Source organism: Streptomyces sp. NPDC015032 (assembly GCF_043080425.1).
In the GTDB taxonomy this organism is placed as follows: Bacteria; Actinomycetota; Actinomycetes; order Streptomycetales; family Streptomycetaceae; genus Streptomyces.
The window spans coordinates 285,221-342,719 of sequence record NZ_JBIBVN010000002.1; the positions used below are offsets into that span (position 1 = coordinate 285,221).

Annotated in this window: 54 protein-coding genes (2 of these 54 cut by a window edge); 13 read left to right on the forward strand and 41 right to left on the reverse strand. The window is 70.6% G+C overall.

Annotated features, from left to right (window positions below; all coding sequences use genetic code 11):
* From trpC to hisI, 6 genes are all read right to left on the reverse strand, one after another.
* On the reverse strand, positions 1-714 hold the 5' portion of the coding sequence (gene trpC, locus ACF08M_RS04160; RefSeq protein WP_392183670.1) for an indole-3-glycerol phosphate synthase TrpC. The gene continues 96 nt to the left of window position 1, outside the view; the window shows 714 of its 810 coding nt (coding positions 1-714); its start codon is at positions 712-714; its stop codon lies off the left edge, out of view.
* Between the two features lie 115 nt (positions 715-829).
* Positions 830-1,366, reverse strand: coding sequence for a DUF2752 domain-containing protein (locus ACF08M_RS04165; protein WP_392183671.1), 537 nt, complete (start codon positions 1,364-1,366; stop codon positions 830-832).
* 80 nt (positions 1,367-1,446) lie between these two features.
* Complete coding sequence (locus ACF08M_RS04170) at positions 1,447-1,695, reverse strand: HGxxPAAW family protein (RefSeq protein ID WP_392183672.1); 249 nt, start codon at positions 1,693-1,695, stop codon at positions 1,447-1,449.
* Positions 1,696-1,811: 116 nt separating this feature from the next.
* Positions 1,812-2,471, reverse strand: a complete 660-nt coding sequence (locus tag ACF08M_RS04175; protein ID WP_392183673.1) for a TIGR02234 family membrane protein — start codon at positions 2,469-2,471, stop codon at positions 1,812-1,814.
* Positions 2,472-2,485: 14 nt separating this feature from the next.
* Positions 2,486-3,988 (reverse strand): anthranilate synthase component I, encoded by a 1,503-nt coding sequence (locus tag ACF08M_RS04180; protein ID WP_392183674.1) that lies wholly within the window; start codon positions 3,986-3,988, stop codon positions 2,486-2,488.
* An 11-nt stretch (positions 3,989-3,999) separates the two neighbouring features.
* Positions 4,000-4,383, reverse strand: coding sequence for a phosphoribosyl-AMP cyclohydrolase (gene hisI, locus ACF08M_RS04185; protein WP_392183675.1), 384 nt, complete (start codon positions 4,381-4,383; stop codon positions 4,000-4,002).
* 84 nt (positions 4,384-4,467) lie between these two features.
* Here hisI and ACF08M_RS04190 point away from each other — a divergent pair, with 84 nt between their 5' ends.
* On the forward strand, positions 4,468-5,100 hold the full coding sequence (locus tag ACF08M_RS04190) for a TIGR03085 family metal-binding protein (protein ID WP_392183676.1): 633 nt from the start codon (positions 4,468-4,470) through the stop codon (positions 5,098-5,100).
* 24 nt (positions 5,101-5,124) lie between these two features.
* Here ACF08M_RS04190 and ACF08M_RS04195 read toward each other — a convergent pair whose 3' ends face one another.
* The 10 genes from ACF08M_RS04195 to hisD form a co-directional block, all read right to left on the reverse strand.
* A complete protein-coding gene (locus tag ACF08M_RS04195; protein ID WP_392183677.1) occupies positions 5,125-6,369 on the reverse strand; it encodes an MFS transporter in 1,245 nt (414 codons plus the stop codon).
* Between the two features lie 25 nt (positions 6,370-6,394).
* Positions 6,395-6,982, reverse strand: a complete 588-nt coding sequence (locus ACF08M_RS04200) for an ArsR/SmtB family transcription factor (protein ID WP_392183678.1) — start codon at positions 6,980-6,982, stop codon at positions 6,395-6,397.
* Positions 6,983-7,171: 189 nt separating this feature from the next.
* On the reverse strand, positions 7,172-7,927 hold the full coding sequence (gene hisF, locus ACF08M_RS04205) for an imidazole glycerol phosphate synthase subunit HisF (protein WP_392183679.1): 756 nt from the start codon (positions 7,925-7,927) through the stop codon (positions 7,172-7,174).
* Positions 7,924-8,322: a RidA family protein gene (locus tag ACF08M_RS04210; protein ID WP_392183680.1), complete on the reverse strand. Its 399-nt coding sequence runs from the start codon at positions 8,320-8,322 to the stop codon at positions 7,924-7,926. The genes hisF and ACF08M_RS04210 overlap by 4 nt, the downstream gene beginning before the upstream one ends.
* Positions 8,319-9,044 (reverse strand): bifunctional 1-(5-phosphoribosyl)-5-((5-phosphoribosylamino)methylideneamino)imidazole-4-carboxamide isomerase/phosphoribosylanthranilate isomerase PriA, encoded by a 726-nt coding sequence (priA, locus tag ACF08M_RS04215; protein ID WP_392183681.1) that lies wholly within the window; start codon positions 9,042-9,044, stop codon positions 8,319-8,321. The genes ACF08M_RS04210 and priA overlap by 4 nt, the downstream gene beginning before the upstream one ends.
* Entirely contained in the window at positions 9,044-9,685 is a 642-nt protein-coding gene (gene hisH / locus ACF08M_RS04220; protein WP_392183682.1) for an imidazole glycerol phosphate synthase subunit HisH, read from the reverse strand. The genes priA and hisH overlap by 1 nt, the downstream gene beginning before the upstream one ends.
* Positions 9,686-9,697: 12 nt before the next feature.
* The gene (locus tag ACF08M_RS04225; RefSeq protein WP_392183683.1) at positions 9,698-9,865 is read right to left on the reverse strand and encodes a hypothetical protein; all 168 of its coding nucleotides are present in this window, start codon (positions 9,863-9,865) and stop codon (positions 9,698-9,700) included.
* Entirely contained in the window at positions 9,862-10,458 is a 597-nt protein-coding gene (gene hisB / locus ACF08M_RS04230) for an imidazoleglycerol-phosphate dehydratase HisB (protein ID WP_392183684.1), read from the reverse strand. The genes ACF08M_RS04225 and hisB overlap by 4 nt, the downstream gene beginning before the upstream one ends.
* 115 nt (positions 10,459-10,573) lie before the next feature.
* Positions 10,574-11,722 (reverse strand): histidinol-phosphate transaminase, encoded by a 1,149-nt coding sequence (locus ACF08M_RS04235; protein ID WP_392183685.1) that lies wholly within the window; start codon positions 11,720-11,722, stop codon positions 10,574-10,576.
* A complete protein-coding gene (gene hisD / locus ACF08M_RS04240; protein ID WP_392183686.1) occupies positions 11,719-13,041 on the reverse strand; it encodes a histidinol dehydrogenase in 1,323 nt (440 codons plus the stop codon). The genes ACF08M_RS04235 and hisD overlap by 4 nt, the downstream gene beginning before the upstream one ends.
* Positions 13,042-13,180: 139 nt before the next feature.
* Here hisD and ACF08M_RS04245 point away from each other — a divergent pair, with 139 nt between their 5' ends.
* The 4 genes from ACF08M_RS04245 to ybaK all read left to right on the forward strand — a co-directional run bounded on the left by ACF08M_RS04245 (position 13,181) and on the right by ybaK (position 17,371).
* Positions 13,181-14,782: an oxidoreductase gene (locus tag ACF08M_RS04245; RefSeq protein ID WP_392183687.1), complete on the forward strand. Its 1,602-nt coding sequence runs from the start codon at positions 13,181-13,183 to the stop codon at positions 14,780-14,782.
* Positions 14,783-15,051: 269 nt separating this feature from the next.
* A complete protein-coding gene (locus tag ACF08M_RS04250; RefSeq protein ID WP_392183688.1) occupies positions 15,052-16,077 on the forward strand; it encodes a hypothetical protein in 1,026 nt (341 codons plus the stop codon).
* A gap of 5 nt (positions 16,078-16,082) precedes the next feature.
* Positions 16,083-16,826 carry an LON peptidase substrate-binding domain-containing protein gene (locus tag ACF08M_RS04255; protein WP_392183689.1) on the forward strand — a complete coding sequence of 248 codons (744 nt, stop codon included), beginning with the start codon at positions 16,083-16,085 and terminating at the stop codon, positions 16,824-16,826.
* A gap of 41 nt (positions 16,827-16,867) precedes the next feature.
* Positions 16,868-17,371 carry a Cys-tRNA(Pro) deacylase gene (gene ybaK, locus ACF08M_RS04260; protein ID WP_392183690.1) on the forward strand — a complete coding sequence of 168 codons (504 nt, stop codon included), beginning with the start codon at positions 16,868-16,870 and terminating at the stop codon, positions 17,369-17,371.
* A 140-nt stretch (positions 17,372-17,511) separates the two neighbouring features.
* Here the strand turns inward: ybaK and ACF08M_RS04265 are convergent, their stop codons facing one another.
* The 4 genes from ACF08M_RS04265 to ACF08M_RS04280 form a co-directional block, all read right to left on the reverse strand.
* Complete coding sequence (locus ACF08M_RS04265; protein WP_392183691.1) at positions 17,512-18,255, reverse strand: ABC transporter permease; 744 nt, start codon at positions 18,253-18,255, stop codon at positions 17,512-17,514.
* A 34-nt stretch (positions 18,256-18,289) separates the two neighbouring features.
* Positions 18,290-19,018 (reverse strand): ABC transporter permease, encoded by a 729-nt coding sequence (locus tag ACF08M_RS04270; RefSeq protein ID WP_392183974.1) that lies wholly within the window; start codon positions 19,016-19,018, stop codon positions 18,290-18,292.
* A gap of 193 nt (positions 19,019-19,211) precedes the next feature.
* The gene (locus ACF08M_RS04275; RefSeq protein WP_392183975.1) at positions 19,212-20,186 is read right to left on the reverse strand and encodes an ABC transporter ATP-binding protein; all 975 of its coding nucleotides are present in this window, start codon (positions 20,184-20,186) and stop codon (positions 19,212-19,214) included.
* A gap of 142 nt (positions 20,187-20,328) precedes the next feature.
* The gene (locus ACF08M_RS04280; protein ID WP_392183692.1) at positions 20,329-21,615 is read right to left on the reverse strand and encodes an NYN domain-containing protein; all 1,287 of its coding nucleotides are present in this window, start codon (positions 21,613-21,615) and stop codon (positions 20,329-20,331) included.
* Between the two features lie 224 nt (positions 21,616-21,839).
* Here ACF08M_RS04280 and ACF08M_RS04285 point away from each other — a divergent pair, with 224 nt between their 5' ends.
* The gene (locus ACF08M_RS04285; protein WP_392183693.1) at positions 21,840-22,019 is read left to right on the forward strand and encodes a hypothetical protein; all 180 of its coding nucleotides are present in this window, start codon (positions 21,840-21,842) and stop codon (positions 22,017-22,019) included.
* A 99-nt stretch (positions 22,020-22,118) separates the two neighbouring features.
* Here ACF08M_RS04285 and dnaE read toward each other — a convergent pair whose 3' ends face one another.
* Positions 22,119-25,664: a DNA polymerase III subunit alpha gene (gene dnaE, locus ACF08M_RS04290; RefSeq protein WP_392183694.1), complete on the reverse strand. Its 3,546-nt coding sequence runs from the start codon at positions 25,662-25,664 to the stop codon at positions 22,119-22,121.
* A gap of 215 nt (positions 25,665-25,879) precedes the next feature.
* Between dnaE and ACF08M_RS04295 the strand changes: the two genes are divergently transcribed.
* From ACF08M_RS04295 to ACF08M_RS04315, 5 genes are all read left to right on the forward strand, one after another.
* On the forward strand, positions 25,880-27,250 hold the full coding sequence (locus tag ACF08M_RS04295) for a DUF2252 domain-containing protein (RefSeq protein ID WP_392183695.1): 1,371 nt from the start codon (positions 25,880-25,882) through the stop codon (positions 27,248-27,250).
* A 27-nt stretch (positions 27,251-27,277) separates the two neighbouring features.
* The gene (locus tag ACF08M_RS04300; protein ID WP_392183696.1) at positions 27,278-28,000 is read left to right on the forward strand and encodes a hypothetical protein; all 723 of its coding nucleotides are present in this window, start codon (positions 27,278-27,280) and stop codon (positions 27,998-28,000) included.
* Positions 28,001-28,048: 48 nt separating this feature from the next.
* Positions 28,049-28,864, forward strand: coding sequence for a DsbA family protein (locus tag ACF08M_RS04305; protein WP_392183697.1), 816 nt, complete (start codon positions 28,049-28,051; stop codon positions 28,862-28,864).
* 115 nt (positions 28,865-28,979) lie between these two features.
* Positions 28,980-30,641, forward strand: coding sequence for an alkaline phosphatase D family protein (locus ACF08M_RS04310; protein WP_392183698.1), 1,662 nt, complete (start codon positions 28,980-28,982; stop codon positions 30,639-30,641).
* A 316-nt stretch (positions 30,642-30,957) separates the two neighbouring features.
* Positions 30,958-31,929, forward strand: coding sequence for a zinc metalloprotease (locus tag ACF08M_RS04315; protein ID WP_392183699.1), 972 nt, complete (start codon positions 30,958-30,960; stop codon positions 31,927-31,929).
* Between the two features lie 49 nt (positions 31,930-31,978).
* On the opposite strand, the gene ACF08M_RS04320 is transcribed toward ACF08M_RS04315, so the two are convergent.
* Positions 31,979-32,557, reverse strand: coding sequence for a dienelactone hydrolase family protein (locus ACF08M_RS04320; protein ID WP_392183700.1), 579 nt, complete (start codon positions 32,555-32,557; stop codon positions 31,979-31,981).
* Positions 32,558-32,594: 37 nt separating this feature from the next.
* Here ACF08M_RS04320 and ACF08M_RS04325 point away from each other — a divergent pair, with 37 nt between their 5' ends.
* Entirely contained in the window at positions 32,595-33,734 is a 1,140-nt protein-coding gene (locus tag ACF08M_RS04325) for a mechanosensitive ion channel family protein (protein ID WP_392183976.1), read from the forward strand.
* Between the two features lie 50 nt (positions 33,735-33,784).
* Here the strand turns inward: ACF08M_RS04325 and ACF08M_RS04330 are convergent, their stop codons facing one another.
* The 5 genes from ACF08M_RS04330 to ACF08M_RS04350 form a co-directional block, all read right to left on the reverse strand.
* Complete coding sequence (locus tag ACF08M_RS04330) at positions 33,785-35,371, reverse strand: Na+/H+ antiporter (RefSeq protein ID WP_392183701.1); 1,587 nt, start codon at positions 35,369-35,371, stop codon at positions 33,785-33,787.
* Between the two features lie 287 nt (positions 35,372-35,658).
* Positions 35,659-36,141, reverse strand: coding sequence for a GNAT family N-acetyltransferase (locus tag ACF08M_RS04335; RefSeq protein WP_392183702.1), 483 nt, complete (start codon positions 36,139-36,141; stop codon positions 35,659-35,661).
* The gene (locus ACF08M_RS04340; RefSeq protein WP_392183703.1) at positions 36,138-37,079 is read right to left on the reverse strand and encodes an RluA family pseudouridine synthase; all 942 of its coding nucleotides are present in this window, start codon (positions 37,077-37,079) and stop codon (positions 36,138-36,140) included. Before ACF08M_RS04340 ends, ACF08M_RS04335 begins: the two co-directional genes overlap by 4 nt.
* Positions 37,080-37,102: 23 nt before the next feature.
* Positions 37,103-37,693 carry a signal peptidase II gene (gene lspA / locus ACF08M_RS04345; protein WP_392183704.1) on the reverse strand — a complete coding sequence of 197 codons (591 nt, stop codon included), beginning with the start codon at positions 37,691-37,693 and terminating at the stop codon, positions 37,103-37,105.
* Between the two features lie 58 nt (positions 37,694-37,751).
* On the reverse strand, positions 37,752-38,597 hold the full coding sequence (locus tag ACF08M_RS04350) for a TraR/DksA family transcriptional regulator (protein WP_392183705.1): 846 nt from the start codon (positions 38,595-38,597) through the stop codon (positions 37,752-37,754).
* A 566-nt stretch (positions 38,598-39,163) separates the two neighbouring features.
* On the opposite strand from ACF08M_RS04350, the gene ileS reads away from it, so the two are divergent.
* Complete coding sequence (gene ileS / locus ACF08M_RS04355; RefSeq protein ID WP_392183706.1) at positions 39,164-42,313, forward strand: isoleucine--tRNA ligase; 3,150 nt, start codon at positions 39,164-39,166, stop codon at positions 42,311-42,313.
* Positions 42,314-42,585: 272 nt separating this feature from the next.
* Here ileS and ACF08M_RS04360 read toward each other — a convergent pair whose 3' ends face one another.
* The 14 genes from ACF08M_RS04360 to ACF08M_RS04425 all read right to left on the reverse strand — a co-directional run.
* Positions 42,586-43,731: a DivIVA domain-containing protein gene (locus ACF08M_RS04360; protein WP_392183707.1), complete on the reverse strand. Its 1,146-nt coding sequence runs from the start codon at positions 43,729-43,731 to the stop codon at positions 42,586-42,588.
* Positions 43,732-43,780: 49 nt separating this feature from the next.
* Positions 43,781-44,065, reverse strand: a complete 285-nt coding sequence (locus ACF08M_RS04365) for a YggT family protein (RefSeq protein WP_392183708.1) — start codon at positions 44,063-44,065, stop codon at positions 43,781-43,783.
* Positions 44,066-44,135: 70 nt separating this feature from the next.
* Positions 44,136-44,747, reverse strand: coding sequence for a cell division protein SepF (locus tag ACF08M_RS04370; protein WP_329815374.1), 612 nt, complete (start codon positions 44,745-44,747; stop codon positions 44,136-44,138).
* A gap of 125 nt (positions 44,748-44,872) precedes the next feature.
* The gene (locus tag ACF08M_RS04375; protein WP_392183709.1) at positions 44,873-45,592 is read right to left on the reverse strand and encodes a YggS family pyridoxal phosphate-dependent enzyme; all 720 of its coding nucleotides are present in this window, start codon (positions 45,590-45,592) and stop codon (positions 44,873-44,875) included.
* Positions 45,593-45,598: 6 nt separating this feature from the next.
* A complete protein-coding gene (gene pgeF / locus ACF08M_RS04380) occupies positions 45,599-46,360 on the reverse strand; it encodes a peptidoglycan editing factor PgeF (RefSeq protein WP_392183710.1) in 762 nt (253 codons plus the stop codon).
* Complete coding sequence (gene ftsZ / locus ACF08M_RS04385) at positions 46,357-47,571, reverse strand: cell division protein FtsZ (protein WP_392183711.1); 1,215 nt, start codon at positions 47,569-47,571, stop codon at positions 46,357-46,359. Before ftsZ ends, pgeF begins: the two co-directional genes overlap by 4 nt.
* Before the next feature lie 277 nt (positions 47,572-47,848).
* Entirely contained in the window at positions 47,849-48,643 is a 795-nt protein-coding gene (locus tag ACF08M_RS04390; protein WP_392183712.1) for a cell division protein FtsQ/DivIB, read from the reverse strand.
* 52 nt (positions 48,644-48,695) lie between these two features.
* Positions 48,696-49,790, reverse strand: coding sequence for an undecaprenyldiphospho-muramoylpentapeptide beta-N-acetylglucosaminyltransferase (gene murG, locus ACF08M_RS04395; RefSeq protein WP_392183713.1), 1,095 nt, complete (start codon positions 49,788-49,790; stop codon positions 48,696-48,698).
* Positions 49,791-49,796: 6 nt separating this feature from the next.
* Positions 49,797-51,245: a putative lipid II flippase FtsW gene (gene ftsW, locus ACF08M_RS04400; protein WP_392183714.1), complete on the reverse strand. Its 1,449-nt coding sequence runs from the start codon at positions 51,243-51,245 to the stop codon at positions 49,797-49,799.
* Between the two features lie 113 nt (positions 51,246-51,358).
* The gene (gene murD / locus ACF08M_RS04405; protein WP_392183977.1) at positions 51,359-52,786 is read right to left on the reverse strand and encodes a UDP-N-acetylmuramoyl-L-alanine--D-glutamate ligase; all 1,428 of its coding nucleotides are present in this window, start codon (positions 52,784-52,786) and stop codon (positions 51,359-51,361) included.
* A complete protein-coding gene (mraY, locus tag ACF08M_RS04410) occupies positions 52,783-53,853 on the reverse strand; it encodes a phospho-N-acetylmuramoyl-pentapeptide-transferase (protein WP_392183715.1) in 1,071 nt (356 codons plus the stop codon). Before mraY ends, murD begins: the two co-directional genes overlap by 4 nt.
* Positions 53,850-55,256, reverse strand: coding sequence for a UDP-N-acetylmuramoyl-tripeptide--D-alanyl-D-alanine ligase (murF, locus tag ACF08M_RS04415; RefSeq protein WP_392183716.1), 1,407 nt, complete (start codon positions 55,254-55,256; stop codon positions 53,850-53,852). Before murF ends, mraY begins: the two co-directional genes overlap by 4 nt.
* Positions 55,257-55,260: 4 nt before the next feature.
* Positions 55,261-56,985, reverse strand: coding sequence for a UDP-N-acetylmuramoyl-L-alanyl-D-glutamate--2,6-diaminopimelate ligase (locus ACF08M_RS04420; protein ID WP_392183717.1), 1,725 nt, complete (start codon positions 56,983-56,985; stop codon positions 55,261-55,263).
* An 18-nt stretch (positions 56,986-57,003) separates the two neighbouring features.
* A protein-coding gene (locus ACF08M_RS04425; RefSeq protein ID WP_392183718.1) for a peptidoglycan D,D-transpeptidase FtsI family protein crosses the window boundary here: on the reverse strand, positions 57,004-57,499 show its final stretch. It continues 1,496 nt past the right edge of the window; 496 of the gene's 1,992 nt are visible here — the last part of the coding sequence; the start codon falls outside the window, past its right edge; it ends in the stop codon at positions 57,004-57,006.

Consider the following 57,499-nt stretch of genomic DNA (forward strand, 5'->3'; position numbering starts at 1 on the left):
CACGAGCACCGCGTCGGCGCCCGCGTTGGCGTACGCGATCAGGTCGTGCGGACCACGGACGCCGGACTCGGCGACCTTGACGATGTGGTTCGGGATCTCGGGGGCGACGCGCTCGAAGGTGGAGCGGTCGACCTTGAGGTCCTTCAGGTTGCGCGCGTTGACACCGATGATCTTCGCTCCGGCGTCCACGGCGCGCTCCGCCTCCTCCTCGTCGTGCGCCTCGACCAGCGGGGTCAGACCGATGGACTCGGCGCGCTCGATCAGGGAGACCAGTGCCTCCTGGTCGAGGGCGGCGACGATCAGCAGGGCGAGGTCGGCGCCGTGGGCGCGGGCCTCCCAGAGCTGGTACGAGGTGACGATGAAGTCCTTGCGCAGGACCGGGATGTCGACCTTGGCGCGGACGGCCTCCAGGTCGGCGAGCGAGCCGCCGAAGCGGCGCTCCTCCGTGAGGACCGAGATGACGGACGCGCCGCCCGCCTCGTAGTCCGCGGCGAGCGCGGCCGGGTCGGCGATCGCGGCGAGGGCCCCCTTGGAGGGGCTTGAGCGCTTGACCTCGCAGATGACGGTCACGCCCTCGCCGCGCAGGGCGGCGACCCCGTCCTTGGCCGCCGGAGCGCGCGCCGCGCGCTCCTTCAGCTCGTCGAGGCTGACACGCGCCTGCCGCTCTGCGAGGTCGGCGCGTACGCCGTCGATGATCTCGTCGAGCACACTCACGCGAGCGGCCCCCTTCCGGGACGGTGATGAGGGAACAGGATCAGCCATGTCAATGCTATCCGCAGGAGGCCAAAGGGCCCGAATCCAGTCGGCGAATGTCCCACTACCTGGGCATTCAAGGTGCCAACACCGAGCCGAACGACAGATTCCGGACGACCGAGAAGACCAGCAGCACCGCCCCGATCCCCCACCAGACGGCGGGCTTCGCGGCGATGCTCATGGGCCTTCCCCGGGCGGCACGGGACATCCAGACCAGCCAGAGGACGGCGAAGATCCCGTAGCCGACGACGGCGAGCGCGTTGGAGCCAAGGGCGGCGGCGATGTCGCCGTGCGCGACGGCGTGCGCACTGCGCAGCCCGCCGCAGCCCGGGCAGTACAGGCCGGTGAACCGGAGCAGCGGGCAGGCCGGGTAGTGGCCCGGCACGTTGGGGTCGACGGAGCCCACGTAGCCGAAGGCGCCGACGACGACCGCCATGACGGCCACCGGGGTGGCGAGCCGCCGGACGCGCGAGGCGGGGACGGGAGCCGGAGGGAGGACCGGCGGATACGGATGCCCGGACACCGGTGACTGTCCGGACATCGGCGGGGGGCCGGGGGCGGGCACGGAGCCCGGCGCCGGCGGTGCGGCGGCTGGAGGAGGCGTTGCGTCCACCCGGTGATTGTCCCCGCTGACGCGGAAAGGCGCAGCCCGGGCCGGGCTGCGCCTCGCATGCGTACGGGGTACCGCGCGCGTCAGGAGATCTGGGCCTGCGAGGCACGGGCCCTGGCCTGGGCCATCTCCTCCGACTCCTTCGGCATGCCGAGACCCGCGGCCTTCATCGCGAGGCCGACGATCCCGCCGAGGAAGACGACGGCGATACCGCCCCAGAAGCCGATCGGGTTGGCCGCGACCATGAAGACGCCTGCGACACAGAATCCGATGAAGGAGATGATGACACCGGTCCAGGCGGCCGGGGTGTGTCCGTGGCTGCTGCCCGCCATGAGTTGCTCCTTGTTGGTGATGCGCTGTTGGTATCGCTGTACGCAAAGCTGGTGCCGCTGTGCTGAAAGCTCAGGCTCATTGTCCCGTACGCGCGGGTAGGACGTGAGCTGGGGGGTCATGCCTCGTGCGTCGGGTCCTCGCCGCGGTCCAGGGCCTTCCACAGGTCCTCGGGCCGGTCCGGGTCCGGGGCGGTCCGGGCGGCCTTGCGGGGGCGGGGGGTGCCGTCCCGTTCGTACCGCCCCGACATGGACGGCCAGAGCTTCCCGTACCGCAGGGCGAGCAGTCCCGCGAGGAGGATCAGCAGGCCGCCGGCGGCGGTGACGTAGGGCCACACGGTGTGACTGAGGGCCTCGATGGTCGCCGAGGTGTCACCGGTGGTCCGGGCGGCCTTCTCGTCGAGCGCCGCGCTGTCGGAGGCACCGAGGTAGGCGCTCAGTCCGGCGCCGAGGCCGCTGAGAGCGAGGAGCCCGGCGACGACCAGCCGCCCTCTGCTGCGGACGGCGAAGACGGCGACGAGGGCGGCCAGGCCCACTACGGCGAGGGCGGCCGGGAGACCGGTGACGTCCTGGCCGTCGGCGGTCAGCGGCAGGGAGCCGCCACCGACGGCCGCCCGGCCCTCGGCCCACGTCTGACTGGAGGCGAGGAGGACGACGGTGGCGCCGGCCGCCCCGAGGAGCAGGCCGACGGCCAGGCTGCGGCGGCTTCCCGCGGCGTCGGACGCGGTTGCCGCTCGGGCACGGGGCTGGGGTACGGGGACAGCACTCACGTACCCCACTATCCCTTACCGCCTCACGCGCGGCGGAGCCGGTTGGCCGTATGCACCGCCCGGAGCACGGCCGCGGCCTTGTTGCGGCACTCGGTGTCCTCGGCCACCGGGTCGGAGTCGGCGACGACACCCGCTCCGGCCTGGACGTACGCCGTGCCGTCGCGGAGCAGGGCGGTGCGGATCGCGATCGCGGTGTCGGAGTCCCCGGCGAAGTCGAGGTAGCCGACGCAGCCTCCGTACAGTCCGCGGCGGGTCGGTTCGAGCTCCTCGATGATCTGCATCGCACGGGGCTTGGGGGCGCCGGAGAGGGTGCCCGCGGGGAAGCACGCGGTGAGGACGTCGAAGGCGGTGCGGCCGTCGGCGACGCGGCCGGTGACGGTGGAGACGATGTGCATCACGTGCGAGTACCGCTCGATCGACATGAAGTCGACGACCTCGACGGTGCCGGGTTCGCAGACCCGCCCCAGGTCGTTGCGGCCGAGGTCCACGAGCATCAGGTGCTCGGCGCGTTCCTTGGGGTCGGCGAGGAGTTCCTCGGCGAGGGCCTGGTCCTCCTGCGGGGTGGCGCCGCGGTGCCTGGTCCCGGCGATCGGGTGGACCATGGCACGCCCGTCCTCGACCTTGACAAGGGCTTCCGGGCTGGAGCCGGCGATGTCGAAGCCGTCGAAGCGGAAGAGGTACATGTACGGCGACGGGTTGGTGGCGCGCAACACCCGGTAGACGTCCAACGCGCTTGCCGTGCACGGGGTTTCGAAGCGCTGGGAGGGAACGACCTGGAAGGCTTCGCCGGCCCTGACGCGTTCCTTCACGTCCTCGACGGCGTCCTGGTACGCCTCGCCGCCCCATAGCGCGGTGTACGGGGGGAGCTCGGACGGCGGGAGGACGGCGGGGGCGTTCTCGACGGGGCGCGAGAGGTCCTGCTCCATGACGTCGAGACGGGCGACGGCGTCCGTGTACGCCTCGTCGACGCCGGTCGCGAGGTCGTTGTGGTTGATCGCGTTGGCGATCAGGAGGACGCTGCCGTCCCAGTGGTCGAGTACCGCCAGGTCCGAGGTGAGCAGCATCGTCAGCTCGGGGAGGTGGAGGTCGTCCGCCGCGCTGTCGCCGATCTTCTCCAGGCGGCGCACGATGTCGTAGCCCAGGTAGCCGACCATGCCGCCGGTGAACGGGGGCAGCCCGTCGGGGTCCCCGTCGACGACCAGGTCGTGCGGGGTGTGCAGGGTCTCGATGGTGGCACGCAGGGCCCGCAGCGGGTCGCCGTCGACGGGGACGCCGACGGGCGGGGTGCCCAGCCAGTGCGTCTGCCCGTCGCGTGCGGTGAGGGTGGCGGCGCTGCGCACCCCGATGAAGGAGTAGCGCGACCAGGTGCGGCCGTTCTCCGCGGATTCGAGGAGGAAGGTCCCGGTGCGCTCGCCCGCGAGTTTGCGGTAGAGCCCGACCGGGGTGTCGCCGTCGGCGAGGAGCCGGCGGCTGACGGGGATGACGCGCCGGTCCACGGCCAGCTTGCGGAAGGTGTCGAGATCCATGACGGCCGACCCTACTGGGCGAGCGGGAGGACGTCGGCGTCGAAGCAGGTGCGGTCGCCGGTGTGGCAGGCGGCACCCGTCTGGTCGACCTTGACGAGAACGGTGTCGGCGTCGCAGTCCAGGGCGACCGACTTGACCCGCTGGATGTGGCCCGAGGTGTCGCCCTTGACCCAGTACTCCTGGCGGCTGCGGGACCAGTAGGTGCAGCGGCCGGTGGTGAGGGTGCGGTGCAGGGCCTCGTCGTCCATCCAGCCGAGCATCAGTACCTCGCCGGTGTCGTACTGCTGGGCGATGGCCGGGACGAGGCCGTCGGCGCCGCGCTTGAGGCGGGCGGCGATGGCCGGGTCGAGGTTGCCGGACGGCGGCGGGATGCTGGACGTGGGCGCGCTGGTCATGCGCCCATTGTGCCGTGGGCGCGGGAGCGGTCCGTTGCGGCGTCCACTGGGCGGACCGGGTGCGACGGTCGTACGCTGGCGTCCATGTCGACCCATGCGAAGCGTGAACGCCTTCTGCTCGCCGACCTGTTGGAGGCGGCGGGACCGGAAGCCCCGACCCTGTGCCACGGCTGGACCACCCGGGACCTGGCCGCCCATGTGGTGGTCCGCGAGCGCCGGCCGGACGCGGCGGGAGGGGCCGTGCTGGGGGTGCTCAGGAACCGCCTCGAACGGGTGCAGGCGGAGTACGCGGCGAAGCCGTACGAGGAGCTGATCCAGCTGATCCGTACCGGGCCGCCGCGGATGTCCCCGTTCGGTCTGAAGCAGATCGACGAGGCCGCCAACACCGTCGAGTTCTACGTCCATGCGGAGGATGTGCGCCGGGCCCAGCCGGACTGGTCGCGGCGCGAGCTGGACCCGGTCTTCGCCGATGTGCTGTGGTCGCGCGCCGAGCGGACGGCCCGGCTGCTGGGCCGCAAGTCCCCGGTGGGGCTGGTGCTGCGCCGCCCGGACGGCCAGACGGTGGTGGCGCACAAGGGCGCCCCGGTGGTGACGGTCACCGGCGAGCCGGGCGAGCTGCTGCTCTTCGTGTTCGGGCGGCAGGACGCGGCGACGGTGGGCCTCGACGGCGACAAGGAGGCGGTGGCCCGGCTGCACACGGCGGAGCTGGGCATGTAGGGCCGACCGCGCGCATGCCCCGGTTCAGTGCGGGAGTTCCGCGCGGCGCAGCCGGGTGAAGGCCAGTCCGGCCATCACCCCCGCCGCACTCACCGCGGCGCTGGTGACGAAGACCGGGCCCGTCCCCCAGGCGGCGACGGCGACTCCCGTGACCGGATAGCTGAGCGGGGCGATCGCGTGCGTGAAGAGCGTCGAGACGGAGGTGACCCGGCCCAGGTAGGCGGGGTCGGTGACGGTCTGGGTCAGGGCGCCGCACAGGGAGCCGCCGAGACCGGCGAAGAGCCCGATGCAGCCGGCGACGGCGACGGCGAGGCCCACCGAGTCCACGTAGGCCAGGGCCGCGATGGCGACCGCACCGACCAGCACCGTCAGACACATCACCAGTCCGGCCCGCGGCACCCGGCCGCGCACGGCGAGCAGCAGAGCCGACGCCCCCGCGCCGATCCCGAAGCCGGCGACGATCCAGCCCATGCCGGACGCGCCCCAGCCGCGCTGTGCCGCGAGGAGGATCAGGCCGAGGTTGAGCGGCCCGGTGAAGCCCAGCTCGCTGACGGCGGTGACGAGCATCAGCGGTCCGAGCACCGGGTGGCGGCGGATGTGGCGCAGCCCGTCGACCAGCTCGCGCCAGGCATTGCCGGACGGTTCGGCGTTCTCCTGGGCGGGCAGCGGACTGATCCGCAGCGACAGGAGCAGCGGCAGCGATACGGCGAAGAGCACCCCGGCGGCCGCGAACGCGAGCCCGGGGCCGCCGAAGGCCACCGCGGCGCCGCCGAGCGGGGCTCCGACGACATTGGCGGTACGGGAGGCGAGTGAGCGCAGCCCCTGGACGCGGGCCAGCTGGCCGACGGCGGTGATCCGGGGCGGCAGGGCGCCGACGGCGGGCAGGAAGAGGGCGTCGACCACGCCGAAGACGAGCGCGACGGCGATCAGCATCCACACGGCGGGCGAGGTGATCAGCAGCGCGCCCGCGAGGCCCAGGACGACCAGGCAGCGGGCGGCGTCGCTGCCAATGACGACGCGGCGCGGTCCGATCCGGTCGGCGAGCACTCCCCCGCCGAGCATCAGCAGGGCCCTGGGTATGGAGCCGACGGCGAGCACGAGCCCGGTCTGGGAGGCGCTGCCGGTGCGGGCGGCGGCCCAGGCGAGCGCCATGTAGTAGACGCTGTCGCCGATCATCGACGCGGTGTAGGCGCCGAGCCAGCGCAGGATGTTGCCATCGCGGTGGGCGGGGCGTTCGGGGGCGTTCGTGGCCGTCTCGGTGGCGGTCATGAGGGTGTCCTCTCGGGGCGCCGGCTCAGGTGCGGAACGGGAATGCGTACAGGTGCAGGGCGACGTTCTCCCGGCCTTCCGTGTCTCCGGCCTCGTCGCGGGCACGGCCGAGTTCTTCGTACCGGTCGATCAGCTGGTGCATCTCACGGCCGAGCGCGGAGAGCTCCTCGGCGGTGAGCCGGGCCAGGTACTCGGAGCTGGAGGCGGCGCTGCGCCACTCCGGTGGCCAGCTCTGGGCCGAGTCGATGTAGCGGCGGTACAGCTCGACGTGCTGGTCGAACGAGAGCCGGCCGACAGCGGCGTGGGTGGCGACCTTCTCGGGTGCGTCGTTGAAGTCCTCCTGGTGGAAGGTCACCCCCTTCGAGGCGGGCTGCCACCAGCGCTCCCGGCCGTCCTTGCCCTGCCGCTGGGCCTCCTCGATCAAGCCTTGGTCGGCGAGCTTGCGCAGGTGGTAGCTGACCAGCGAGACCGCTTCGTCGACCTGCTCGGCGAGCTGGGAGGCGGTGGCCGTGCGGGAGATGTAGAGCAGCCGGTACAGCCGCATCCGCAGGGGGTGCCCGAACGCCTTCAGGGTCTCCAGATCCGAGATCCGGCGCATTTCGTTGCTTGCCATGCCCCCACCGTAGATAGAAAAGAAAACTTGCGCAATCTTTATTGCGCAATAAAAGTTGCAGGATTCGCTGCGGTGATCGGCGGCCGGCAGCCGCCGGCCGGCAAGCAAGAGGGGGAAACGGACCTCGGAACGCCGATCGCCGGGCGGAGCCGAAAATCGGCTCCGCCCGGCGATCGATGAGCGCTGTGGTCAGCGGACCGGGTGCCCGGCCTTCCTGAGTGCGCCCTTGACCTCGGAGATCCGCAGGTCGCCGAAGTGGAAGACGGACGCGGCGAGCACCGCGTCGGCCCCCGCCGCGATGGCCGGGGCGAAGTCCGCGAGCCGGCCCGCGCCGCCGGAGGCGATGACGGGAACGGTCACATGCTCCCGGACCGCCGAGATCATCTCGGTGTCGTAGCCGTCCTTCGTGCCGTCGGCGTCCATCGAGTTGAGCAGGATCTCGCCCGCGCCCAGCTCGGCGGCCCGGTGCGCCCACTCGACGGCGTCGATGCCGGTGCCCTTGCGGCCGCCGTGCGTGGTGACCTCGAAGGTGCCTGCGGGCGTGCGCCGGGCGTCCACGGAGAGCACCAGGACCTGACGGCCGAAACGCTCGGCGATCTCCCGGATGAGGTCGGGGCGGGCGATGGCCGCGGTGTTGACGCCGACCTTGTCGGCGCCGGCCCGCAGCAGCCTGTCGACATCGTCGGCGGTGCGGACGCCGCCGCCGACCGTGAGCGGGATGAAGACCTGCTCGGCGGTGCGGCGCACCACGTCGTAGGTGGTCTCCCGGTCGCCGCTGGACGCGGTGATGTCCAGGAAGGTCAGCTCGTCGGCGCCCTCGGCGTCGTACAGCTTCGCCATCTCGACGGGGTCGCCCGCGTCGCGCAGGTTCTGGAAGTTGACGCCCTTGACGACCCGGCCGTTGTCGACGTCCAGGCACGGAATGACGCGTACCGCGAGAGTCACCGCGCACCTGCCCGGTAGGCCTCGACCTCGACCTCGACGACCAGGCTCGGGTCCACCAGACCGGCCACGATGATCATCGACGCGGCGGGGCGGACGTCGTCGAAGAGCTCCTTGTGGGCACGGCCGACCTCGTCCACGTCCCGGGCGTGCGTGACGTACATCCGGGTGCGGACCACGTCGTCGCGGCCCAGACCGAGCTGCTTCAGCGCGTCGAAGGCGACCTTGAACGCGGTGACGGTCTGCTCGTACGGGCCGCCCGCGGAGATCTGCCCGTTCTCCACCGACGTGCAGCCGGCGACCAGGACGAGGCCGTTCGGCAGCTCGACCGCGCGGGAGTAGCCGAACTTCTCCTCCCAGGGGGCGCCGGAGGAGATGCGGTTGACGGAGTCGCTCATCCGGAGACCACCTGCAGCGCTTCTTCGAGGGTGAACGCCTTCGCGTACAGCGCCTTGCCGACGATCGCGCCCTCGACGCCGTCCGGGACGAGGGAGGCGATGGCCCGCAGGTCGTCCAGCGAGGAGACGCCGCCGGAGGCGACGACGGGCTTGTCGGTGGCGGAGCAGACGTTCTTCAGGAGTTCCAGGTTGGGGCCCTGGAGCGTGCCGTCCTTGGCGATGTCGGTGACGACGTAGCGGGCGCAGCCCTCGGAGTCGAGGCGGGCGAGCGTCTCGTAGAGGTCGCCGCCGTCGCGGGTCCAGCCACGGCCGCGCAGCGTCGTGCCGCGGACGTCGAGGCCGACGGCGATCTTGTCACCGTGCTCCGCGATGATCTCGGCGACCCACTCCGGGGTCTCCAGGGCGGCGGTGCCGAGGTTGACCCGGGTGCAGCCGGTGGCGAGGGCGGCGGCCAGCGAGGCGTCGTCGCGGATGCCACCGGAGAGCTCGACCTTGATGTCCATGGCGCCGGCCACCTCGGCGATCAGCGCCCGGTTGTCCCCGGTACCGAAGGCGGCATCCAGGTCGACGAGGTGGAGCCACTCGGCCCCGGCGCGCTGCCAGGCGAGGGCGGCCTCCAGCGGGGAACCGTAGGAGGTCTCGGAGCCGGACTCGCCGTGGACGAGGCGGACGGCCTGGCCGTCGCGGACGTCGACGGCGGGAAGGAGTTCAAGCTTCGGCATTACAGCGTCTCAATCCAGTTGGTCAGCAGCTGGGCGCCGGCATCGCCGGACTTCTCGGGGTGGAACTGGGTGGCCCACAGGGCGCCGTTCTCCACGGCCGCGACGAACGGCTCGCCGTGGGTGGCCCAGGTGACCCGGGGCGCACGGATCTTGGCGTTGGTGACCTCCAGGCTCCAGTCGTGCACGGCGTAGGAGTGCACGAAGTAGAACCGGGCCTCGGGGTCGAGACCCGCGAAGAGCTGGGAGTCCTCGGGGGACCGCACGGTGTTCCAGCCCATGTGCGGGACGATCGGGGCCTTCAGCGGGGCGACGGTGCCGGGCCATTCGTCCAGCCCCTCCGTCTCCACGCCGTGCTCGATGCCGCGCTCGAAGAGGATCTGCATGCCGACGCAGATGCCCATGACGGGGCGGCCGCCGGCCAGCCTGCGGCCGATGATCCATTCGCCGCGGGCCTTCTTCAGCCCCTCCATGCAGGCGGAGAACGCGCCGACGCCGGGCACCAGCAGCCCGTCGGCGTTCATCGCCTTGTCGTAGTCGCGGGTGATCTCGACATCCGCGCCGACATGGGCGAGGGCCCGCTCGGCGGAGCGGACATTGCCGAAGCCGTAGTCGAAGACGACGACCTTCTTCTGGTCACTCACAGGTCGCTCTCCTCAGTCCCAGAGTCCCTGGATCCGCATGACGCCTGCGACCAGGCACATCACGGAAGCGAGCCCGAGCAGGACGATGACACCCCTGGGCATCTTCTGCTTCGAGAAGGAGTACACACCGCCGGCCAGGAAGAGGCCGACGACTATCAGAATGGTGTTGAGGCCGGTCACAGCGCACCCTTCGTGGAAGGAAGAATTCCGGCAGCGCGCGGGTCGTGCTCGCTGGCGTAGCGCAGGGCGCGGGCGAGCGCCTTGAACTGGCACTCCACGATGTGGTGGGCGTTGCGCCCGTACGGCACGTGGACGTGCAGGGCGATCTGCGCCTGGGCGACGAAGGACTCCAGGATGTGCCGGGTCATCGTCGTGTCGTATGCGCCGATCATGGGCGCCATGTTCTCGGGCTCGGTGTGCACCAGGTACGGGCGGCCCGACAGGTCGACGGTGACCTGGGCCAGCGACTCGTCCAGCGGGACGGTGCAGTTGCCGAAGCGGTAGATGCCGACCTTGTCGCCGAGGGCCTGCCTGAACGCCGCGCCGAGCGCGAGGGCGGTGTCCTCGATGGTGTGGTGCGAGTCGATGTGCAGGTCGCCGTCGGTCTTGACCGTCAGGTCGAAGAGACCGTGCCGGCCGAGCTGGTCGAGCATGTGGTCGTAGAAGCCGACCCCGGTCGACACATCGACCTTGCCGGTGCCGTCGAGATTTATCTCGACGAGTACCGAGGTTTCCTTGGTGGTGCGTTCCACGCGGCCTACGCGGGGGTTCATGCGCTTGCTCCTTGGTTGTGCTCGCCTCGCCGGGCCGGATCGCGGTCGGCCCCGGATCGGCTGGGGGTCCGGGGGCCGTCCCCCGGGAGATGCAGTACGCGGCCTACGCGGGGGCTCATGCGCCGTGCTCCTTCTTGGCGAACTCATTTACAAGCGTGCGTGCCGCGTCGAGGAACGCGTCGTTCTCTGCCGGGGTGCCCGCGGAGACCCGCAGCCATCCCGGTACGCCGTTGTCCCGGACCAGGACGCCCCGGTCGAGGATCCGCTGCCAGGCGGTGTGGCTGTCGGCGAAGCGGCCGAACTGGACGAAGTTGGCGTCCGAGTCGGTGACGTCGTAGCCGAGCGCGCGCAGTTCCGTGACGATCCGGTCGCGCTCGCTCTTGAGCTGGGCGACGTATCCGAGCAGCGTATCGGTGTGCTCCAGGGCGGCGAGCGCGGTGGCCTGCGTGACGGAGGACAGGTGGTACGGCAGCCGCACCAGCTGGACCGCGTCGACGACGGCCGGGTCGGCGGCGAGGTAGCCGAGGCGCAGTCCGGCGGCGCCGAACGCCTTGGACATGGTGCGCGAGAGCACCATGTTCGGCCGGCCCTCGATCAGCGGGAGCAGCGAGGCGTGGTGGCTGAACTCGCCGTACGCCTCGTCGACGACGACCATCGACGGCCCGGCCGCCTGGGCCGCCTCGTACAGCGCGAGGACGGTGTCGGCGTCGACGGCGGTGCCGGTGGGGTTGTTGGGCGAGGTGATGAACACGACGTCGGGCCGGTGCTCGGCGATGGACTTCCGGGCGGCCTCGACGTCGATGGTGAAGTCCTCGTTGCGCGGTCCGGAGATCCAGCGGGTGCCGGTACCGCGCGCGATGAGGGCGTGCATGGAGTAGGAGGGCTCGAAGCCGATCGCGGTGCGCCCGGGGCCGCCGAAGGTCTGCAGCAGTTGCTGGAGCACCTCGTTGGAGCCGTTGGCGGCCCAGACGTTGGCGAGAGCGACCTCGTGTCCGGCGGTGCGGCTGAGGTAGCGGGCCAGTTCCGTACGGAGCTCGACGGCGTCCCGGTCGGGGTAGCGGTTGAGGTCGCGGGCGGCCTCGCGGACGCGCTCGGCGATCCGGTCGACGAGCGCCTCGGGCAGCGGGTACGGGTTCTCGTTGGTGTTCAGCCGCACGGGTACGTCGAGCTGCGGCGCCCCGTACGGGGACTTGCCGCGCAGCTCGTCGCGGATCGGGAGATCGTCGATGCGGGTGGCCCTGCGGGGGGTGTTGCGGTGTGTCACTGCTGCGGGACCTCTCCGCCGAACCTGGCCTTGAGCGCGGCGCCGTGGGCGGGGAGGTCCTCCGCCTCGGCGAGGGTCACGACGTGGTGGGTGACCTCGGCGAGCGCGTCGCGGGTGTAGTCGACGATGTGGATGCCGCGCAGGAAGGACTGCACGGAGAGGCCCGAGGAGTGGCAGGCGCAGCCGCCGGTGGGCAGGACGTGGTTGGAGCCGGCGCAGTAGTCGCCGAGCGAGACCGGGGCCCACGGGCCGACGAAGACCGCTCCGGCGTTGCGGACCCGGTCGGCGACGGCCGCGGCGTCGGCGGTCTGGATCTCCAGGTGCTCGGCGGCGTACGCGTCGACGACCTTGAGCCCGTCCTCCAGGTCATTGACCAGGACGATCGCGGACTGGCGGCCGGCCAGCGCGGGCTCGATCCGGTCGGTGACGTGCTTGGTCGCGGCGACCTGCGGCTTCAGCTCGGCCTCGGTGGCGGCGGCCAGTTCCTCGGAGTCGGTGACCAGGACCGCGGCAGCCATCGGGTCGTGCTCGGCCTGGCTGATCAGGTCGGCGGCGACGTGGACCGGGTCGGCGGTGGAGTCGGCGAGGATCGCGATCTCCGTGGGGCCCGCCTCGGCGTCGATGCCGATCCGGCCCTTGAGGAGGCGCTTGGCGGCGGCGACGTAGATGTTGCCGGGGCCGGTGACGAGGTTCACCGGAAGGCATTCGGCCGTTCCGTAGGCGAACATCGCGACGGCCTGGGCGCCGCCGGCCGCGTACACCTCGTCGACGCCGAGCAGGGCGCAGGCGGCGAGGATGGTGGGGTGCGGCAGACCGTCGAAGTCCTTCTGCGGCGGGGACGCGACGGCGATGCCCTCGACGCCCGCCTCCTGGGCGGGTACGACGTTCATGACCACGGACGACGGGTAGACGGAGCGTCCGCCCGGGACGTACAGCCCGACGCGCTCGACCGGCACCCACTTCTCGGTGACGGTGCCGCCGGGGACGACCTGGGTGGTGTGCGTGGTGCGGCGCTGCTCGCGGTGGACGAGACGGGCCCGGCGGATCGACTCCTCCAGCGCAGCCCGTACGTCGGGGTCGAGCCCCTCCAGCGCCCCGGCGATCGCCGGGGCGGGAACGCGGATCGAGTCGATCCGTACGCCGTCGAGTTTCTCTCCCCACTCGATCACCGCCGCCGAGCCACGATGGCGTACGTCCTCGCAGATGGGCCGCACCGTCTCCAGGGCGGCTTCCACGTCGAACTCGGCACGGGGCAGCAGGTCGCGCAGGGCTCCGCCCTCGGGGAGGGCGTCACCGCGCAGATCGATTCGAGAGATCACACCGCAATTCTCGCAGACCGCCTGCGGCCTCCGGTCGCCCGTATCACTGGCTGATACTTCTCTCGGCGGTATCCGCTGACCAATCGCGTTCACGTCGTCACCCAGCGGGAAGAACAGCTCCGAGCGGAAGGGGCACCCCGTGACCGAACCGCACGACGGCGATTTTCCGGACGGCCTCAGCGCGGCCGAGCTGGGCATGTGGCAGGCATTCCGGAACGGCAGCACCTACGATCTGCGCGCCCGCGACCCGGCGCGGGACGATCCGTTCGCGCCGCCCGTCTGGGGACCGGAACGCAGTGTGAACGGGCGCGTCGTCGCCCGGCTGCTGCTGTCCGGGCCGCCGCCGCGGCCCGGCCGGGTCGCCGCGCTGAAGCTCCGGGGGGTGCGGATCACCGGAACGCTCGATCTCGCGGGCGGGCGCGTCGCGCCGTACGTCGAGCTGACCGGCTGCCGTTTCGAGAACGAGGTGGTGCTGCCCGAATGCCATTTCACGACGTTACGGATCGTCGGCTGTGCGATGCCCCGGCTGGAGGCGGCCCGGCTGCGCACCGAGGGCGATCTGCATCTGCCGCGCTGCCGCGTCAAGCACGGGATCCGGCTCACCGACGCCCAGATCGGCACCGATCTGCTGATCAACCAGATCGAGATCGGCCCCGACCGGGGCGGGCGCGCCCTGGCCGCCGACGGTCTGGCGGTCGGCCAGGACCTCCAGGCGGAGCTGGTCGAGGCACGCGGCGAGCTGAGCCTGCGCGGCGCGAAGGTCGGCGGTTCGCTGAGCCTGCGCGGCAGCAGACTGCGGGGCCGGGAGGGCAGGCGCGCGCTGAACGCCCCGCAGCTGACGGTGGAGCGGACGCTGTACATGAGCGAGGCGTGGGTGAGTGTCGACACCGGGAACCAGGGCACCACTCCCCCGTACGGCATCGTCATGGCCCCGACCCCGGCACGCGGTACGCGTTCGCAGATCTTCGAGTGCCGCGGCGGGGTGCGCCTCGACGACGGGCGGTTCGGCGATGCCGTGGATCTGCACAAGGCGCGGTTCGTGCTGGCCCGGCACGAGGAGCTGTCGCTGCGCCGGATCGTCACTCCGGAGCTGCGGTTCAACGCGGAGCGGCCGGAGGAGGGCCGGGTCGTACTGAACGGCGCGAGGGTGGTCACCCTGATCGACGTGTCGACCAGCTGGCCGGGGCCCGGCGGTCTGGCGATGGGCGGTTTCGTGTACGAGAACCTCGTCCCGTACGGGCACTTTCCGCTCTCCCGGCGCCTGGAGTGGGTGGCGGCGGCGACCCCGGAGTACGTGCCGGAGCCGTACGAACGCCTCGCGACGGTGCTGCGCAGCTGCGGGGAGGACGCGGACGCCCGCGAGGTGCTGCTGGCCAAGCAGCGCAGGCGGCGCGAGACGCTGCCGCCCGCGGCGAAGCTCTGGGGCTTCCTGCAGGACTGGACGGTGGCGTACGGCTACCGGCCGGGCCGGGCCGCGGTCTGGATGGCGGTGCTGTGGGCGGCGGGCACCCTGGCCTTCTCCCAGCACGTCCCGGCGGCGATCAAACAGGACGAGCATCCGCAGTGGAACCCCGCCCTGTACGCACTCGACCTGCTGGTGCCGGTGATCAACCTCGGCCAGGACGGTTACTGGCGGCTGGAGGACGGCTGGCAGTGGACGGCGGCCGTGCTCGTCCTGCTGGGTTGGATACTGGCCACCACGGTCGCGGCCGGCGCCTCACGGCTGCTGCGCCGGGGCTGACCGGGATCCGGCCGCGGCGGGCACCGGGCAACCGCCCGGAGGCCCGCCGCGGGGCGGTCGTCGCGGCTGCGGAGGCCCTGGCCGACGACGGGCCGGGCCCTGCCCGAAGGGCCGTACCCGGCCCGCCGGAGCGACGGGAACAAGCCAGATTCCCGACTTTCTTTTACCTTTTATTGACCGTGCTCGATACAACCCCTCCACTCGGCACCAAAGCTTCACAGCACCCCCCTTGGCGCCGCCCCGACCAGCGCTTTTCAATGGTCTGCGCCATGTCATTCCTTCGCGCTCTGCTCCGTACCGCGGGCACGGTCCGGCGTTCCCCCCAGGGATCGGCCGGGCTGCCGGCGGACGACGCAGTGCTGCTCGACGCCCCCGACGAACGGCTCTCCCCAGCGCTCGTCGCCGCCGCCCTCGGGGAGTACGAACCGGCCGCGAAGCTCCTCGCCATCACCCGGGACGGCGCCGAGTGGGAGAACCGGGACCGCTACCTCGGCCGGCTCGTCACCTTCGCCCGCAGCCGCGACGGCTGGCTCACCGGCTGGCTCGCCGCCGCACCGCACGACCCGGACGCGCTGCTCGTCAAGGCGGAGCTGGCGGTCCGCCGGGCCTGGGAGTCGCCCGTCCGGGCCGAGCAGCTGCGCGAGGTGGGGCCGCTGATCACCGCGGCGGCCGAGAGCGATCCGCGCGACCCGGTGCCCTGGCGGCTGGCACTCGACCACGCGCGCGGCACCCACGCCACGCACACCACCTTCGAGGCGCTGTGGGAACAGGCGATCCAGCGCTCCTCGCACCACTACGGCTGCCATGTCGCGGCCCTGCGGTACCTCTCCGCCGCCTGGTACGGCTCGCACCGCGAATGCTTCGACTTCGCCGAACGGGCGGCCGAGGACTCGCCGCCCGGCTCACTGGTGCAGGCGCTGCCGCTGCGGGCCGCCTTCGCCCTGCTGATCGAAGGGCCGGGCGCACGGACCACTTCGGTGCAGGAGGAACGGATCGACGCGGCGGCGGATCTGGCGATCACCCTGTCCGCCTCGTTCGCACCCGGCGATCCCTGGCCCGCCGGGGTCCGCAACCTGCTGGCCTTCGTACTGGTCGCCCGGGGCCGCTGGGACGAGGCGCTGGATCAGTTCCGCCGGATCGGGCCCCACGCGGCGTCGTTCCCGTGGTCGTCGGTCTCCGACGATCCGCTCGGCCGGTTCCTCGACGCGAGGAACGACGCGCGGCTCCGGGTGGCCTGTGCGACACCTTTGCCGGGCCGGGCCGACCGGGGCCGGCCCCGCGGCCATTACGCTTGACCGTTGTGACCACCGCTCGCCTGCCTCTGTTCCCGCTGAACGCGGTGCTGTTCCCCGGCCTCGTGCTGCCGCTGAACGTCTTCGAAGAGCGTTATCGCGCCATGATGCGCGAACTGCTGAAGACCGGCGGCGACGAGCCCCGCCGCTTCGCCGTGGTCGCGATCCGCGACGGCCACGAGACCGCCCCGACGGCCACCGGAATGCCGGACCCGACGAGCACCCCCGCCGAGCGCGGCCCCGCGGACGGCTTCGGTCCCGACCCGCTCCAGACCTTCCACCGGGTCGGCTGCATCGCCGACGCGGCGAAGATCCGGGAACGGCCGGACGGCAGCTTCGAGGTCCTCGCGACCGGCACCACCCGGGCCAGGCTGTGCTCCGTCGACGCGAGCGGCCCCTATCTGACGGCCGAACTCGAAGAGCTGGACGAGGAACCCGGCGAGGAGGCGGGCGCACTGGCCGAAGGCGTCCTGCGGGCCTTCCGCAGCTACCAGAAGCGGCTGGCCGGGGCGAGCGAACGGTCCCTGACGACCGGCGCGGACCTGCCCGACGAACCCTCCGTCGTCTCCTACCTGGTCGCGGCGGCCGCCGTACTCGACATCCCGTCGAAGCAGCGGCTGCTCCAGGCGCCCGACACCGCGACCCGGCTGCGCGAAGAGCTGACGCTGCTGCGTTCCGAGACCGCCGTCATCCGGCATCTGCCGTCCCTGCCCGCGGCGGACCTGACGCGTCCCCCCGTCCACCCCAACTGACCGACCGGCCGACAGCCGACCGACCCGAGGACCCTCTCCCCGTGGCGAAGAAGCCGAAGAAGCAGCAGCAGTCCGGCGGCACCCCGGCAACGGTCGCGCTGACCGCGGCCGGCATGGCGTTCACCGTCCATTCCTACGACCACGACCCGGCGTCGGCCTCCTACGGCGAGGAGGCGGCCGAGGCACTGGGCGTCTCCCCCGACCGGGTCTTCAAGACCCTGGTCGCGGAGGTCGACGGCAGTCTCACCGTGGCGGTCGTCCCGGTGGCCGGCTCGCTCGACCTCAAGGCGCTGGCCTCCGCGGTGGGCGGCAAACGCGCCGCGATGGCCGACCCGGCGGCAGCGGAACGCACCACCGGCTACGTACGGGGCGGCATCTCCCCGCTGGGCCAGCGGAAGCAACTGCGTACGGTGCTCGACGCGTCGGCACGGTCCCACGAGACCATCTGCGTCTCGGCGGGCCGGCGCGGCCTGGAGGTCGAACTCTCCCCCGCGGACCTGGCATCGCTGACGGGCGCGGTCTTCGCGGAGATCGGCCGGGAGTAGGCCCGCCCCAGCCCATCCCGCGGCCCACCTCGCACCCCAGGACACCCGCACCCCGCCGCCCCGGAACCACCCGCCGCCCAGGGCCTCGCGTCCGGATCACGCCGGGCTCGCGGGGTCCGGCATGATCCGGACGAAAGTCGCTAGGCCCCGGCCGGCGGCACCGGCGGCGTACCCGCTCCCGGAGCGCCGGGCCCCGCACCGGAACCCGCGCCCGGCACCGGCCCACCCGCGGCCCACCCGGGAAACGCTCCCCACTCCGGCTCCGGATCACGCGGTCCGAACAACGCGGTCAACCCGAGATGAACCGCCATCGCCCCGATCGACCACACCAGCAACGCGACCCCCTTCGACCGCAGCTGGAGCGGCGCGTCGAAGACCACGCCCTTGCCGACCGCCCGCGCGTGCGCGACCACGTCCTGCTCCGGACCGAGCCACACCCCCAGCCGCCAGGCAATCAGCGAACCGAGCAGCCCGCCCAGCGCGAGCCCCACCACGAGGGCGATGCCGCCACGCCGCTGGAACCAGAAGACCAGCGCCGCGGAGAGCACACCGAATGCCAGGGCGAGCAGCACGAACGTGCCGTCGGCGCCGATCGCCTCCTCGCCCTCGCTGTCGCTGAGGAAGACGGCCGTGCTGTCGGAGATCAGGGGAACCCGCGGGGCCAGCCACGCCCAGAGAAATCCGAGCGCGATGCCCGCGACGGCCGTGAGAACGGTGACGACAGCGGCCCGCCGCAGATCCGACCGGCGGCCGTTCTCACCCTCGGACTCCACCGGGGCCCCGGAGCCGGGGCCACCGGGGCTCCCCGGCCCGCCCCACGTCGGCGGGGTCTGCCAGGGGCCGTTGGACGAGGGCTGGTGAGGCGGCGTCAGAGGTGCGGTCACCGTGCCATCGTGCCAGGCGTAGCTGTGCGGCGCCTCACCGGACCGCTGCCCTGCGGTACGCCCAGGTGGCCACGGCCAGCGAGAGGACGCCGACGGCGGCGCAGACCGCGAGGTCCAGCGCGACGACCGCCCAGTCGGGACGGGCGTCGAAGGACCGCGAGAGTGCCTCGACACCGTACGTCGAGGGCAGCAGATCGCGGGCCCAGCCGATCGGCGCGGGCAGCCGGTCGGCCGGCAGGACGCCGAGCAGCAGCGCCGCCGACATGCCCAGCTGCCCGAGCAGCGTGGCCAGCTCCTGCCGGGGCGCGAGCAGCCCCAGCGCGGCGCCGAGCCCGGAGAGCGCCGCCCCGGAGAGCGGGATGACGGCGACGAGCACCCACAGATGGGTCAGCGGCAGCCCGAACAGCACGCTTCCCGCCACGGCCGTGACGATGGTGCCGGGCACCGTGAAGGAGGCGTACGCCCCGGCGGCACCGAGCACCACCGCGGCGGGCGGCACCGGCAGGGTCGCGTAGTGGTCGAGCCCGCCGCCGGCCCGCAGCTGCCCGAAGTACTGGGCGAGCAGGTTGAGCGCCACGAAGGCCACCACGAGGACGCTGGATCCGGCCACGACGGCCCGCGCCTCGACGTCGCCGTCGACGACCCCGCGCATCAGCACCATGATCCCGACGGACTGGAAGGTCGCGACGAAAAGCAGCGGAATACGGGCGACCCGGGCCCGGGACAGCTGGGCACGGTAGACGGCCGCGAGCGAGGGGAACAGCCGGGCGCGCGGCGCGAGCGGCGCGGGGGCCGCCTCGGGCCGGCCGTCGTCCTCGCGGCCGGCCCGGCCGTCCTCGGGGGTCCGGACGGGTCCGGTCACCGCCTGCGCGGGAACGATGCTCGTCACCTGGCGCTGCTCCTCTTCGCTCCCTGTCCGGCCGCGCACCCGCACCCGGCCTCCCCGCCCACCCCGGTCATGCCTTCACCAGCCCCTTGGCCGCGTCCCCGCCGAGCGCGAGATAGACATCCTCCAGGCTGGGCGTCGCCAGGGTGAAGTCGCCGAGTGCGGCGAAGGCCGCGCCGCCGGTCACGGCGGCCACCGCCGCCCGCGCCTCGTCGGGACCGAGCCGCAGCACCCAGCGCCGTCCGGACTCCTGGGCAAAGCCGCGCAGCGCGGCCACCTCGGGCACGTCCAGCGGCGCCCGTTCGCGCCACACCAGCTCGACCCGGACCTCACCCGCGACACGTTCCTTGAGGCCGGCCGGCGTATCGCAGGCGATGACCGTGCCGCGTTCGATCACGGCGACCCGGTCGAGGACCGTCTCGGCCTCGATGACGTTGTGGGTGACGAGCAGCACCGTCGTGCCGTGTTCGGCCCGGCGCCGGTCCACCGCGGCCCAGACGGCCCGCCGCGCGACGGGATCCATCCCGGTCGTCGGCTCGTCCAGCACCAGCACCGGCCGCTCGCCGACCAGCGCGGCGGCGAAGCAGGCGAGCCGCCGCTGTCCACCGGAGAGCTTCTTCAGGGGGCGTCCCGCGATCTCGGTGAGTCCGAGTTCGTCGAGTACGGCGTTGCGTTCGGCGCGCGCGTCCCGTACCGGAAGGCCGCGCAGCCGTCCGGTGGTCTCGGCGGCGAGCGACACCGTCAGTTCGTCGAGGGCGGTGGACTCCTGGCCGAGGTATCCGATCAGCCGGGAGGCCCGCTCGGGGTGGCGTACGAGATCGTGGCCCAGCACGGTGACGCTGCCGGAGTCGGGCCGCATCAGCCCGGTCAGCTGACGTACCAGGGTGGACTTCCCGGCGCCGTTGGGGCCGAGGAGCCCGAAGATCTCACCGCGCCGCACATCCAGGCTGATCCCGTCGGTGGCGCGCACCTCGGGTGTGGCGGGCGCACCGCGTCGGCCGCGGGCGGCGGGATAGGTCTTGACCAGATCACGCACCGCGCACACGGTCCCGGTCGCCGTCTGCGCCTGTGCTGTGCCCGTACTCACGAGGTACGAGAGTACGGGGTCGGATGCCCCGGATCGTGCCCGGGGCCGGGCCGGCCGGGCCGGGACGCGGCGATCGCCGGCCGGGTTGCCCGCCCTGCCGTCAGTCGGCGGACGGGCCCGTCCACTCCGCCGCGGGGGCGTGTTCCGCCGCGGCCCGTACATCGATCTCCCGCCAGAATCCCGCCCGGATCGCATAGCGGTCGTGCTCGTCGATCTGGTCGTCCTTGTGGGCGAGCAGGCCGAACCGTGCCGCGTACCGCAGCAGCTCGCCGTCGATGCGGTGCGGGATGCGCGGATACATGGTCGACAGCTTCTGCAGATGGGCGGCCTCCGGCAGCCGCTCCATCCAGCGGCGGGCGAAGACCTGGCCCACCTCGAAGGGGTCGCCGCCGACGGTGGTGATGTCCTCCTCGCGGTCCGCCCAGCGCTGCTCGGCGCTGGTGAGCTGGGCCAGTGTCGGGAGGGACGCGGTTTCGGCGGGCTCGCCCAGTGGCCCGCCGCGGTCCATCCAGCCCTTGTCGGAGGACCAGCGCAGGGTCGCGCCGGCGGGCGGGGGCTGGGTGGGGTGCTGGGCCGGCTGGGTGCCGGGGCCGCGCAGGGTGCCCGCCAGGTCCTTGGGGGTGGGGACGCCCTTTCCGCCGAGGCCGGGCCGCTCTGCGGTGGTGCTGCTCTCCTCGGGCGGCGGGGCGGTGCCGTCGGCGGCGGCCTGCCCCTCGGCCTCCGGCGCCCGCTCGGCGGACGCGGCGAGGGCCGCTTCGGGCAGCGGCGCGGCGAGGATCGCGGCGATCTCCGGCCGGGGCGCGGGCGGCGGGGCGCAGACGCCGCCGGTCTCCTTGGCCCGTATGGCGCGGGTGATCCAGGCCCGGTCGAGCACCCTTCGTTCGTCGGCCTCGGCGACCAGGTCCTCGGACTGGTTGTAGTCGCCGTCGGCGGCCTGGACGGCCCACAGGTGGACGGCGACGCCGTGTTCCTTGGCGGACATCAGGCCGGGCAGCAGATCGCCGTCGCCGGTCACCAGCACCACGTCGGAACAGGCCCGGTTCCTGGCCAGCTCCGTGAGCTCGGCGTGCATCGCGGCGTCGACGCCCTTCTGCGCCCAGCGCCCGTCACTACGGGTGAGGGCGCCGAGCCGGACGGTCACCCGGGGCACCACCCGCAGCCTGCGGTGCTCGGGCTGCGGTACGCGGTCGGGGGCGCCGTCGAACCAGTAGATCCGCAGCAGCGGCTGCTGCGTATCGGTCTCTGCCAGCTCCCGCAGGCCCCGGATGAGGGCCGCGTGGTCGACGGTGATGCGGGAACGGGCGGGCTCTCCGGCAAGCAGACTCGCGGCTGCACCCAGCAAGTAGCCGGCGTCCACCAGGACGACGCAACGGTCCACGCGTTCCACCCTCTTCCAGAAATTCGGGTGTGGTCTTTGCCAAAGGTTTCCTTCGAGTCTGCCCGACCGCGCAGGGGTTGACGGCCGGAACTCGATCATCGGCGTGGCGGATCGGAAAAACGGCGCATCATACCCCCTCACTACGCACGGTAATGATCCAACATGCACCCTTTACACCACTATGTGAGTCTGAACGCGATCCTGGCCCCGAGAGTCCCCACAGGAGGAACGCCATGGCCAAGAACAAGAACCGCAAGCAGGGCAGCCGGCAGACCCGCACATCCGGTCCGGAGCACGGTGCGGAAGAGTCCAAGTCGAACACGTACGAGTCGCAGATACAGCCTCAGCCGCAGGCCCAGGGCAGCCCTGCCGATGTCGCCCGCAAGCACCAGCGGCGCTTCGGCCACAACTGACCGGCCGGATTTCCGGTCCGGCCACGGGCCGTGTGACCGAGAGGGGCGCTCCCGCCTACGCGGGGGCGCCCCTCTCGTACGTCCGGGTCGTGAACCGGATCAGCCGGCCAGGCAGGACGGCCCGAGCAGCACCTTCAGGTCACCGAAGAGCGCCGGGTCGGGCTTCACCCGGTGCCGGTCGAGCCGGAGCACCGTGGTCTTGCGGGGGCCCTGGAGCCTGATCCGCACCTCGGTGTCGCCCCGGTGGTTGCTGAGGACCTCGCCGAGGCGGCTGACCATCGGCGGCGTGATCTTGACCGTGGGGATGGTGAGGACCACGGGGGCGTTGGTGCCCGCCGACGAGATGTCGGGGACCTGCATCTCCATGGCGACGAGCCGGGGCACGTCCTCGCGCTTGTCGAGACGTCCCTTGACGAAGACGACGGTGTCCTCGACGAGCTGGGTGGAGACCAGCTGGTAGGTGGCGGGGAAGAACATGCACTCGATGGAACCGGCCAGGTCCTCGACAGTCGCGATGGCCCAGGCGTTGCCCTGCTTGGTCATCTTGCGCTGGAGTCCGGAGATGATGCCGCCGACGGTGACGATGGCGCCGTCGGCGTGCTCCCCGCCGGTCAGCTGGGAGATCGAGGAGTCGGCCTTGTCGGACAGCACGTGCTCCAGGCCGAAGAGCGGGTGGTCGGAGACGTACAGCCCGAGCATCTCGCGCTCCTGGGCCAGCAGGTAGGACTTCTCCCACTCGATGTCGGAGAACTCCACGTCGAGCCCGAAGCCCGGCTCGGAGGCGCCGTCGTCCGAGTCGCCCATGCCGCCGAAGAGGTCGAACTGTCCCTCGGCCTCCTTGCGCTTGACCTGCACCACGTTGTCGATCATCGGCTCGTGGTGCGCGACCAGGCCCTTGCGGGTGTGGCCCATCTCGTCGAAGGCGCCGGCCTTGATCAGCGACTCCACGGTGCGCTTGTTGCACACCACCGCCTCGACCTTGTCCAGGAAGTCGGGGAAGCTGCCGTACTTCCCCTTCGCCTTGCGGCACCGGATGATCGAGTCGACGACGTTCTGCCCCACGTTGCGGACGGCGGTCAGGCCGAAGAGGATCACGTCGTCGCCCTGGGCCGCGAAGTTCGACAGCGACTCGTTCACATTGGGCGGCAGCACCTTGATGCCCATGCGGCGGCACTCGTTGAGGTAGACCGCCGACTTGTCCTTGTCGTCCTTGACCGAGGTGAGCAGCGCCGCCATGTACTCCGCGGGGTAGTTCGCCTTCAGATACGCGGTCCAGTAGGTGACCAGGCCGTACGCGGAGGAGTGCGCCTTGTTGAACGCGTAGCCGGCGAACGGGACCAGCACGTCCCACAGGGCCTGGATCGCGGCGTCGGAGAAGCCGTTCTTCTTGGCACCCGCCTGGAAGAGGACGAAGTTCTTCTCCAGTTCCTCGGGCTTCTTCTTGCCCATCACACGGCGCAGGATGTCGGCCTCGCCGAGCGAGTACCCGGCGACGATCTGGGCGGCCTTCTGCACCTGCTCCTGGTACACGATCAGGCCGTAGGTGAGGCCGAGGACCTCCTTGAGCGGCTCCTCCAGCTCCGGGTGGATCGGGGTGATCTCCTGCCGGGCGTTCTTGCGCTCGGCGTAGTTCGTGTGGGAGTTCATGCCCATCGGACCCGGCCGGTACAGGGCCGAGACGGCGGAAATGTCCTCGAAGTTGTCGGGCTGCATCTGGCGCAGCAGGGAGCGCATCGGGCCGCCGTCGAACTGGAACACGCCGAGCGTGTCACCGCGGCAGAGCATCTCGTACGTCTTCGGGTCGTCCAGCGGGAGGCCGAGCAGGTCCAGCTTGATGTCCTTGTTGCTCTCCACCATCTTGACGGCGTCGTCCATGATGGTGAGGTTGCGCAGGCCGAGGAAGTCCATCTTCAGCAGGCCGAGCGACTCGCACTGCGGGTAGTCCCACTGCGTGATGGTGACGCCGTCGGTGTGCCGCACCCAGACCGGGGCGTGGTCGACGATGGGCTCGCTGGACATGATGACGCCCGCGGCGTGCACGCCCATCTGCCGGACCAGGCCCTCGACACCCTTCGCGGTGTCGATGACCTTCTTCACGTCCGGCTCGTTCTCGTACATCCCCCGGATCTCGCCCGCCTCGCTGTAGCGCGGGTGCTTGGGGTCGGTGATGCCGTTGAGGTCGATGCCCTTGCCGAGGACGTCGGCGGGCATGGCCTTGGTGAGCCGGTCGCCCATCGCGTACGGGTAGCCGAGGACGCGGGCGGAGTCCTTGATGGCGTTCTTCGCCTTGATCTTGCCGTACGTGCCGATCATGGCGACCTTGTCGGCGCCGTACTTCTCCGTCACGTACCTGATCACTTCGACGCGCCGACGCTCGTCGAAGTCGATGTCGACATCGGGCATGGAGACGCGCTCGGGGTTGAGGAACCGCTCGAAGATCAGCCCGTGCTCGATCGGGTCGAGGTCGGTGATGCCCATCGCGTACGCCACGATCGAGCCGGCCGCGGAGCCTCGGCCGGGGCCGACCGCGATGCCGTTGTTCTTCGCCCACATGATGAAGTCGGCGACCACCAGGAAGTACCCCGGGAACCCCATCTGGATGATGACGTCCATCTCGTACTCGGCCTGCTTCTGCCGGTCCTCGGGGACGCCGGCCGGGAAGCGCCGGTTCATACCGACCCGGACCTCCTCCTGGAACCAGGTGATCTCCGTGAACCCGTCCGGGATGTCGAACTTCGGCATCAGGTCGCGCTTCTCGAACATCCCCGCGGTGTCGATCTGCTGCGCGACCAGCAGTGTGTTGGCGCACCCCTCCTGCCAGGCGTCGGAGGAGTCGACGGCGTACATCTCGTCGGTCGTCTTGAGGTAGTAGCCGGTGCCGTCGAAGCGGAAGCGGTCCGGGTCGGAGAGGTTCTTCCCGGTCTGGATGCACAGCAGCGCGTCGTGCGCGGTCGCCTCGTGGGCGTAGGTGTAGTGCGAGTCGTTGGTCACCAGCGGCGGGATGCTCAGCTTCTTGCCGATTTCGAGGAGCCCGTCGCGGACCCGGCGCTCGATCTCGATGCCGTGGTCCATCAGCTCCAGGAAGTACCTGTCCTCGCCGAAGATGTCCTTGTAGTCCGAGGCCGCCTGCACCGCCTCGTCGAACTGCCCCAGCCGCAGCCGGGTCTGCACCTCGCCCGAGGGACAGCCGGTGGACGCGATCAGACCCTCGGACCACTGGGCGATGGTCTCCTTGTCCATACGCGGCCACTTCTGCAGCCAGCCCTCCGCGTACGCGTCCGACGACAGCCGGAAGAGGTTGTGCAGCCCCGTCGAGTTCGCCGCCCAGATCGTCTTGTGGGTGTAACCACCCGAACCCGAGACGTCGTCACGCTTCTGGTGGGGCTGGCCCCACTGGATCTTCCGCTTGTGCTTGCGCGACTCCGGGGCGACGTACGCCTCGATCCCGATGATCGGCGTCACGCCCGCCTTCTGCGCCGAATGGAAGAAGTCGTAGGCGCCGTGCAGGTTGCCGTGGTCGGTCATGGCGATATGGGACATGCCCATCTCATTGCACGCGTTGAACATGTCCTTGAGCCGCGCGGCACCGTCCAGCAGCGAGTACTGGGTGTGGACGTGAAGGTGCGTGAAAGGCGGCTTGGTCACGGCGGTGGGCCTCCGAAGTGCAGGCGCGGCGCGGAGCGCCTCGATGAGGGGCTGCGGTCGGGCGACGGGCGGGCGGACGGACTGGGGGGACAGCGTGGAAGTCTACGTCTCCGAAGTGACAACCGAGGGGCACTCCCGGCTGCGGTCGCGCGTTGAAGGGGCTGAGAAGGCCGTCCCGTTTGTCATGCACGTCAGGTACCAGGAGGCACCCGGAGATGTCGGAAGCGCAGACCGGCGCGGCGCAGCGCGGGGAGCAGATTCTTGAGGTCTTCGACACCGCCTTCGGGGAGCTGCTGGCCGCCGATCCGGCCGCCTTCCGGGTCAAGTTCCGCAAGATGGCGGGCTCGGCGTTCGCCTTCTACCGGGGCACGGCGTGCCTGTTCTACAACGACCTGGAGCGGGAGCGGCACGGCGGCCCGTACCTGGACGAGCGGACCGGGCGGGTGTGGATCCACGGCGATCTGCACGCGGAGAACTTCGGCACGTACATGGACGCCAACGGCCGGCTGGTCTTCAATGTGAACGACTTCGACGAGGCGTACGTCGGCCCGTTCACCTGGGACCTCAAGCGGTTCGCCGCCTCCGTCGCACTGATCGGGTACGCGAAGGCACTGGGTGACGACCAGATCACCGAGCTGGTCCGGGTCTACGCGGCGGCCTACCGCGAGCGGATCCACGCTCTGGCGACGGGCTCGAAGAGCGGCGGCATATCGGAGCTGCCGCCCTTCACGCTCGATACGGCCGAGGGCCCGCTGCTGGACGCGCTGCGCGACGCCCGGTCGCTGACCCGGTTCTCGCTGCTGGAATCGATGACGGAGATCCGGGACTTCGAGCGCAGGTTCGCGGCGGGCGGCGGCTCGATCGATCTGGACGCGGCGACGCGGTACAAGGTGCTGGCCGCCTTCGACGGCTATCTGGAGACACTGCCGGAGTCCAGTCTGGCCCGCCCCGACTCCTACCGGGTGAAGGATGTCGTCGGCCGTCGCGGCATCGGCATCGGTTCGGCCGGGCTGCCCTCGTACAACATCCTCCTGGAGGGCAACAGCGACGCCCTGGAGAACGATGTGGTGATCTACCTCAAGCAGGCGCAGACCCCCGCGGTCTCCCGGCACATCACCGACGCCGCCGTGCGCGGCTACTTCCAGCACGAGGGCCACCGCACGGTCATCTCGCAGCGCGCCCTGCAGGCGCACGCCGACCCGTGGCTCGGCTGGACCGAGCTGGACGGGGCCGGGCAGCTGGTCGCCGAGGTTTCTCCGTACGCGGTCGATCTGGACTGGTCCGACATCGACGAGCCGGAGGAGATCGCGGCGGTCGTCGCCGACCTCGCCCGGGCGACGGCGACGATGCACGCGGCGGCGGACGACGACAGCGGCCACTCGCTGGTGCCGTTCTCCACGGAGCGGGCGATCGACGCGGCGATCTCGGCGGACGAGGAGGGCTTCGCCGGCCTGCTGGTGGATTTCGCGCACAGCTACGGCGCCCGGGCCCGCGCCGACCACCAGATCTTCGTGGATCTCTTCCGCAACGGCCGGATCCCGGGGCTGCAGGGCTCCACACGCAGCCGCCCCCTTGGGGTGCGCTGACAGGTTCGCATGCGACACTCCTCGACGATGGACATATCCGGGAAGCAGCTCAGAGTCGTTCGCGCGGCGCTTTTCACAGCGCTCGTCGTGACGCTCTCGACCGGTTCCCATGTGCTGCTCTCCCAGGTCTCGCTGCCGCTGAACGTCGTCGCCCTGCTGGCCGGTGCGGTCTTCGCCGTCGCGTACGCGCTGGCCGGCCGGGAGCGCGGCTTCGGGGCGATCGCCGGGCTGCTGGTCCCCCTGGAACTGGCCGCCGACACCGTCTTCACCACCGGCCAGCACCTCTGTTACGGCGCGGCGGGCGGCCCGATAGCGGGGCCGCTGCGCTCGGTCGGCGTCGATGTGCTGTGCGGCGGCGGAGACATCGGCGCCGGTGCGGCACGGGCCGGCGACGTCGGCACCCCGCTCGCCTCGGTGACCGGCACCGGGCACACGGCGGCCGCGCTGCTGGCCTCCCCCGGTCCAGCGGTGCCATGGCTGCTGCTCGCCGCCCATGTGACGGTCGGGCTGCTCGCCGCGGCCTGGCTCCGGCGCGGCGAGTCCGCGCTCGTCGCCCTGCTGGGCGCGGTCGCCGTCCTGGCGTTCCGGCCGCTGCTGATCGCGGTCGCCGTGGTCGGTACGGCCCGCCGCTCCGTGCACCGCAGGGTGCGCCCCGCCGGACACGGCCCGCATCTGCTCGTACACGCCCGTCTGCTCGTGCACTCCGTGGGACGGAGGGGACCGCCGCGCTCGGCCTGCACCTTCGCCTGAGCACGCACATCCCTGACGACGTAACACCCACTTCATGGAGAAGAAAACATGAGCAAGCGCAACAGCCAGGCCAACAAGTCGGCGGCCCGTGAGCGTCTGCGCGCCGAACGCGAGCGCCAGGCCAAGAAGGACAAGACCCGTCGGCAGATCGTCGTCGGCGTCTCGATCGTCGGCGTGCTGGCGGTCGTGGGCCTCGGCACCTGGGGCATCATGCAGATGAACAAGCCGTCCCACTGGGACGCGGCCAAGGACGCGAAGGACGTCACGGCGCCCAAGAACACCTCCGGCGAGAACGGCACGACCGTCGTCATCGGCAAGTCGACCGCCAAGAAGACCCTGGAGATCTACGAGGACCCGCGCTGCCCGATCTGCGCCACGCTCGAACAGTCCGTCGGCGGGACGCTGCAGAAGGACATCGACGCCGGGAAGTACAAGATCAAATACATCGGTGCCACGTTCCTCGACGACATGGCCACGGGCGTGGGCTCGAAGAACGCGCTGAGCGCGCTCGGCGCCGCTCTCAATATCAGCCCGCAGACCTTCCTGGACTACAAGGCCGCGCTCTTCTCCGCGAAGTACCACCCGGAGGAGACCGACGACAAGTTCAAGGACGACGCGTACCTGATCAAGATCGCCGACACGGTCGACGCCCTGAAGGGCAACAAGGAGTTCCAGAAGAACGTCGAGGACGGCACGTTCGACAACTGGGCGATGAAGATGTCCGAGGCGTTCAACAAGAGCGGCGTGCGGGGCACCCCGACGCTGAAGATGGACGGCAAGGCGCTCACCGGCGCGGACGGCAAGAACGCTCCGATGACGGTGGCCGATTTCAACACCGCGATCGACGCCGCGCTGAAGGGCTGACAGCCCGCCCGGTCCTGACCGGGCGGAAAATCCCCGGCAGCGGCTCCTGGACGGGCAGGCGAACTTCCTTGGTTCGCCTGCCCGTTGGCTTTACCGGTCAGTAGGGTGCTGCCCCGTGACCAGTCGACACCTTTCCTCGCCGCTTTCCGCCCCCAGCCGCCGCACGCTCGTCAAGGCCGCTGCCGCCACCGCCGTCGCGGCCCCCGTGCTGGGCGCCGCCACCACCGCGCGTGCCGCGGACGGGCCCGCCTTCCTGCACGGCGTCGCCTCCGGCGACCCCCTGCCCGACGGCATACTCCTGTGGACCCGCGTCACCCCGGCCCCCGACGCCGTGCCCGGTTCCGGTCGTGGCGCCGACACGGCGGTGCGCTGGGAGGTCGCCGAGGACCAGGGGTTCGCCCGGGTCGTCGCGCGGGGCAGCACCGTCGCGAAGGCCGCCTCGGATCACACCGTCAAGGCCGATGTGCGGGGGCTGAGCCCGGCCACCGCGTACTGGTTCCGCTTCTCGGCGGGCGACGGTACGGGGGTCCTCTCACCGACGGGCCGCACCCGTACCGCGCCCGCGGCCGGGGCGGCCACACCCGGTGTGCGCTTCGGCGTGGTCTCGTGCGCCAACTGGGAGGCGGGTTACTTCTCCCCGTACCGGCATCTCGCCCAACGCGCCGATCTCGACGCGGTGCTGCATCTCGGCGACTACATATACGAGTACGCGTCGGGCAGTTACCCGGACGCGAAGTACGTCGTACGGCCCCACGAGCCCAGGCACGAGATCCTCACCCTCGCCGACTACCGCACCCGGCACGGCAACTACAAGACGGACACCGACCTCCAGACCCTGCACGCCGCCCACCCGGTGATCGCGATCTGGGACGACCACGAGTTCGCCAACGACTCCTGGTCGGGCGGGGCCGAGAACCACACGCCGGACACGGAGGGCGCCTGGGCCGACCGGGTCGCGGGTGCCAAGCAGGCCTACTTCGAGTGGATGCCGGTCCGCGCCTCCACCGAGGGCACCGTCTACCGGCGGCTCCGCTTCGGCAGCCTGGCCGAGCTCCACCTTCTCGATCTGCGCACCTTCCGTTCCCAGCAGTCGGCGATCGGCAGCGGCTCGGTCGACGACCCGGACCGCACGATCACCGGCCGGGCGCAGCTGGACTGGCTGAAGTCGGGACTGGCCGGATCGGACACCGCCTGGAAGCTGGTCGGCACGTCGGTGATGATCTCGCCGGTCGCGTTCGGCTCCGTGCCCGCGCACCTGCTGGAGCCGCTGGCCGAGCTGCTGGGGCTGCCCACGGAAGGTCTCGCCGTCAACGTCGACCAGTGGGACGGATACACGGACGACCGCAAGGAGCTGATCGCCCATCTGCGGGACCGGTCGATCACCAACACGGTCTTCCTGACCGGTGACATCCACATGGCGTGGGCCAACGACGTGCCGGTGAAGGCGGCCACGTATCCCTTCTCGGCCTCGGCCGCCACCGAGTTCGTGGTGACGTCGGTGACCTCGGACAATCTCGACGACCTCCTGCATGTCGCGCCGCAGACGGTCTCGGTGGTCGCGAGCGCGGCGGTGAAGGCCGCCAACCGTCATGTGAAGTGGGTGGACATGGACGCGCACGGATACGGCGTGCTCGACGTCACCGCCGAACGCTCACAGATGGACTACTACGTCGTCTCCGACCGGACGAAGCGGGACGCGACTTCCGCCTGGGCACGTTCGTACCGGACGCTCAGCGGAACGCAGAAGATCGAGCGGGTGAACCAGCCGGTGCACTGAGGATCTATTTTCAGCCACTCCAGGCCATGTTGACGGCGTATTACGTCACTACGGCGGGTGGCGTGTCTCCTGACCCCAATAGGGACACACCACCCGCCAGGGTGACGCGGGATGTTACGTCGGCGTCTCAAACTCTGGAACTCGCAGAATTATTTCTTCCCGTTCTCCCGCTTTGCCCCATGATTGATTGGGCTTGATCAACTCTCTTCAAGATCTGACATGCGCACGTAATCTCCCGGCGGCGGGTGAGGAAATCCCTCCCCCCACACATCCACGAGGAGTCCTTGTGCGCACTCTTGCCCGCATATCACCGCGTATGCGTAACCGTGCGATCGGCACCGCCGTCCTGGCCGGAACCCTGGCCATAGCACCGCTCTCCGCCACCGCCGGCACCGCCGCCGCAAAGACGTCCACCGCCTCCGTGTCCGCCGCGTCCACCGAGAAGTGCGCGAGCGGGACGAGCGCCGGCGCCACCGCACGCGCGGCCCGCCCCTCGGGCACCAAGCACGCCGCGGACCCCAACGAACTCACCGCGACCCAGGCCAAGGCCATGGACACCCAGCTCAAGGAGAGACTCGCGGACCGCCGGCTCAGCGGTTCCACGCTCGCCGCCGGAGCGACCATCCCGGTCTACTTCCACGTCGTCCACTCCGGCACCACCGGCAAACTCACCGCGAGCGACATCAGCAGCCAGATGAACGTGCTGAACGCGGCCTACGGCGGCCAGGGCACCGGCAACACCAACTCCGGCTTCCAGTTCTCGCTGGCCGGCACCGACTACACGGACAACGCCTCCTGGTACAACCTCTCGTCGGGCTCCGCCGCCGAGAAGTCCATGAAGTCGACGCTGCGCAAGGGCGGCAAGAACGCGCTCAACATCTACACCGCCAACCTCGGCGGCGGTCTGCTGGGCTGGGCCACCTTCCCCAGCTCGTACACGTCCAGCCCGAGCATGGACGGCGTCGTCATGCTGGACGCCTCGCTGCCCGGCGGGTCGGCCGCCAACTACAACGAGGGCGACACCGCCACCCACGAGGTCGGCCACTGGATGGGGCTCTACCACACCTTCCAGGGCGGCTGCAACGGCAACGGCGACTACGTCGCCGACACCCCGGCCGAAGCGAGCGCGGCGTACGCCTGCCCGACCGGGCGCGACACCTGCACCAACAAGACGGGAGCCGACCCGATCCACAACTTCATGGACTACACGTACGACTCCTGCATGACCCAGTTCACCCCGGGCCAGGTACAGCGGATGAGCGACAGCTGGACCGCCTACCGGGGCTGATCCACCGTCCGCACGAAGGGCCCCGTGGCGTGCGGGGCCCTTCGCGCGGTCACAGTGTGGCGAGGAAACCGAGCGAGACCTTCCAGGCCAGCTCGGCCGATGCCGCGTCGTGGTCCGGCAGTTCGGGATCCGTGAAGAGATGGCCCGCGCCGGGGTAGCGGTAGATCTCGACATCGGCACCGGTCCGCTGCATCTGGAGGTACCAGGAGTTCAGCCAGTCGTGCGTCTCGAACGGGTCCGGGTCCGCGACGTGCAGCTGTACGGGCAGCTCGTCCACCGAGGCGTTCTCGGCGATGTCCGAGGTGCCGTGGAACATCAGCAGGCCGCGCGCCTTCTCGTCGCCGAGCGCCAGTGTCTGCGCGGTGGAGGCCCCGAACGAGAATCCGGAGTAGACCAGACCCCGGTCCGAGTAGGGGGCGGCGGCCAGCACGGCCCGCCTGAGCAGTTCGTCCTTGCCCACCTCGTCCTTGAATGCCAGGCCCTCCTCCACGGTTTCGAAGGTGTGTCCCTCGAAAAGATCGGGCACGTGCACCTCGTGCCCGGCGGCACGCAGCCGGTCGGCGGCCGCGTGCACCGCGGGGCGCAGACCGTACGTCGAGTGGAAAAGCATGATGTTCATGAAGCCCATGGTGCCAGTTGCAGTCGAGAGCCTGGAGGACGACGGGATGGCGAGCGTGCTGCGTCCGCTGGTCGTCGTCGGCGGCTCGGTCGTGATCACGCTGCTGGTCGGCTGGCTCGTCGACCTGCTGCTCAGACGGACCGACGGCCGCCACCGCGAGACACCGCTGTGGGGTCTGCTGCGGCGCTGCCGGCTCCCGCTCCAGCTGACCTTGTGCACGGCGCTGCTGCGGGGCTCGTTCACCCACGCCCGGCTCGACGTGGTCAGGGACCACGTCGAGGGGATCGGCCAGTTCCTGACGCTGGTGCTGATCGGGACGTCGGCCTGGCTGGTGGTGCGGATCGCGACGGCCGTCGTCGACTCCGTCCATGCCCGGTACGCCGCGAGCACCCGCGATCCGGCGCGGGTGCGGCGGGTCCGTACACAGGTGACGCTGATCCAGCGGGTGGTCACCGCGATCGTGGCGACGGTCGCGGTCGGCGCGATGCTGCTGACGTTCCCGGCGATGCGGACGTTCGGCGCCTCGGTGCTGGCCTCGGCCGGTGTGCTGGGCATCGTCGCGGGCATCGCCGCCCAGTCGACGCTCGGCAATCTCTTCGCGGGGCTGCAGATCGCGTTCGGCGACCTGGTGCGGATCGGTGACACGGTGGTGGTGGACGGCGAGTGGGGCACGATCGAGGAGATCACGCTGACTTTTCTCACCGTGCGGACCTGGGACGAGCGGCGGATCACGATGCCGGTCTCATACTTCACCGGCAAGCCGTTCGAGAACTGGTCGCGCGGCAGCGCCCAAATGACCGGCTCCGTCTTCTTCCACCTCGACCACTCGGCCCCGGTCGCCGCGATGCGCGAGCAACTGCGGGACATCCTGGGCGAGTGCGCCGCGTGGGACGGACGTAACTGGTCCTTGGCGGTCACGGACACCACGCCGTCGACGATCCAGGTCCGCGCGGTGGTCACGGCGAAGGACGCGGACGACATCTGGACGGTGCGGTGCGCCGTGCGGGAACAGCTCATCGGCTGGCTGCGCGACCACCATCCGTACGCGCTGCCGCGGATCGCGACGGCTCCCGCGGCGCTTCCGCCGGGCGACGAACGGCCGAACCCGCCCGGGACGGCGGCCGGGGGACCGGCGGACGGGACACCGGCGGGCCGGGACCGGTCGCCCCGCACGGGGCGCGGCTGACCGGGTGCGGCGCGGCTGACCGGCTGCGGGCGCCGCCCGGCGGCCCCGCCTCATTTCAGGCTGCGTACGTCCAGCTGTCGCAGTACCCGGTCGACGACCTCCGGGTCCGTACCCGCCTCGTTACGGGCCGAGAGCACCGCGTGGCGGGCGGCCGACATCATTTCGCGCTGGACGCGGCTGATCGCCTTGAAGCGCTCGACGCGTTGCGCGTACGCCTCGCGGCGCTCGTCGTCGACCATGTCGGGGCTGATCCTGGCCCCCACGTCGTACGCGAGCCGCTGGAGCCGCTCCGCGACCTCGTCCGGGAACTCCTCGACCGCCTCGATCTCCTTGAGCCGCTGCTTCGCGGCCTTCGCGGCGCGGATCGCGAGGTCCTTCTCCAGGGCCTCCTCGGCGTCCGTGTCCGCCTTGACCCGGAGCTTGCGGACCAGCCACGGCAGGGTGAGTCCCTGGACGACGAGCGTGGCCATGATCACGGCGAAGGCGATGAAAACGATCTCGTCACGCCCCGGGAACGGCTTCCCGTCGTCCGTCTTCAGCGGAATCGCGAGCGCCAGCGCGACCGAGGCGACGCCGCGCATCCCGGACCACCACATGACGACGGTCTCCCGCCAGCTGGTGGGGATCTCCTCGCTGACGTCGCGCCGGGTATGCAGCCGCTTGGCGAGCCAGGTCGCGGGCAGCAGATACAGCAGCCGTACGCCGACGACGACCGCGACGACGGCCAGCCCCCAGCCGAACATCTGGAGCGCGCGGCCGTCGGCCGTGCCGAAGACGTTGTGCAGTTCGAGGCCGATCAGCCCGAAGGCGACCCCGGTGACGAGAGTGTCGACGATCTCCCAGAAGGAGCGGCCGGTGAGCCGGCCGAGGACGTCATCGGCGTCGGCGGTGTGCTCGGCCAGGTAGAGCGCGGTGGTGAGGACGGCGAGGACGCCCGACCCCATCAGCTCCTCCGCGAGCACGTAGCTCACGAACGGCACCAGCAGGGTGAGGCCGACCTGGAGCGTGGCATCGCCGAGGAGGCCCATGAGTTTGATGGTGATCCAGCCGAGCACGAGACCCACGGCCACGGCGACGACCGCGGAGAGTATGAGCAGCCCGAACGCCTTCGGCAGCGAGAACGTGCCGCTTACCGCGGCGGCGATCGCCACGTGGTACAGCACGATCGCGGTCACGTCGTTGAAGAGCCCCTCGCCCTCCAGGATGGAGACGAGCCTGCGCGGCAGCCCGACCGAGCCCGCGACGGCCGTCGCCGCGACCGGGTCGGGCGGGGCGACGAGCGCGCCGAGCGCCACGGCGGCCGCGATGGGCAGCCCGGGGACGATCGCGTTGGCCACCGCGGCGACGGCGGCCGTCGTGATGAAGACCAGCGCCACGGCCAGCAGAAAGATCGGTCGTTTATTGGCGGCGAACTGCCGCCATGAGGTGCGCTGCACAGAGGCGTAGAGCAGCGGCGGCAGCAGCGCGGGAAGGATGATCTCGGGCGGGATGTCCACATTCGGTACGAAGCTGAGGAACGCCATGCCGACCCCGGCGAGCGTCATCAGCACCGGCGCGGGCAGTCCGAGACGCTCCCCCAGTGGCACCGTGACCACAGCTCCGAGCAACAGCAGAAGGAGCAGTGCCATTTGGTCCACGAGGTGCCTTCCGGAACGCGGTGAGCCGATCTCTCTGATCGGCCCATCTGGGCTTAAAGCCTGCCACGCAAGGTCCGCAATCCAGACAACACCCCCTCTTCATCGCACTCTGACCGACCATTCCTCCGATGTTTAACGGAGTGCCAACACCCTGAACCGCACGGCACGCACCACTCCGGGACGAGGCCGCGCGACGTGCCGTCGAACGGGGCGTGGACGCGCTGGGGCCTGCCGGACCGACCACCCGCGCCGTCCGCTGGTGGGCCGTCCCGTCCGTACGAAAGTCCCTAAGGCCGCAGAAGGCGTCGCATCGCCCGGTGCGCGATCCCCGCGTCCGGGATCTCGGGGCCGTACGCCACGTACCCGAGCCGCTCGTAGAAGCCGAGCGCGTGGGTCTGGGCGTGCAGATCGACGGCTGCGAGACCGAGCTCACGGGCCGCGTCCTCGATGGCCCGGACCAGCGCCCCGCCGACGCCGAGACCACGTGCCCGCCTGGTCACCGCCAGCCGGCCGAGCGATCCGACGGTGAGATCGCCGCCGGTCCGGTCGGCCGCGGCCGGCCCGTGCAGCAGCCGCCCGGTGCCGAGCGCCGAGCCGTCCGCGGCGACGGCGATCACATGCACCGCGTCCGCGTCGTGGGCGTCGTACTCGATCTCCTCGGGCACGTTCTGCTCACCGACGAAGACGTCCTTGCGGACCTGGAAACAGGCGGCGAGGTCCTGCTCGTCGACGACGGTCCGGGTCGTGTACGGAGCGGGCGTGCCGGTCACTCGCTCTCTGCCGCGATCCTGTCCAGGGCCTGCTGGAGATCGTCGGGGTAAACGCTGGCGAACTCCACCCAGCTGCCGTCGGACGGGTGCTCGAAGCCGAGCCGGACGGCGTGCAGCCACTGCCGCGTCAGGCCGAGGCGCTTGGCCATCGTCGGGTCGGCGCCGTAGGTGAGGTCGCCCACGCAGGGGTGGCGGTGGGCGGACATGTGCACCCGGATCTGGTGCGTGCGGCCGGTCTCCAGCTTGATGTCCAGGAGGCTGGCGGCGCGGTAGGCCTCGATGAGGTCGTAGTGGGTCACGGAGGGCTTGCCCTCGGCCGTGACCGCCCACTTGTAGTCGTGGTTGGGGTGGCGCCCGATGGGGGCGTCGATGGTGCCGCTCATCGGGTCCGGGTGGCCCTGCACCAGCGCGTGGTACTTCTTCTCGACGACCCGGTCGCGGAACTGCGCCTTCAGCAGGGTGTAGGCCCGCTCCGACTTCGCGACGACCATCAGGCCGGAGGTGCCGACGTCGAGGCGGTGGACGATGCCCTGGCGCTCGGCGGCGCCGGACGTCGAGATCCGGTACCCGGCCGCGGCGAGACCGCCGATGACGGTCGTGCCGGTCCAGCCGGGGCTCGGGTGGGCGGCGACCCCGACCGGCTTCACGATCACGACGATGTCGTCGTCGTCGTGCACGATCTCCATGCCCTCGACGGGCTCGGCGACGATCTGCACCGGAGCGGGCGCCTGCGGCATCTCCACTTCCAGCCAGGCGCCGCCCCGTACCCGCTCGGACTTCCCGACCACCGCACCGTCCACCTGCACCTTCCCGGCAGCGGCCAGGTCCGCGGCCTTGGTGCGGGAGAAACCGAACATCCGGGAAATGGCGGCGTCGACACGCTCGCCCTCCAGACCGTCGGGTACGGGCAGGGTGCGGACCTCGGGATACGTACTCACCTGTCGAGTATGCCTTGCGCCCACTAGTCCTTGTGCACGGTGCCGTCGGGGTCCAGGCCCTTGAAGGAAAGGATCACGATCAGGATGCCGCCGCAGACGATCGCGGAGTCGGCGAGGTTGAAAACGGCGAAGTGGGCGGGCGCGATGAAGTCCACCACCGCGCCCTGGAAGGTGCCGGGGGCGCGGAAGATGCGGTCGGTGAGGTTGCCGAGCGCGCCGCCGAGCAGCAGACCGAGCGCGATGGCCCACGGCAGGCTGTTGAGCTTGCGGGCCAGGCGGGCGATCACCACGATCACGGTCGCCGCGATGCAGGTGAAGATGACCGTGTACGCCTCGCCGAAGCTGAACGCGGCGCCCGAGTTCCGGATCACCTCGAACTTCAGCCACCCGCTGATGACCTCGACCGGCGGATGGTGCTCCAGCTTCGCGACCACGACCAGCTTGCTGATCAGGTCGAGCAGATAGGCGAAGACGGCCACGGCGAAGAGCACCGCGACCTTCCGCTTGCCCCTGCCCGGTGCGGTCTCCTCGACCCGGCCCTCGGCCCCGCCCTCTTCATCCCCCTCGGCATCGGGGATGTCCGGCGTACCGATGATGCGCTCCGCCTCTGCCACGTGAATCCCTCAACCTAGGTTCCTGACTGAGGACGAGGGTACGGCACACGGCCCCGGATCAACCGCGTCGTTCCTGCTTCTGTTTGTCCTCGACACAGAGCGTGGCGCGCGGGAACGCCTGCATCCGCGCCTTGCCGATCGGATTGCCGCAGATCTCGCACAGTCCGTACGTCCCGGCGTCGAGCCGGGCCAGGGCCCGCTCGGTCTGGTCGAGCATCTCCTGAGCGTTGGCGGCGAGCGACATCTCGTGCTCGCGGGTGATGTTCTTGGTGCCGGTGTCCGCCTCGTCGTCACCCGCCCCGTCGCCGGAGTCCCGCATCAGCCCGGCGAGCGCGGCGCTCGCGGCCTCCAGCTCGCTGCGCAGCCGCATGATCTCGCTGCTCAGGACGGCCCGTGCCTCTTCGACCTCTTCCGGTGTCCAGGGATCCTCGCCCGGCCGGACCGCCAGCTCGCCGGGGGCCGTCGTGGTGATCCCACCGGCCGGCACGGGCGCGGCGCCTCTGCCGGCCGTGCGGGTCCGGGCCGCGCTCTTCTTCGCTACCACCGTGTGGGCTCCCGTCTGCTCGGCGGCCTCGGCCGCCACCGTGGCCGCCGCAGCGGCCTTTTTCGAAGCCTTCTCGGCCGCGGTTTTCCTCGCCGCTGCCTTCTTGGCCGGCGCCGCGTGCCCGGCACCCGCGCTCCCGGCGGGCACCGCCTTCTTCCGGGCCGCTGTCTTCTTCACTGCGGCTTTCCCTGCCGGGGCTTTCCTGGCCGCGGCCTTCTTCTCAGCCACCTTCTTCACAGCAGCCTTCTTCACAGCCGCTTTCTCCACGGCCGCCTTCTTCGCTGCCGCCTTCTTGCCGGCCGCCGCACCCGTGGTTCTCGCTGACGCCGACTTCTCTGCAGCGGTCTTCTTCACCACCATGGCCGCGGCCCCTTCACATATTGTGATCTTGCACGCGAATCGTGCTGGGACGATAAATCGACTCCAGCGCCGCGGCAAACGGGCACGCCGCCGAATCGCCCCTCCCCGTGTCCGGATACCGACGCGTCTGAATCCGTTGTGCCCAGCTCCCCGCCGGGTAATCCGCCGCCCGCCGCCCGCCAGGAGTCCGTTCGTCCGCCTCTGCCCATTCGGGTCACGCCCCGCCCCACGGATTGCACCGGTCGGCCGTCGCCCGTACGGGCCCGTACACTGGCCAGAGCGAAAGGCGTGGATGGGACGAGTAGCGTCGTACGCAGCCAGGAGCGACCCGGGGACGGTGTGAGCCCGGGGGCGAGCGCGTCGTGAAGATCACCCGGAGCCGTCGGAAGAAAGCTTTGGACAGTGGGCCCCGCCCACGGGCGCAAGGCCAGTAGAACCGGCATCGCGACCCCAATGAGGGGGCCACGGGCGCACGCCCGGGGCCAAGGAGGGTGGTACCGCGGGAGCCGACGAGGCCCTCGTCCCTCCGACGGAAGTGGAATACGTCCGCCGGAGGAAGTCCGCCCATGACATCGCCGCAGTACCGCCAGGTACCCGCCCAGGTCGACCTTCCCGCGCTGGAGCACGCCGTGCTCGATTTCTGGCGCGAGAGCAAGGTCTTCGCCAAGAGCCTCGAACAGTCCGAGGGCCGCCCGGAGTGGGTCTTCTACGAGGGCCCGCCCACCGCCAACGGCATGCCCGGTGCCCACCACATCGAGGCCCGCGTCTTCAAGGACGTCTTCCCCCGCTTCCGCACCATGCAGGGCTACCACGTGGGCCGCAAGGCCGGCTGGGACTGCCACGGTCTGCCGGTCGAGCTCGCGGTCGAGAAGGAACTGGGCTTCAACGGCAAGAAGGACATCGAGGCGTACGGCATCGCCGAGTTCAACGCCAAGTGCCGCGAGTCCGTGACCCGCCACACCGACGCGTTCACCGAGCTCACCACCCGGATGGGCTACTGGGTCGACCTCGACAACGCCTACCGCACGATGGACCCGGAGTACGTCGATTCGGTGTGGTGGTCGCTGAAGGAGATCTTCAACAAGGGCCTGCTGGTCCAGGACCACCGCGTCGCCCCCTGGTGCCCCCGCTGCGGCACCGGCCTCTCCGACCACGAGCTCGCGCAGGGGTACGAGACGGTCGTCGACCCGTCGGTCTTCGTCCGCTTCCCCCTCACCTCCGGCCCGCTGGCCGGCACCGCCTCGCTCCTCGTCTGGACGACCACGCCCTGGACCCTGGTCTCCAACACCGCCGTCGCCGCGCACCCCGACGTCACCTACGTCGTCGCGACCAATGGCGAGGAGAAGCTCGTCGTCGCGCAGCCGCTCGTCGAAAAGGCACTGGGCGAGGGCTGGGAGACCACCGGCCGGACCTTCACCGGCCGTGAGATGGAGCGCTGGACGTACGAGCGCCCGTTCGCCCTGGTCGACTTCCCCGCCGAGGCGCACTACGTCGTCAACGCGGAGTACGTGACGACCGAGGACGGTACGGGTCTGGTGCACCAGTCCCCCGCCTTCGGCGCCGACGACCTCGTCGTCTGCAAGGCGTACGGCCTCCCGGTCGTGAATCCGGTCCGCCCCGACGGCACCTTCGAGGAGGATCTGCCGCTGGTGGGCGGCGTCTTCTTCAAGAAGGCCGACGAAGCGCTCACCGAGGACCTGGCCGCCCGCGGCAAGCTCTTCCGGCACGTCCCCTACGAGCACAGCTACCCGCACTGCTGGCGCTGCCACACCGCGCTGCTCTACTACGCGCAGCCGTCCTGGTACGTCCGTACGACCGCCATCAAGGACCGGCTCCTCGAGGAGAACGAGAAGACCAACTGGTTCCCGGACTCGGTCAAGAACGGCCGTTTCGGGGACTGGCTGAACAACAACGTCGACTGGGCGCTGTCCCGCAACCGCTACTGGGGCACCCCGCTGCCGGTCTGGCGCTGCGAGGACAGCCACCTCACCTGCGTCGGCTCGCGTGCCGAACTGGGCGAGCTCACCGGCGCCGACCTCTCCGGTCTCGACCCGCACCGCCCGTTCATCGACGAGATCACGTTCACCTGCTCGCACGAGAACTGCCAGTTGGAGGCGTACCGCGTCCCGGAGGTCATCGACGCCTGGTACGACTCGGGCTCGATGCCGTTCGCGCAGTGGGGCTACCCGTACAAGAACAAGGAGACCTTCGAGAGCCGCTACCCGGCACAGTTCATCTCGGAGGCCATCGACCAGACCCGCGGCTGGTTCTACACACTGATGGCGGTCGGCACGCTGGTCTTCGACAAGTCGTCGTACGAGAACGTGGTCTGCCTGGGCCACATCCTCGCCGAGGACGGCCGCAAGATGTCCAAGCACCTCGGGAACATCCTTCAGCCGATCCCCCTCATGGACCGGCACGGCGCGGACGCGGTCCGCTGGTTCATGGCGGCCGGCGGCTCTCCGTGGGCGGCGCGCCGCGTCGGCCACAACACGATCCAGGAAGTCGTCCGCAAGACGCTCCTGACGTACTGGAACACGGTCGCCTTCCAGGCCCTGTACGCCCGGACGTCCGGCTGGGCGCCGTCCGCGGCCGATCCGGCTCCGGCGGACCGCACGGTCCTGGACCGCTGGCTCCTGAGCGAACTGAACGCACTGGTGGACCAGGTCACGCAGGCTCTGGACGGATACGACACCCAGCGCGCCGGCAAGCTCCTGTCGTCGTTCGTCGACGACCTGTCCAACTGGTACGTACGCCGCTCGCGCCGCCGCTTCTGGCAGGGCGACAAGGCGGCACTGCGCACCCTGCACGACGTCGTCGAGACGGTGACCCGGCTGATGGCCCCGCTGACCCCGTTCATCACCGAACGGGTCTGGCAGGACCTGATCACGCCGGTCACCCCGGACGCCCCCGAGTCGGTCCACCTCTCCAACTGGCCGAAGGCCGACCTCGCGGCGATCGACCCGACGCTCTCCAGCCAGATGGCTCTGGTGCGCCGCCTGGTCGAGCTGGGGCGGGCCACCCGCGCCGAGTCGGGCGTCAAGACCCGTCAGCCGCTGTCCCGGGCCCTGGTCGCGGCCTCGGGCTTCGACTCGCTCTCCCCCGAACTGCACACCCAGATCACCGAAGAGCTCAACGTCTCGTCCGTGGCGTCCCTCTCCGAAGTCGGAGGCTCGCTCGTCGACACGACCGCCAAGGCGAACTTCCGGGCGCTCGGCAAGCGGTTCGGCAAGGGCGTCCAGGCGGTGGCCAAGGCGGTGGCGAACGCCGACGCGGCGGCCCTCTCGCTGGCTCTGCGCGAGGGCACCGCGTCCGTCGAGGTCGACGGCGAGACGGTCACCCTCTCCCCCGACGAGGTGATCATCACCGAGACCCCGCGCGAGGGCTGGTCGGTCGCGTCCGACTCGGGCGCGACGGTCGCCCTGGACCTGGAGATCACCCCGGAACTGCGGCGCGCGGGCCTGGCCCGTGACGCGATCCGCCTCATCCAGGAGGCCCGCAAGAACAGCGGCCTGGACGTCGCGGACCGCATCGCCGTCCGCTGGACGTCGGCCTCCCCCGCCACGGTGGAGGCCCTGACCGAGCACGCGTCCCTGATCGCGGACGAGGTCCTCGCCCTGGACTACGCACAGGGCGAGGCGGACACGGCGTACGGCGCCCCGTTCGAGGACGAGGGCCTGTCCCTGACGTTCCGCCTCCGCAAGACGGAGCAGTAGACCCAGCGCATCGGAGGCCCGCCCGGACCAGGTGTTCCGGGCGGGCCTCCTGCGTGCTCCCGGCCGGATCCGGCCCCTCCGGCGTTCGGGGAGCGGAGGGGCCGGGGCGGAGCCCCGGTTACGGGAAGGGACGGCAGGGGACGAGCCCACCCCAGGCCGCACCCCACCGGTGCATCCCTCGCGCCCACGGCAAAAGGGCCGGGCCCCGGGGAAAACCCCGGGGCCCGGCCCTCAGCCTGCCGACGGCTACGCGCTCACCGCGCGCGCCGGGCTCAGTTGTCGTCCTCGTCGATCAGGAACCCACGCATCGGCGAGGGAGCCTGCTGCATCGGCTGCGGCGCCTGCGGCCGCACCGGCGCCATCGGCTGGGTCATCGCCGGCGACATCTGCTGCTGACCACCGTACGAGGGCGCACCGCCCATGGACGGGTTGCCGCCCATCGGCTGATTGCCGTGACCGCCGTGGTTGCCGCCACCCATGGAGTGGCCCATGGCACCCGCACCGGCCGGAGCCAGCGAGGGCGACGGCGGCAGCGAAGCGGTCGCCGGGGTCCGCGGCGGCGCCAGCGAGTCGTCGGCCTGGGTCTCCAGCTGACGCAGCTGGCTCTCCAGGTAGGACTTCAGCCGGGTCCGATACTCACGCTCGAAGCCACGCAGGTCCTCGACCTTGCGCTCCAGCGTCGCGCGGGCCGACTCCAGCGAGCCCATCGCCACGCGGTGCTTCTCCTGCGCGTCCCGCTCCAGCGCGTCCGCCTTGGCGCGGGCGTCGCGCTCCAGGCCCTCGGCACGGCTGCGCGCCTCGCCGACGATCTTGTTGGCCTCGGAACGGGCCTCCGCGATCGCCTGGTCGGCGGTCTGCTGCGCGAGCGAGAGGACACGGGCGGCGCTGTCGCCGCCGGGGCCCTGACCGGGCTGCTGCATCTGCGGCGGCTGCTGCATCTGCTGCATCTGCTGCTGCGGGGCGTGACCGCCCATGGGGCCGCCCATCGGGCCACCCATGGGACCGCCCTGCATCGGACCGGGGCCGTGCGGGCCCTGCGGGCCGGGGCCGTGCGGGCCCTGGGGACCAGGACCGTGACCGCTGGGACCGGCGGGCAGCTGCGGAGCACCACCGGGCAGCTGGGGCGGACCCATCTGCGGGGGCTGCTGCTGGACCGGCGGACCCGATATGGCGGCGGGCACCGGTGCCCCGGGCCGGTCCTGCGGCTCCGGCTTGCGCATCCCCTGCTGCTGGTTCTGCGCGGCGGCACGCGTGGCGGCGGCCAGCTTGGCGCGCAGGTCCTCGTTCTCACGGAGCAGGCGGGTCAGCTCGGACTCGACCTCGTCGAGGAAGGCATCGACCTCGTCCTCGTCATAGCCTTCTCGGAGGCGGACGGTCGTGAACTGCTTGTTCCGCACGTCCTCAGGAGTCAGCGGCATCTCTTCTTCACCTCTACGTAGTCGTCGGCAGTCGGCAAGACCGTATCGCTCACAACCTGATCACGACGTTGATCAGGATGTAGACGATGATCATCAGAACGAAGAAGGACAGGTCGAGTGCCACGCCCCCGAGACGCAGCGGCGGGATGAACCGCCGCAGAAGCTTGAGCGGTGGATCGGTGATCGTGTAGGTGGCCTCAAGTATGACCACCATCGGCTTGCCGGGCTGCCATGAACGCGCGAACTGGAAGACGTAGTCCATGACCAGCCGGAAGATCAGCACGATGAGGAAACACATCAGCGCGATATAGACAACCTGCAGTGCGACGCCCATTTCGCGCTTCCCTCTCCCCTGGCTCTCGTAGCTCCGGCCCTACGGCCGGGTTGTTCCCGGTGTCGTGTTCTCAGCTCTGGTTGAAGAATCCGCCCTCAGCAATGCGGGCCTTGTCCTCCGCCGTGACATCGACGTTAGCAGGCGACAACAGGAACACCTTCTGCGTCACGCGCTCAATGCTGCCATGGAGACCGAAGACGAGCCCTGCGGCAAAGTCGACAAGTCGCTTCGCGTCCGTATCGTCCATCTCTGTGAGATTCATGATCACCGGAGTGCCCTCACGGAAGTGTTCCCCGATGGTACGGGCCTCGTTGTAGGTCCGGGGGTGCAGCGTGGTGATCCGGTAGGGCTCCCGCTCGGACACGACCTTGGGCATGATCACCGGCGCGTTCTTCTCCATGTTCGGACGTTCAGGTGTGATGGATGCCACGGGTGCAATTCGGGCGGGTCGCTCCCTTTCCACCGGGATCTGGACCGGCTCCCGCTGCGCGGGAGGCTGCACCACTCGCACCGGTTCGTCCCGTTCCCGCTCCACCTGATGCGCGGGCTGGTGCCGCCGCCGGTCGCGCTCCGGCTCCGGCTCGGGTTCGAATTCGTCGTCGGGGTCGAACCCCGGACCGTCGTACCCATCGTCCTCCACGAGGCCGAGGTAGACCGCCATCTTGCGCATCGCGCCGGCCATGCTCCGAGTCCTCCGCTCTGTGGTGGATCGGCATCTGTCACCAAGTGCCCGCGATCCACTGAGGCCTGCCCGCCATAGGCGGGAATGACCATATTTTCTGCTGTGGTCCGACCTGCTTGGCGACGTTACCCGAGCCTCGGTCGGTCTCCGAGTACCGCCGTACCGACGCGCACATGTGTCGCTCCGGCCGCGACCGCGTCCTCGAGGTCCGTGCTCATCCCTGCGGAGACCATGTTCGCAGCAGGATGGTTCCCGCGCAGGCGGGATGAGAATTCCATCAGCCGGTCGAAGGCGGCTCGTTGCCGTCCCGCGTACGGCCCGGCGAGCGGCGCGACGGTCATCAGACCGCCGAGCCGCAGCCCGGGCGCGGCCTCGACCGCCGCGGCCAACTCCTCGATCCCGTCCGGTGCGACGCCGCCCCGGTCGCCCCGCTCGCCGCTCTCCGCGTCGAGTGCGACCTGGATGAGGCAGCCGAGTTCACGCCCCTCGCGCACGGCCGCCACCGAGAGGGCCGTGACCAATTTGGTCCGATCCACCGACTGTACGACATCGGCATAACTCGCTACAGAACGAACCTTATTCGTCTGCAATTGACCAACAAAGTGCCAGGTGAGCGACAGATCCGCACATTCGGCTGCCTTCGGCGCCGCGTCCTGGTCACGATTCTCCGCGACATGACGCACACCGAGTTCATGCAGAATCCGCACATCGCTCGCGGGGTAGGTCTTGGTGACCACGACGAGGGTCACTTCTTCCCGCCTGCGGTCGGCGGCGGTACAGGCGGAAGCAATGCGTTCCTCCACCCGTGCCAGATTTTCGGCGAGTTGAGTCCTACGGTCCGTCATGCCCTATCAGTCCAACCAGACATATCCGGCGAGCCGCCCGGTGGTGCGGTCGCGGCGGTACGAGAAATGGTCGCCCGATTCGAGAGTGCAGACCGGCGACGCCTGACGGTCCTTCACCCCGAGGGCTTCGAGCTGGGCGTGGACCCCCGCCGTGACATCCACGGCCGGGGTGCCCCAGCTGGTCTCGGACCAGGAGGCCGGGACGCTCTCGGCGACCTCGGCGCGCATCCCGGCCGGAACCTCGTAGCACCGTCCGCAGACCGCCGGTCCGGTGCGGGCGACGATCCGGGAGGTCTCGGCGCCGAGTCCGACCATGGCTTCGACCACGGCGGGGACGACTCCGGCGACCAGACCGGGACGGCCCGCGTGCGCTGCCGCCGCGATCCCGGCGACCGGGTCGGCGAGCAGTACGGGGGTGCAGTCGGCGGTGAGCACGGCGAGCGGAAGTCCGCGCCGTGCGGTGACCACCGCATCCACCGCGGGGATTTCCGAAGCGTCTCCCCACGGGCCGTCGACGACTGCGACGTCCCGCCCGTGCACCTGGTTCATCCAGACGACCTGCGCCGGGTCCAGGCCGAGGGCCCCCGCGGCGCGCTCCCGATTGGCCAGAACGGCGGCGGGGTCGTCTCCGACCGCGCCGCCGAGGTTGAGCTCCTCGTACGGAGCGGCGCTCACCCCGCCCCACCTGTCGGTGAAGGCGAAGTGCGCGCCGCGGCCCGCCGAGGCTACTGAGGACACTGCGGGAACTGCGTGATGCCGGCCTATCACTTCAAGAAGTCCGGAACATCCAGCTCTTCGACCTGGGAGTCCTGGTAGGGACGGGCCGGCGGGATGTGCGGCGAGGCGATCGGCGGCAGGTGGCTCTCGCCGGCCGCCGATACGGGCTCGGCCTGGACCGGCGGCTCCTCGCGCGGGGGCACGGAACCCAGTCCGCCGGTCTGGCGCACGGGCTCGGCGGTCCGGACCGGCGGAGCCGACTCCTCGCGCTTGGTGGAGTTCGCGCCCAGGACGTTCTCCCGACGGGCCGGCGGCTGTCCGCCGTCGAAGCCTGCCGCAATCACGGTGACACGGACCTCGTCGCCCAGCGCGTCGTCGATGACCGCGCCGAAGATGATGTTCGCCTCGGGGTGCGCCGCCTCGCTCACCAGCTGAGCGGCCTCGTTGATCTCGAAGAGACCGAGGTCGCTGCCGCCGGAGATGGAGAGCAGGACGCCGCGGGCGCCGTCGATGGACGCCTCGAGGAGCGGCGAGGAGATCGCCATCTCCGCGGCGGCCACCGCGCGGTCGTCGCCGCGGGCCGAGCCGATGCCCATGAGTGCCGATCCGGCCTCGGACATCACCGACTTGACGTCGGCGAAGTCGAGGTTGATCAGGCCGGGGGTCGTGATGAGGTCGGTGATTCCCTGGACGCCCGAGAGCAGCACCTGGTCGGCCGACTTGAAGGCGTCGAGCACGCTGACCTGGCGGTCCGAGATGGACAGCAGCCGGTCGTTGGGAATGACGATGAGGGTGTCGACCTCTTCGCGGAGCTCGGCGATGCCGTCCTCCGCCTGGTTCGCGCGTCGCCGGCCCTCGAAGGTGAACGGGCGGGTGACCACGCCGATCGTGAGGGCGCCGAGCGAGCGAGCGATGTTGGCGACGACGGGTGCGCCGCCGGTGCCGGTGCCGCCGCCCTCTCCGGCGGTGACGAAGACCATGTCGGCCCCCTTGAGGACCTCCTCGATCTCCTCACGGTGGTCCTCTGCCGCCTTGCGGCCGACGGCCGGGTTGGCCCCGGCGCCGAGTCCGCGGGTGAGTTCGCGGCCGACGTCGAGCTTGACGTCGGCGTCGCTCATCAACAGGGCTTGCGCATCGGTGTTGATCGCGATGAACTCGACGCCCTTGAGGCCGACCTCGATCATTCGGTTGATGGCATTGACACCACCGCCGCCGACACCGATGACCTTGATGACTGCGAGGTAGTTCTGCGGTGCTGCCACGTCGAAGGCCTCTCGCCTCGAGTTACGTGTCGTCGCTCTGCGGTAGTCCCGCCGCGACGACGGATGCCGATTGGGACGGTCCGAATCGCCGACCCAAACCCTAACGTTGAAGTTTAGGGTTACCAGTGTCTCTGCTTCATGGACTCTTCCGAACAGGACACTAAGTCGACAAGTGGCGCACGTTCAACGAACACGCCGAACCTCCCGTTTTTCTTTTCACCCTATGTGATCACCCATAGCGATGACCAACCAGGGTGCTGGCCAGGCCAAATACCCGTCAACTACCCGACACCACAGGGGCGGTAGGTGCACTCACGTCGAAGTGTCCCGCTTTGGGGGCGGCTTTCATGAGAGCCGTGAGGACTTTCGCCTTGACCGGCCCGTCCTCGCCACTGCCCCAGATCACCGTGCGGCCCCGGGTGAGCTCCAGGGAGATCGAGTCGTACGAGGTGACCCGAACGACCTTGGTGTCCTTGGCGACTCCGCCCGGAAGTCCACCCGCGACCCGGACCGCTTCCCGCACCAGCCGGGCACTGCCGAAGCGGCGCAGACTCGCGGACTGATCAGGCGTCAATTCCAGCAGAGGTACACGTCCGGGCGACTTATCCACTGTTGCGAAACGTACGCCTTTTGCGTCCACTTCAATAAACTTTGTGCCATTTTTCACCAACAGGACCGGCTGTCGTTCGGTCACCTTAAGTCCGATTCCGTGCGGCCACGACCGTACGACATCCACCGAGTCGATACGAGGCAACTTCTGGCGCAATCGGTCGGCGATGGCATCGGTGTCCACGGAGATCAGCGGAGCGCCGATCGGTACCGCCGCGGCGGCCTCCACCTCGGCCGGCGTCAGCACGTCGACACCGGTGGTCCTGACCTGCTCGACCCGGAGCCAGGAGGAGCCGTAGAGCGCCCAGACGGCACCGGAGCCGAGCAGCAGCACCAGCACGCCGATGACGACCAGTCGTCTGCGACTGGGCAGTCTGCGCCCTTCGGGGCGCGGACGCGGCGGGCGGGCCGGGGATTTCCCCTGCCGCGCTGCACCACGCCGGGCGGTCGTCGGTCCGGCCACGCTCGCTCCTTATGCCGGGTCCGGGGGGCACCGCCCCCCGGACCCGTCCGCCTCACGCGCCTCGGCGTGCGGCGATCGCCTCGTACACCATGCCGACGAGCAGGTCGTCGGCGTCCCTGCGGCCGAACTCGGCGGCGGCGCGGGACATCTCGTACAGCCGGTGCGGATCCGCGAGCACCGGCAGGACGTTGCCCTGCACCCACTCGGGGGTGAGTGCCGCGTCGTCCACCAGCAGACCGCCGCCGGCGTTGACCACCGGCTGGGCGTTGAGCCGCTGTTCACCGTTGCCGATGGGCAGCGGTACGTATGCGGCGGGGAGCCCGACGGCGGAGAGTTCGGCGACGGTCATCGCGCCCGCACGGCAGAGCATCATGTCGGCCGCAGCGTACGCGAGGTCCATCCGGTCCACGTACGGTACCGGGATGTAGGGCGGCATACCGGGCATGTTGTCGACGCGCGGCAATTCGTTCTTCGGGCCGACCACGTGCAGGACCTGGATCCCGGAGCGCTGCAGCAGCGGCGCGACCCGCTGGACCACCTCGTTGAGGTGGCGCGCGCCCTGCGAGCCGCCGGAGACCAGCAGCGTCGGCAGATTGGGGTCGAGGCCGAAGGCCGCACGCGCCTCGGGACGGACCCGGGCCCGGTCCAGGGTGGCGATGGTCCGGCGCAGCGGGATGCCGATGTAGCGGGCACCGCGCAGCTTGCTGTCGGGGGTGGAGACGGCGACCCCGTGGGCGTACCGGGAGCCGATCTTGTTCGCCAGGCCCGGCCGGGCGTTGGCCTCGTGGACGACGATCGGCACACCGGCCCGCTTGGCGGCGAGATAGCCGGGCAGGGCGACATAGCCGCCGAAGCCGACCACGCAGTCCGCCTTGGTGCGCTCCAGGACCTGCTCGGCGGCCTTGATGGTGCCGCGCAGCCGCCCCGGGACGGTGATCAGTTCCGGGGTGGGCTTGCGCGGCAGCGGCACGGCCGGGATCAGGGCGAGTTCGTACCCCCGCTCGGGTACGAGCCTGGTCTCGAGTCCGCGCTCCGTGCCGAGGGCAGTGATCCCCACGGCCGGGTCCTGCCTGCGCAGGGCGTCCGCGAGGGCAAGCGCGGGCTCGATGTGGCCGGCGGTCCCCCCACCGGCGAGTACGACATGCACCGAAATTCACCGCTCTCCGGACGGACGCTTCTTGACGCGCCGTCTCATCGTCTTCCATCTCACCCCGGGCCTCCGCATGGCCAGGGCCGCCTTCGCGGCGGGATCCTCTCGCGCGAACGCGATCAGCAGCCCGACAGCGAACATGGTCGGCAGCAGGGCCGATCCTCCGTAGGAGAACAGCGGGAGCGGGACACCGGCGATCGGCAGCAGGCCGAGCACCGCACCAATGTTGATCACGGCCTGCGCCGTGATCCAGGTGGTCACACCTCCCGCGGCGTACCTCACGAAGGGGTCCTCCGTGCGTCCGGCCACGCGGATACCCCCATAGCCTAGAGCCGCGAAGAGGGCGAGTACCGACAGCGTCCCCGCCAACCCCAGTTCCTCCCCGGTGATGGCGAAGATGAAGTCGGTGTGCGGTTCAGGTAGTTGACCCCATTTTTCCACACTCGCACCGAGCCCGGAACCGAACCATCCGCCGGACGCCAGAGCATAGATGCCGTGCACGGCCTGCCAGCAGGAGTCCCCCGGGCCGGGTTCACTGGCGCCGATGCAGGCAAGCCTGGACATCCGGTTCGGGCTGGTCTTGATCAGCACGAAGGCGATCACTCCGGCAAAGCCGAGCACTCCGGCGAAGAGTCTGGTGGGCGCCCCGGCCAGCCAGAGCAGTCCGAACAGGATCGCCGTGAGAATGATCGCAGTGCCCATGTCACCGCCGAGCATGATCAGCCCGAGGAGCAGGAAGGCGACCGGAACGAGCGGGACGAGCATGTGTTTCCACTGCGTCAGCAGCCGTTTGTCCTGTTTGCGTGCGAGCAGGTCCGCGCCCCACAGGACCAGGGCGAGCTTGCCGAACTCGCTGGGCTGGAGCTGGAAGGGGCCACCCAGGTAGAGCCAGTTCCGGTTGCCGTTGACCGTCATTCCTATCCCCGGTACCTGGACCAGCACCATCAGGAAGACGGATCCCAGGAGCAGCGGGTAGGCGAACGCCCGGTGCAGTTTGACGGGCATCCGGGCGGCCAGCGCCATCAGTCCGGCACCGATGACGGCGGCGAGGAACTGTTTGCGGAAGAAATAGGTGCTGGGTTTGTCCAGCTCCAGGGCCTTGATCATCGAGGCGGAGTACACCATCACGAGGCCGAGCACGGTGATCAGCAGGCCGGCACCCAGGATCAGGTAGTAAGCCGTCAGAGGGCGGTCCCAGGCCCGCCGTGCCTGCTCGTACAGCCGTCGCACCCCGCCGCCGCGCGGGGCGCGGGGGGTGCCGCCGGAGCGCCCCTTGGAACGGGGTACCGAGGGGCGCCGGGATCCGGTGGCCGACCGGACCCGCAGAGCGGGGCCGAGCGGCGCCGGAGCGGCCACGCCGGCGAGCAGGGGCGGGGCGAGCGCCCGGCTGATCGCCGCGGTGGCCCGTGAGCGGTCCCCACGGGGTGCGGCGGAGCTCTCTTCGGCCGGCATTGTCGCTGTCCCCTCCACTGCTCGTGCCACGGGCCGCCGCCGAAGGCCGCGGCCCGTGGCGCGGCCGACCGCGCCCGGTCGTCCGGGACGGTACGGCGCGGAGACCGGGCCCGTCAGGCGCTCTCTGCGGCGAGTGCGCGGACCGCGTCCGCGAACGCCTCGCCCCGCTTGTTGTAATTGACGAACATGTCCATGGAGGCGCAGGCCGGGGCCATCAGTACGGTGTCTCCCGGCCGGGCGAGCCGTGCCGCCTCGCGGACCGCCTCGGACATCGCCCCAGTGTCGGTCCGGTCGAGGTCGACCACCGGGACCTCGGGGGCGTGTCGCGCGAGGGCTTCGCGGATCAGGGCCCGGTCCCGGCCGATCAGTACGACGCCCCGCAGCCGCCCTGCGGCCCCGGTCACCAGCCCGTCGAACGTGGCGCCCTTGGCGAGGCCGCCGGCGATCCAGACGATCGGGTCGTAGGCGGCGAGGGACGCCTCGGCGGCGTGGGTGTTGGTTGCCTTGGAGTCGTCGATGTACGCGACCCCGGCGACGTCCGCGACGTGCTCGATACGGTGCGGGTCGGGGCGGAAGGCCCGCAGGCCGTCCCGTACGGCCGCGGGCTCGACACCGAAGGCGCGGGCCAGGGCCGCGGCCGCCAGGGCGTTGGCGATGTTGTGCGGGGCCGGCGGGTTGACGTCGGTGACCTCGGCGAGCTCCTGGGCCTGCTTCTGCCGGTTCGCCACGAAGGCGCGGTCGACGAGGACGCCGTCGACGACGCCCAGTTGGGACGGGCCCGGTGTGCCCAGGGTGAAACCGATGGCGCGGCAGCCCTCTTCGACGTCGGCCTCGCGAACCAGGTCCTCGGTCGCCATCTCGGCCGCGTTGTAGACGCAGGCGACGCGGTTGCCCTCGTAGATCCGTCCCTTGTCCGCGACATACGCCTCCATGGAGCCGTGCCAGTCGAGGTGGTCGGGGGCCAGGTTGAGGACGGCCGCGGAGTGGGCGCGCAGCGAGGGCGCCCAGTGCAGCTGGTAGCTGGACAGCTCGACGGCGAGTACGTCGTACTCCTCGTCACCGAGGACGGCGTCGAGGAGGGAGACGCCGATGTTGCCGACCGCGGCGGTGCGCAGCCCGGCCGCCTCCAGGATCGAGGCGAGCATCCGTACGGTCGTGGTCTTGCCGTTGGTACCGGTGACCGCGAGCCAGGGTGCCGGTTCCCTGCCGCCTTCGCCGCGCAGCCGCCAGGCGAGTTCGACGTCGCCCCAGACCGGGACGCCCGCCTCGGCGGCTGCGGTGAAGAGCGGCTTGTCGGGCTTCCAGCCCGGGGTGGTGACGATGAGCTCGGTGGACTCGGGCAGGGTCGCCCCGTCGCCGAGGCGCACGGTGATGCCCTGCGCCTCCAGCTCCGCGGCCTGCGTACGGGAACGCTCGTCGTCCCCGTCGTTGACCACCGTGACGACGGCCCCGAGGCCGTGCAGCACGATGGCCGCCGGGATTCCGGAGACTCCGAGTCCCGCGACGGTGACGTGCTTGCCCTGCCAGTCCTGGTTGCTCACTTCTCGGCTGCCCATCCCGCGTAGAAGAGACCGAGTCCCACGATCACGCACATGCCCTGGATGATCCAGAAGCGGACCACGACAAGGACTTCGGACCACCCCTTGAGTTCGAAGTGGTGCTGGAGCGGCGCCATCCGGAAGACCCGCTTGCCGGTCATCTTGAAGGAGCCGACCTGGATGACCACGGACATGGTGATCATCACGAAGAGACCGCCGAGGATGGCCATCAGGAACTCCGTGCGGGAGCAGATCGCCAGACCGGCGAGGGCGCCGCCGAGGGCGAGCGAGCCGGTGTCACCCATGAAGATCTTGGCGGGCGAGGTGTTCCACCACAGGAAGCCGAAGCAGGCACCCATCAGCGCGGAGGCGACGACCGCGAGGTCGAGTGGATCGCGTACCTGGAAGCAGGCATTGGGGTTGGTCAGGGTCGTCGCGTTGGCGCAGGACTCCTGGAACTGCCACAGCCCGATGAAGGTGTACGCGCCGAAGACCATCACCGATGCGCCGGTGGCCAGGCCGTCCAGGCCGTCCGTCAGGTTCACGCCATTGGACATGGCGAGGATCATGAACAGGGCCCAGACGACGAACAGCACCGGGCCGATCGACCAGCCGAAGTCCGCGACGAACGACAGCTTCGTGGAGGCCGGGGTGTTGCCCTGCTTGTCCGCGAACTGGAGCGAGAGCACCGCGAAGGCGATACCGACGATCAGCTGGCCCGCCATCTTCGCCTTGGCCCGCAGACCCAGCGAACGCTGCTTGACGATCTTGATGTAGTCGTCGAGGAAGCCGACGAGCCCCATGCCTGCCATCAGGAAGAGCACCAGCACACCGGAGAAGCGCATCTCCTCGCCGGTGATCACCTTCGCCAGGACGTAGGCGATGATCGTCGCCAGGATGAAGGCAATACCGCCCATGGTGGGCGTGCCCTTCTTGGAGCCGTGGGTACGCGGTCCGTCGTCCCGGATGAACTGCCCGTATCCCTTGCGGGCCAGCAGCTTGATCAGCAGCGGAGTCCCGACCAGGGTCAGGAAGAGCCCGATGGCTCCCGCGAAGAGGATCTGCCTCATCGGCCGGCGACCTCGCCCTCGGACGCGTTCTCCAGCAGTGCCATGGCGACCTGCTCCAGGCCGACCGACCGGGACGCCTTCACCAGCACGACGTCTCCCGGGCGCAGTTCACTGCGCAATAGGTCGACGGCAGCCTGCGCGTCGGACACGTGCACCGACTCCTCACCCCACGAACCCTCGTTGTATGCGCCCAGTTGCAGCCAGGAGGCCTCTCTGCCCCCGACTGCGACGAGCTTGCTGACGTTGAGCCGGACGGCGAGCCGCCCGACCGCGTCGTGCTCGGCGAGCGAGGCGTCGCCGAGCTCGGCCATGGGGCCGAGCACCGCCCACGTACGCCGGCCCTTCCCCATGGCGGCCAGCGCGCGCAGCGCTGCCTTCATGGATTCGGGGTTCGCGTTGTAGGCGTCATTGACGAACGTCACGCCGTCCGGACGCTCGGTGACCTCCATGCGCCAGCGGGAGAGGGTGCCCGCCTCGGAGAGCCCTTCGGCGATCTCGTCTGCGGACAGGCCCAACTCATGGGCGACGGCGGCCGCGGCGAGCGCGTTCGACACGTGGTGCTCACCGTACAGGCGCATGGTCACGTCGCTGCACCCGGTGGGTGTGTGGAGCTTGAAAGCGGGACGGCCGTCGTCGGTGAGACGGACGTTCTCTCCCCGTACGTCCGCATCCGCGGCTTCGCCGAAGAGCAGCACCCGGGCCTTCGTACGGGAGGTCATGGCACGCACGAGCGGGTCGTCGGCGTTGAGCACGGCGAGGCCGTCCTCGGGCAGCGACTCGACCATCTCGCCCTTGGCCCTGGCGATCTGCTCGCGGCCGCCGAACTCACCGATGTGGGCGGTGCCCACGTTGAGGACAAGACCGATCCGGGGCGGGACCAGGCCGGTGAGATACCGGATGTCGCCGACATAGCGTGCGCCCATTTCGAGGACGAGGTGCTGGGTGTCCTCGGTGGCGCGCAGGGCGGTGAGCGGCAGGCCGATCTCGTTGTTGAGGTTGCCCGCCGGGTAGACGGTGGGCCCCTTGCGTTCGAGAAGTTGGGCGATGAGGTCCTTGGTGGAGGTCTTGCCCGCGGAGCCGGTGAGGGCGACGACGGCGGTGCCGAGGCGGCCGACGACGGCGCGGGCCAGCGCGCCGAGGGCGGCCACGACGTCATCGACGACGATCGCCGGAACACCGACGGGGCGGGCGGCCAGCACGGCTGCCGCGCCCGCCTCGACGGCGCGCTGCGCATAGTCGTGGCCGTCGACCCGCTCACCGGCGAAGGCGACGAACAGACTGCCTTGCTCCACCGCTCGCGAGTCGATGACGACGGGCCCGCTGACGGTTGCTGCCGGATCGGGTATGTCGTGCGACTGCCCGCCGACGATTTCGGCGATCTCGGCGAGGGAAAGGGCGATCACTTGGTCATCCCTGACTGTTCTCGTGGGTGTGGGCGCGGTGGGCGGTGCTCTCGGCACCGCCATGCCCCAGGGAACGTTCGATGGCCGCGCGCAGGACCACGCGGTCGTCGAAGGGGCGTACCACGCCGTGGATGTCCTGGCCCTGCTCGTGGCCCTTGCCGGCGATCAGCACGGTGTCACCGGGCTCGGCGCGGGCGACCACGGCGGTGATGGCGGCGGCCCGGTCGGCGTCGACCAGGACGTCGCCCCGCTCGTGGACGGGCACCTCGGCGGCGCCCGCGAGCATTGCGGCGAGGATTCCGAGGGGGTCCTCGGAACGGGGGTTGTCGGAGGTCAGTACGGCGGTGTCGGCGAAGCGGGCCGCGGCGGCGCCCATCGGCCCGCGTTTGGTGGTGTCGCGGTCGCCGCCGCAGCCGAGGACGACGTGCAGCCTGCCCTCGGTGACCTTCCGCAGGGAGCGCAGCACGGATTCGACGGCGTCGGTCTTGTGCGCGTAGTCGACGACCGCGAGGTACGGCTGTCCGGCGTCGACGCGTTCCAGCCGGCCGGGGACGCCCGGAACGGCGGCGACACCGTCGGCCGCGGTCTGCGGGTCCAGGCCCGCGACGGCGAGCGTGACGATCGCGGCGAGGGTGTTGGCGACGTTGAACGGGCCGGGCAGCGGGGCCTGGGCGGCGATCCGCTCGTCCTTGGGGCCGACGACGGTGAAGGTGGAGCCCTGCGGCCCGACTTCGACGTCCTCGGCACGCCAGTCGGCGTCCGGGTGCCCCTCGGCGGAGAAGGTGACGACGGGGACGGACGCCTCGCCGATCAGCCTGCGGCCGTACTCGTCGTCGAAGTTGACGACGCCCTGCCGGCTGCGCCGCGGGGTGAAGAGCTGCGCCTTGGCCTGGAAGTAGTCCTCCATCCCGGAGTGGAACTCCATGTGTTCCGGGCTGAGGTTGTTGAAGACCGCGACGTCGAAGACACAGCCGTCGACCCTCCCGAGCACCAGGGCGTGGCTGGAAACCTCCATCGTCACCGAGTCGACCCCGCGTTCGCGCATGACGGCGAACAGGGCCTGCAGGTCGGTGGCTTCGGGGGTGGTGCGCTCGGACTTGACGCGCTCGTCGCCGATCCGCGTCTCCACGGTGCCGATCAGCCCGGTGGCACGCCCGGCGCCGCGGAATCCGCCCTCGATGAGGTACGCGGTAGTGGTCTTTCCCGAGGTTCCGGTGATGCCGATCTGGAGGAGGTCGGCACCGGGCCGTCCGTAGATCTCGGCGGCGAGTTCGCCCATCCGGCCGCGCGGGTCCTCGGTGACCAGCACCGGCAGTCCGGTGGCGGCGGCGCGCTCGGCGCCGGCCGGGTCGGTGAGGACCGCCACCGCGCCGAGACCGGCCGCCTGCGCGGCGAAGTCGGCACCGTGGAGGCGGGCGCCCGGCAGGGCTGCGTACACATCACCGGGGCGGACCGCCCGCGAGTCGTGGGTGATGCCGGTGACCTCGCCGGTCCCCGGCGGTTCGACTCCCAGCCGGGCTGCCAGCTCGCCGAGGGGTGTCGGCCCGATCCGGTCCGGACGGGGCGCTCCCGGGTAGTTCACAGGGGCGTCCTTCTGGGTGGTTTGGAACTGATCAGCGTGGGGCACGGCGGTGAGCGTACCGGGCGCACCCGGCCTCTCGCGAAGTGAGGGGGCGGCGTTCCGGTGGTTCCCGTTCCGGTTCCCGGGATCGGGGGTGATGGTTGTCACTGGTCGGTCTCCCCGTGTTCACTCGCCGGGCTGGAAGGACACCGGCAGCCGGGCCGGCTTGTTGCCGGACGGTGGGGTCTGGAGGGTCTTCAGCGCGAATTCCATGACCTGCTTGTAGATCGGTCCGCAGATCTGGCCGCCGAAGTAGCTGCCCTTGGTCGGGTTCTGGATCGCGCAGTAGACGGAGATCTGCGGGTTGTCGGCCGGCGCGAAGCCCGCGAAGGACGCGGTGTAGCCGCGGTAGCCGCCGTGTACCGGGTCGACCCGGTTGGCCGTACCGGTCTTTCCGGCCACCCGGTACCCGGGGATCTTGGCCTTCGTTCCGGTACCCTCCTCGTCTCCGACCACCGACTCCAGCATGGCGGCGAGCGTCTTGGCGGTCTTCTCGCTGACCACCCGGCTCCGTTCGGGAGCGGGGGCGGCCTCGAAGTGTCCGTCCGGGCCCTTGGTGCCGCGGACCAGCGTGGGTGTGACGCGGACCCCGCCGTTGGCGATCGTCGAGTAGATGGAGGCG

What these genes read in the sequence shown, in the direction of transcription:
- ACF08M_RS04170 (WP_392183672.1), bottom strand. Translation starts at nt 1,695, where the DNA reads ATGGCGGGCAGCAGCCACGGACACACCCCGGCCGCCTGGACCGGTGTC.
- ACF08M_RS04180 (WP_392183674.1), bottom strand. Translation starts at nt 3,988, where the DNA reads ATGGATCTCGACACCTTCCGCAAGCTGGCCGTGGACCGGCGCGTCATC.
- hisI (WP_392183675.1), bottom strand. Translation starts at nt 4,383, where the DNA reads ATGACCAGCGCGCCCACGTCCAGCATCCCGCCGCCGTCCGGCAACCTC.
- ACF08M_RS04190 (WP_392183676.1), top strand. Translation starts at nt 4,468, where the DNA reads ATGTCGACCCATGCGAAGCGTGAACGCCTTCTGCTCGCCGACCTGTTG.
- ACF08M_RS04195 (WP_392183677.1), bottom strand. Translation starts at nt 6,369, where the DNA reads ATGACCGCCACCGAGACGGCCACGAACGCCCCCGAACGCCCCGCCCAC.
- ACF08M_RS04200 (WP_392183678.1), bottom strand. Translation starts at nt 6,982, where the DNA reads ATGGCAAGCAACGAAATGCGCCGGATCTCGGATCTGGAGACCCTGAAG.
- ACF08M_RS04210 (WP_392183680.1), bottom strand. Translation starts at nt 8,322, where the DNA reads ATGAGCGACTCCGTCAACCGCATCTCCTCCGGCGCCCCCTGGGAGGAG.
- priA (WP_392183681.1), bottom strand. Translation starts at nt 9,044, where the DNA reads ATGCCGAAGCTTGAACTCCTTCCCGCCGTCGACGTCCGCGACGGCCAG.
- hisB (WP_392183684.1), bottom strand. Translation starts at nt 10,458, where the DNA reads ATGAACCCCCGCGTAGGCCGCGTGGAACGCACCACCAAGGAAACCTCG.
- ACF08M_RS04250 (WP_392183688.1), top strand. Translation starts at nt 15,052, where the DNA reads ATGTCATTCCTTCGCGCTCTGCTCCGTACCGCGGGCACGGTCCGGCGT.
- ACF08M_RS04285 (WP_392183693.1), top strand. Translation starts at nt 21,840, where the DNA reads ATGGCCAAGAACAAGAACCGCAAGCAGGGCAGCCGGCAGACCCGCACA.
- ACF08M_RS04295 (WP_392183695.1), top strand. Translation starts at nt 25,880, where the DNA reads ATGTCGGAAGCGCAGACCGGCGCGGCGCAGCGCGGGGAGCAGATTCTT.
- ACF08M_RS04300 (WP_392183696.1), top strand. Translation starts at nt 27,278, where the DNA reads ATGGACATATCCGGGAAGCAGCTCAGAGTCGTTCGCGCGGCGCTTTTC.
- ACF08M_RS04305 (WP_392183697.1), top strand. Translation starts at nt 28,049, where the DNA reads ATGAGCAAGCGCAACAGCCAGGCCAACAAGTCGGCGGCCCGTGAGCGT.
- ACF08M_RS04315 (WP_392183699.1), top strand. Translation starts at nt 30,958, where the DNA reads ATGCGTAACCGTGCGATCGGCACCGCCGTCCTGGCCGGAACCCTGGCC.
- ACF08M_RS04320 (WP_392183700.1), bottom strand. Translation starts at nt 32,557, where the DNA reads ATGGGCTTCATGAACATCATGCTTTTCCACTCGACGTACGGTCTGCGC.
- ACF08M_RS04325 (WP_392183976.1), top strand. Translation starts at nt 32,595, where the DNA reads ATGGCGAGCGTGCTGCGTCCGCTGGTCGTCGTCGGCGGCTCGGTCGTG.
- ACF08M_RS04350 (WP_392183705.1), bottom strand. Translation starts at nt 38,597, where the DNA reads ATGGTGGTGAAGAAGACCGCTGCAGAGAAGTCGGCGTCAGCGAGAACC.
- ileS (WP_392183706.1), top strand. Translation starts at nt 39,164, where the DNA reads ATGACATCGCCGCAGTACCGCCAGGTACCCGCCCAGGTCGACCTTCCC.
- ACF08M_RS04360 (WP_392183707.1), bottom strand. Translation starts at nt 43,731, where the DNA reads ATGCCGCTGACTCCTGAGGACGTGCGGAACAAGCAGTTCACGACCGTC.
- ACF08M_RS04365 (WP_392183708.1), bottom strand. Translation starts at nt 44,065, where the DNA reads ATGGGCGTCGCACTGCAGGTTGTCTATATCGCGCTGATGTGTTTCCTC.
- ACF08M_RS04370 (WP_329815374.1), bottom strand. Translation starts at nt 44,747, where the DNA reads ATGGCCGGCGCGATGCGCAAGATGGCGGTCTACCTCGGCCTCGTGGAG.
- ACF08M_RS04375 (WP_392183709.1), bottom strand. Translation starts at nt 45,592, where the DNA reads ATGACGGACCGTAGGACTCAACTCGCCGAAAATCTGGCACGGGTGGAG.
- ftsW (WP_392183714.1), bottom strand. Translation starts at nt 51,245, where the DNA reads ATGCCGGCCGAAGAGAGCTCCGCCGCACCCCGTGGGGACCGCTCACGG.
- mraY (WP_392183715.1), bottom strand. Translation starts at nt 53,853, where the DNA reads ATGAGGCAGATCCTCTTCGCGGGAGCCATCGGGCTCTTCCTGACCCTG.